The sequence below is a fragment of the Acinetobacter sp. ANC 4216 genome, assembly GCF_004331195.1.
In the GTDB taxonomy this organism is placed as follows: domain Bacteria; phylum Pseudomonadota; class Gammaproteobacteria; order Pseudomonadales; family Moraxellaceae; genus Acinetobacter; species Acinetobacter kookii.
The window spans coordinates 1-57,671 of sequence record NZ_SJOC01000007.1; the positions used below are offsets into that span (position 1 = coordinate 1).

Below are 57,671 nucleotides of genomic sequence, written 5' to 3' on the forward strand. Positions count from 1 at the left end.
AACCAACTGAACTACCGCTGCATCGCAAAAAATCTGGTGGGCGCTGACGGGATCGAACCGCCGACATTCTGCTTGTAAGGCAGACGCTCTACCAACTGAGCTAAGCGCCCTCAAAAGGTCTATCATGTAAATGGCGCAGCGGACGGGACTCGAACCCGCGACCCCCGGCGTGACAGGCCGGTATTCTAACCAACTGAACTACCGCTGCACTTACACAATGTCGCTATTGTGGCAAACGAATATTAAGAACTTAAGTGGCGCAGCGGACGGGACTCGAACCCGCGACCCCCGGCGTGACAGGCCGGTATTCTAACCAACTGAACTACCGCTGCACGAAAGTGTCTTAACGTTAAAAGAGCTTGGTGGGCGCTGACGGGATCGAACCGCCGACATTCTGCTTGTAAGGCAGACGCTCTACCAACTGAGCTAAGCGCCCTTTAAAACGTCTTCATCGTTTGATGAGGTGCATTATAGAGAATCCTGACAGACTGTCAAACGCTTTTCTGACTGTTTTTGGTTTTTTACGTTTGAGTGATTAAAAAATAGGTTATTCGCTATAAAAACAAACAATTTCGACAACTTATTTACTATTTTTTGTAGAAAACTGAAAAATCACAGCATCATTTTTAGACAAGATTTTCCATAGTTTTGGAACTGATAGCGAATTCTGTTCTTTTTTAAAAACCCTCAATACATCTGGATTTTAAGCTTTGCACTGCTTTGTCATTTTATTGATAAACGTATTTACAAGCGAATGCCTCTTTTACACTCTCTCAAATTCAAACGCTGTTCTGAAATAAAGACTAACGCATCTTCAGCGACCAGTTCGAATAATTCCACCACATCTTCATTACGCATCCGGATGCAGCCATGGGACATCGGAATGCCCATAGGTTCTGTATCGGGTGTGCCATGAATATAGATATAACGCTGAAAGGTGTCACAGCCCTCGCCCTGATTAAAATTTTCTTCCAGGCCGCTTAACCAGAGAATACGCGATAAAATCCAGTCGCGTTCAGGATATTGTGCAGCCAATGCAGCATCGTAGACCTCACCGGTTTGCTGCCGTGCTTTAAACACTGCATTTAGGGGAGCAGCATGTCCGAATTTGAGTGCTACTTTATGCCAGCCCCGAGGCGTCTTGCCGGAATTTTCCTGCTCACCGATCCCGTTTTTTCCTGTAGAGATGACATAAGACTTGTCATGTTTCGGCAAGATCAAGCTTTGCTCGGCCAAATCAATCCAGACATCTGCCTGTTCTAAAGAATATGTCATAAGAAAATTACTCGATGTCTTTAATCGGTTCAGCTGCAGGTTCAGGGCGTAGCCATAGCCAGATGGCAACGCTGAGCATGGTCAGGTCAGTGAAGATTTTCACCAATAGCGGCGCATTGGTAAATAACATGATCATTCCACTGATCAGCATCATGATACTGGCGAACCATTTTGCCTTGCGCGGTACAGTGCCATTCTCACGCCAGGCCCTTAAAGTCGCCCCATATTTAGGATGATTCAGTAACCAGGCATCCACTTGCGGCCAGCCTTTAGAGGCTGCCCAGGCAGCTAAAATCAGAAATACTGTTGTTGGCATACCCGGTAAAAGTGCCCCGATAAAGCCCAGGATGACAAAAATCATCACCAAACTTCGCCAAAACAACATTTTCATAGCACTGCCCTATACAACTAATTGCGGTAGTATAAAGTGTTTTTGCATATTATCCGTTGTCATTCTGCACTTTTTAATTTAACGCCAGGGGTTGCTATGTTTGCTTTAAATCAGGTCTCTCATCTTGATGAACCCTGGCTGCAATTTAAAAATCTACTGGTTCGGCAATTGGCCTTTTGCGTATGCAGTCCAAATATTTTATCGGACACTCCAGCCGAACTGGTGTTAAAACATGCTTTTCAGTTTCATCCTGATGCCGTATGGCATGGCCATTTTCAAAATTATTATTCCAGACTGCTTTATTTAGATCAGCATCCGCAGGAATTAGAAAGATTTTTACACCAGCTTAAAAGCACGCGCCTAGGTCTGCGTTTTGAAATGTTTATCTGGTTTTGGCTGCTGGAACAGGATTATCATCCCTATCAATTGCTCGGGCACAGTATTCAAAAAATAGCGGGACCCCGAACCCTGGGTGAACTGGATTTTCTGTTATTGAATACCGAAACCAGAGCGGTTGAACACTGGGAAGTGGCTTTAAAATACTATCTGGCAGAACGGGATTGTTCTCTGCCCTTCTGGTACGGCTTGAACCGCAGTGATACTTTATTGCGCAAATTGAATCACTTTAGCCAAAAGCAATTTCAGTTTGAGGATGCCCTGGAACACAAAATTGAACAGCGTTTTGCAGTACTTAAAGGACAACTCTATCTCCCTGTTGAAAGCACATTCAGCGCCCTTCCCCATTGGGTCAATCGACAACGTCGTTTGGGCTATTGGGGAAGTCATATTCCTCCACAAAATGCTCACTTTTACCGTTTAGAGCGACTGGAATGGATTTGCCCGAAGCAGCATGTCAGTAGCGATACGGCACAGTGGTGGAGTAATGGTTTATATCGACAAAAAGATCAAAACAATTTCTATATGTACCGAAATGCCCCCTTACTTTCTCAGGGAATACACCGCCAATTTTATGAGAATTGTCTATTTTTATAACAAATGCTTACTTTTCTACCATCAAAAAACCCTATTGTTTACGCTGGGCATTAATTAACCTGAATTCACATCAAAATAATGAATGACTTGGAGATGATGATGAAAAAAATTCTTGCAGCTTCCCTCATTATTGCTTTTGCTTTAACTGGCTGTAATACGTTTAAAGGTGTGGGTAAAGATGTATCTAAAGCTGGAGAGGCCGTAACCGATACAGCAGAAAAAACGTCTGAGGAAATCCGCAAAAACTAGTTTATCTTCAGTTCACACAGAACCCTATCCAGGATAGGGTTTTTTTATGCCAATTTTATGGCAAACATTCACATTCAAGGGCATATTCGCCTATTATATGGCGGACAAATTTATCGACTGATGAAAATCGCATGACATCTTCCGCTACCCTTGATTTAAGCCTGCAACTGTTACGTCAGCCTTCCGTGACCCCAATCGATCATAGCTGCCAAAATATCATGGCGGAACGTCTGGAAAAAATTGGCTTCACTATTGAACCGATGCGTTTTGAAGATGTGGATAATTTGTGGGCACGTAAAGGGACTGAAGAACCGGTACTTTGTTTTGCAGGTCATACCGATGTGGTCCCTACGGGCAATTTAGACGCCTGGAACTCGAATCCTTTCGTACCGGAAATTCGTGATGGCAAACTGTATGGCCGTGGCAGTGCCGACATGAAAACAGCACTGGCAGCCATGGTGGTGGCTTCTGAACGTTTCGTGGCAAAACATCCAGACCATAAAGGTTCTATTGCGTTTCTCATTACTTCCGATGAAGAAGGTCCATCTATTAACGGCACCGTTAAAGTTGTTGAAACCTTGGAAGCACGCAATGAAAAAATGACCTGGTGTCTGGTCGGTGAGCCATCCAGTACCAAACAGTTGGGTGATGTGGTTAAAAATGGTCGCCGTGGTTCATTGAATGCCAAATTGACCGTAAAAGGCAAACAGGGACATGTGGCTTATCCTCACCTTGCCATCAACCCGATTCATACTGCATCTAAAGCCCTGGCTGAACTGTGCGACACGGTGTGGGACAATGGCAATGAATATTTCCCGGCAACGTCTTTCCAAATTTCCAATATCAATGCCGGTACCGGTGCAACCAACGTGGTTCCGGGCAGCATGAATCTTTTATTTAACTTCCGCTATTCAACCGAAGTTACCGCTGAACAGTTAAAAGCACGTACTTTAGAGATCCTTGACCGTCATCATGTGGATTACGATATTGAATGGACATTGTCCGGTCTGCCATTCCTGACTCCAGTCGGTGAACTGGTCAATGCGGCTAAAAATGCCATTCGTAATGTCACCGGTATTGAAACTGAACTTTCTACCAGTGGCGGTACATCAGATGGCCGTTTCATTGCGCCTACAGGTGCACAGGTACTGGAACTCGGTGTATTGAATGCCAGCATTCACCAAGTTAACGAACATGTAAATGTTGCCGATCTGGAACCCCTTGCTGAAATTTATGAACAAATTCTGGAAGGCTTATTGGCTCGCTAAAACAGTAACCACATAAAATAAAAAAGGAACTTAACAGTCACTGCTGTCCCACAATTTTTACAAGAGGAAGCTCACATGAGCTTCCTCTTGTTTGATGGGGATTTTATCGGGTGAGAATAAAGCTTTTAAAGTTTTTCTTTCAAATAAATTCACTTGAATTATTCTGAGTAAGCGTTGAACTGTCCAACCCGCTTTCCCTAAATGTTGAGTGAAACTCACCAGTAAATAGGCAATCATCGCAATCCAAATTTGCGTCTGAATCGCGTTCCTGCTTCGGCCTAAAAAGGCTTTTAATTTCAGATTCTGTTTAATCGCTTTAAAGAACAATTCTACTTTCCAGCGATCTTTGTAAATCGCTGCAATGGTAGAGGCGGCTAAATGAAAGTTATTGCTGAGAAAGCTGAAGTGCTTGCCACTTTGACGGTCTCTATATTCAATTCTTCTGAGTACTGGTGCTTTTCTTTTTAGGGCATGTGCGCTATTCAGCTGAATGGTTTCATCTTTTAGAATGCCTTTGGACTCAAGCACGGGATGTTGCTGGATCACCTGATACACAGCCTTGGGCCTAAGACGTGTGACAAATCCAACGTTTTGAGCAGTGAGACTCGCATACCATTGGTAATCGACATAGCCTTTATCAAAGACCACAATGCTGCCAGAAGGAAACTGGAATTTGCGGCCTTGTACCATGTCATTTTCTTTGCCATTTTCAACTGCAACAAATTCAGGAATATGATTACTGTGATTCAATCCTATGCTGAGTTTCATACTGGCTTTTGAGTCATGAACTTTGGCCCATCCACATAAGGAAAGTGAGAGGTCAATGTGACTGGCATCAAGGGAATATAGAGGATTCTTAAAGCGAAATTTATGAGCGACTTTTGAGCCTTCATAGCATTGAAGCAAATTGTAAAACAGCTTTTCATACAAGGCAGCAGGCTGTTGCTCGTTGATTCGTGCCAGCGTGCTTCGCGGAATAGATTTTGCTCCCAGATGATGAAGCTTCTCCTGTTGGCACTCCAGATTGGATTGAATATCCCGCAGGCTTTGCCGGCAGGAGAGTTGAGACATCAATATGGCAACAAACTGATCCCATCGGGAAGCCGATCTAAATTTCTGTCCAACATGATATTTTTTCACAAGGTGTTCAAAATCCTGTCGCACGACAGGTTTAATCAGCTGATGAAATACGGTATTCTGATGTGACAAAACCTGAGTCCTTGATCGTTAAAGTGTTTGTTCGCACTTATATTTTAACTATTCGGACTCAGGTTTTTTTATTTAAAGTAAACTATGGGACAGCAGTGACTTAACAGTTCCTTTTTTATTACCCGGCTTTATACACGCGACAACATTACAATCCTAAAGAAGACTGAATCTGTTCAAGATTAGGCACATAAAACACCTGATCTCCCATGCGTACATACTGGAATACATCAGAATCTGTTGCCGTGCGCTCTTCATCTACTACTTCGGAAATACGCAGACGAATCGTTTTTGGCATCTCATTACACATCAGGGCAAAACGCTGACTGACATCATCGCCTTCAATGACCAATGCTACACCCATTTTACGTTCCGGATCATTCACCGCATACACCGGCAATTTCAACTCATGCCATTCCACAAAAGGCACCTGTGTAGCGCTATCCAGTGCAGACAGGACAATATTTTGCGGAAGAATCATCGCTTCCTTACCATGGCAATCGATAATATAGGTATCGATAAATCCGGTAGATACCGTAATAAGGTGGTGTAACTCTTGTTGTGAAATTCGATCAACAGCAGAGTTTGAAACACTATTTTGGCTCATTGAATTATCCCTGACTGATTTCTAACAAACTTTCCACATTTTCCAGCAGTTCCGCTTCCTGGAACGGTTTGCCCATATAGTGCGTTACGCCCAGGCTGAATGCACGTTCACGGTGCTTCTCGCCTGTTCTCGACGTAATCATGATAATAGGCAAGTTTTGATGCACATCATGGTGACGAACCAGGTTGGTAACTTCAAAACCGTCCATACGCGGCATTTCAATATCCAGCAACATCAAGTCCGGTTTGACATTTTCCAGCTGCTCCATGGCATCAATACCATCTTTGGCCGTCACCACATCAAAGCCTTGACGCTCAAGTAAACGTGAAGTCACCTTACGTACAGTTACCGAGTCATCCACAATCATGATCAGGCGGCGTGCATTGCTGTAACGGGAATGCTCACGCTGATCAGACACATGTTTAAGACGCTGGGTGTTCTGAATTTGTCGGGCAATATTCTGACCATCCAGAATCAGACAGACTTGACCATCACCTAAAATGGTTGCTCCGGCAATGACACCGACACTGGAGAATTGCTGCCCAATCGGTTTTACCACAATTTGTGCACGCGAACCAATCAGCTGATCGACAAGCAATGCAATAGTTTGCCCATTATTGCCCTTAATGAGCAGCACAGGCAAAGAATGCGCCACATTACTTAAGCGAGGTAAAGGCTGATTGGAAACGAATTCGGATAAATAACGCAGTTTGTAACTGGTGTTATCAATTTTAAAGAAGTCTTCTTTACTGTTGAAATATTGCTCCAGCGTTGACGGTGCAATTCGTACAATACGGTCAATTTGTGCCAAGGAAATCGCAAACTGCTGATCACCTGATTTCACCATCAAGGCATCGCTCACCGCTACTGTGGTCGGTACCCGGATAGTAAAGGTAGTGCCTTTACCCAGTTCAGACTCGATGGAAATATGACCACCCAGTGCCTTAATTTCGCTTTGCACCACGTCCAGACCTACACCACGTCCGGAAATTTGAGTCACTTCTTTGGCGGTACTAAATCCAGGATGGAAAATTAATTGCAGGATTTCCTGCTTATCGATGGATTGATCGGCTTTAATTAAACCCAAGCTGAGCGCTTTTTCTTTAATTTTTGCTTCATCAATCCCTTTACCATCATCACTGAACGACACCAGAACGTCGGTACCTTGACGGCTGATATTGAGGACAATTTTTCCGACTTCAGGCTTCTGAAGTTCATGACGTACGTGAGTGTCTTCCAGACCGTGGTCAATCGCATTACGCAGCATGTGTTCGAACGGTGTGACCAGACGCTCTAGAATGTTACGGTCCAATTCACCTTCGGTGTTTTGCACCACCAGCTCGGCCGGACGGTTCAGGGTCGAAGATGTTTGACGCACAATCCGCTGTAAACGTGGCAATAGACGGTCAAACGGTACCAGACGGGTACGCATCAGGCTTTCCTGAATCTCGGCTTGAATGCGTGATTGTTGTAACAGTAAACCTTCTGTATCACGAATTTTTTCAGACAAGGTAGTTTTGAAGTCGACCAAGTCGGATGCAGATTCCGCCAGTGATTTTGACAACTGGTTCAATGATGAATATTGGTCCATCTCCAGCGGGTCAAAATCGGCATAACGTGAGTTATCACCATGTTTGGCAATAATTTGCGACTCTAGCTCGCCTTCCATTCGACGTAACTGGTCCGCCAGACGCTTGATCGCCAATTCCATCTCGTTGAGGGTATTACCAAACTGACCCAAGTCCATTTCAATACGCGAACGGTTAATCGCATTTTCACCAGACAAATCGATCATTTTTTCCACCAGATCGGCAGAAATACGGATCATTTCATTGCTGTTGTCCTGTTGATTGCTTGTATCCCACTCACCCATCATCGCTGGAGGTTCGGTACCATCGCCCTGAACAAATTCAAAGACTTTAGCTGTAGACAGCATATCGGACTGAGTCACGCGATTAGGCAACTGCGCAATGACATCAACAAATTCAATTGACTCTAAACTTAATTTAACACTATCAAAATTACTGTAATCATGCTCGAAAATAGCCTGCTTTAACCATGCTAAAGTGGTTTGCAATAACAGGTCATAAACATTGGAATTGAACTGATGCACAGCGAAGCGTTCGAAGGTAGTTTCCAGCTGGTAAGCAATCGCCCCTACCGGTTCATTTTCCACCATGCGCGCACCACCTTTCAAACTGTGGGCTGCACGTTGTAATTGAAGCAGCAAACTACGGTCACTGCGCTGCTCAAACCATTGTTGCAGCAGGCTATCTGTAGACTCCAGAATTTCTTCTGCTTCTTCCAGGAAGGTTTCTTCTGCAATTAAACGGATACTGTCGTCTGGCTCTTCAACATGGGCTGGACTTGCCAAAGCAATGTCAGCAACTGCATCGACTTCTGCTGCTGAAATTGCAACAGGTTCCGCTGATTCCTCAGCAGCTATTTCAGCTTCGCTTTCCGCCTCAATTTGAGTTTCGACTGCAGGTGCAAGCTCCTCAATTTCAGTTGCAGCTTCAATTTGAACTTCAGGCATGGCTTCTGCAATGGCAATGCTTACAGCCACACTACCTTGAGCGATTGCTTGAATATTGCGTAAAATTTCAATTGATTCAGCAGCAGCGTAGTCAATCTGATCGTCACGGATGATTTGAATGCGGTCAGAGACGTCATCTTGTACTAGACGAATAATGCTGATGAGCTGTGGATTGACTTCAATTTGCTGACGGATCACGCGTTCATAAATGCTTTCCAATTCATGCGAAATCAAACCAATATGCGTCGCCTGAATCATATTTGCTCCCCCTTTGAGGGTATGCAAATAACGCATTAAATTATTCAGTGCTGCAGTATCGGATGGATCTTTCGACCAGGTATTCAAATCCTGATCTATCCCGCCCAACAATTCTTCCGCTTCTTCCAGGAAGATCCCCAACAAATCTTCATCAAAATCACGATTTGCATCAGCAGCATGCATTTGTGAACGGTCTGAATGAATTTTTTGTGAAATCTGGGCCAGATCTAGACTGCCTGAAGCAGGCGTTGCCAAAACTTCTGCTTGTGTTGCAACGCTCGGTTCATGCGCTGCAAACTGTTCAAGATCTTGCTGAACAAAGGCGGTAAGATCATTCAAAACTTTCTGGACATCAGCGGTTAAAATAACGCGCTGACCTGCTGCCAAGGTATCGAACAGATGAATGAATTCTTGATGTGCCTGTCCAAACAGATCATAGGCATAATCGATATTGAGCAATTCCGGTTTTAATATCAGGGCTTCATAGCCAGACTTCAATTCATTGGTAAATTGATGAATGCCCATCGCAGCACGATTATCGGTATGGTCCAATAATTGCTGTGCCTGCTGGCTTAAAGTCTGAATGTATTCGGGATATTCTACTTTGGCACGTTTTTCAAATTCAAATTCCGCATCCAGAAGCAAATCAATATTTAATTCGACCAGCTTGGACACCAGACCTTGCGGATTGACATCCTCATCGACTTCTACCGAATTGAAACCATAATCGTCCCATGCTGCATTGAAAGTGGCATAGATTGCATCTAGTTTCTGAGTTTGACCCTGTCTTAAGATATGCAAATAATCACGGACAAACTCAGCATACTGAATCAGCAAGGCAGTCTGACTGGAAGTAGAAACGATTTCTTCTTGTAAAAGTGTTTTAAATAAGTTTTCAACCTTGGTACTGGCTGCAAAAATCTGCTCAATATGTGCCATGGAAGAGCTGCCACGCAAGGTATGCAAGGCACGGATCAGGCCATTATAATCCTGATGTTGTTCCTGTTCAGTTTTCAGGAACTGGTCAATCGTGAGCAGATGTTCTTCCGCTTCTTCAATAAAGATCGCGACCGTTTCTTCAATATCATTGTTGTCGTCTGATGCAACTGGCGCTGCTGTAGCAGTTGTTTCGATTGCCGTTTCAGGTTCTGCTTCACTTGATGCCTGATCCTGCAATTCCAGGCCAGTGAGACTGTCGACACTGGTCAGTGTGCTAGACAGTTCAAGCAATTCTTCCAGTGCAGGTTCCAAACTGACCTGCTGCTGTATTTGCTGCCCCAATAGGACTAAAGGTCTTAAGTCGATATCAGCATTTTGTACCGTTTTAAAAGTTGGGTATAACTTATATTGATAAATATTAAACACAGACTGAGCAAATCGTTGAACTGTGCTGTCTAAAGGTACTGTACCGGAAATAACACGATTTAAAGTATCTTCCACCGACCATGCCAACTCGCCCGCAGATTTTGCCCCCACCATACGACCCGACCCTTTGAGCGTATGGAAATGACGGCGAATGGTCGTTAAAGTTTCTTGGTCATGAGGATTTTCCAACCAAGCTGGAAATAAAGTACCCAATTCAACGAAGATTTCTTCTATTTCTTCAACAAAAATTTCTAAAATTTCTGCATCTTGATCAAGATAACTATCTTCAGGAAGCGTAGTCGTTTCAACTAAATTTTTTAATATTTCTTTCATAGCTTAGGCTTCTTACGTTTATCTGCCACCAAGAAGGTTGCTCAAACTTAATTGTCACCATCACGCGAGACCTAACTTTGAAGTTAAGTTCATCTTGTCGATGCTTTATCTGTATCTTGTGGATACCCCCTGCCCGAAAGCAGGGTATATCACTGCAACGCTGTTGAATTAACTTAGTCAGGTAATTTAAAGTCAGTTACAGATTCACGTAATGATTCGGCCATATTTGCCAATTCCGATACCGAACGTGCTGTATCGAAAGTTGCAGTTGTTGTTTGCGAAGTAATTTCTTGTACAACATTCATCGTTGTCGCAATGTGACCAGCTGAAGCGGACTGAAGTTTTGCAGCGTCCGAAATGCTGGCAATCAATTTCGCCAGGTTGCTGGATACCGTTTGAATTTCATCCAGTGCCACGCCGGCATCTTTGGTCAAGCTTGCACCACGAACAACCTCTGATGTGGTTTGTTCCATCGAAATTACGGCTTCGTTGGTATCTGTCTGAATGGTTTTTACCAGACCTTCAATCTGTTTGGTTGCAGAAGCTGAACGTTCCGCAAGACGCTGTACCTCATCGGCTACCACGGCGAAACCACGACCAGCTTCCCCTGCCATCGACGCCTGAATTGCAGCGTTCAAGGCCAGGATGTTGGTCTGGTCGGCAATATCGTTAATCAAGGCAACGATGTTACCAATTTCCTGAGAAGATTCACCCAGACGTTTAATACGTTTAGACGTTTCCTGGATCTGCTCACGAATGGTGTCCATACCTTCAATCGAACGGTTTACAACCTCTGCACCATTGGCAGCAATTTGTACCGAACGCTCCGCAACCACTGCAGATTCTTCCGCGTTTGCCGATACCTGGTCAATAGACATCGCCATTTCATTAATCGCGGCAGATGCACCGGCAATCTCTTGTGCCTGGTGTTCAGATGCTTCAGCAAGCTGGTGGGTAATGCCCTGGGTATTCGCCGTATACTGCGCAACCTCTTGAGACGTTTCAGTAATACGCGATACCAGGTCACGTAACTGGTCAATCGCGAAGTTAATGGAGTCGGCAATTGCACCGGTAAAATCTTCCGATACCGTTGCGTATGAACGCAAGTCACCATCCGCCAAGTCGGCAATTTCATCCAGTAAACGTAAAATCGCGTTCTGGTTACGGTCATATTCTTCTTGCAGGCTTGCCACACGCTGTTTATCTGACTGGCCACGTAATGCAAGTAATTTGAATACTGCAAACAGGAAAGCGACCAAACACAAGATTAAAAGCAAGGCAGGAAGCGCAATAGCTAGGCTTGAACCACTAGATAGTTTATTCAGGTTAGTTAACAATTCATCTGACTGGGCAAAAATTGAAGCAGAAGCTTGACGTACTTTTACAATTTGAGCCGAGTTTGAAAGAATCGTTGCAGAAGCTGATTTTAGTACATCATCATATTCGCTTTTAATCCCTTCCAGTGATTCACGCAATGCCGGATCGGTAATACGTTCTACACCCAGTTCTGTACTACCATTGAGCTGTGCATTCAGGTAAGAACCGAAGGTTTCAGTGTCAGCACTGAAGTCATCCGCAGATTCACGCGAGTTATCATTACCCGTAAGCACCGAACTGATCGAACGTAAAATACGTTCTGCAATGAATACCTGGTTTTTCGCAATAACAACCTGGTTAGACGGCATGTTTTGACGTGCCATCTGGTCGACCATCAAGTTATATTCTGCCTGAATTCCTGGAATTGATTCGCCAATTGCAATGTTGGTATCGTACAGCTTGTTAATCATTTTTTGTTGAGACGAAATTAAATCAATCCCTTCAGATAATGATTTCCACTGCTTTTCCACGTCCACCAATGCACCCGTATGTGGATGAATGTCTTTAACTGTTTCCAGATTTTCAGCAAATTCTTTTTGCGATTGAATTAATTTATCAATCGACTCTTTGGTTCCTGAAGCCGTTGCATCAGTCGCCTGACGTGAAATGGTTTGTGACAATAGACGCAAATCACCCACACTACGTGTCAATTCGTTATTACGTGGCACACTATAGAATAGGTATAATAATAAGAATAGTGCTACGGTCAGAGAAAATGCTGCGCCCAAAATCAATGGTTTGGACTTTTCACTGTCACCAAATACACGTGATAATTGCTCTGTTTGTGATTGAATCTTTGCTAATAAAGCATTTCCGTCCTTACGGCCGGTGCCTTCACCTGTATTCTTCTTTTTAAGTTTAAAGCCCATCCAGCTTCTCCCCGAGTTGCGCTATCATTCTTTAGCTTGCGACTATTAATTTATAAATTTTACAGAGGCATTCATGTATTTTGGGTTTTGCAATAAACGACTAAATAAGAAAACATGCCAGTGCTGATTATGTTGATAAAAATATCCCTGACAATATTCTTGTAAATTGCTATCTAATTCACTGTTTTTAGAAAAGAAGCTTTTCTTATTAAAGTGTTGAATCCCCAAAACCTGATCTACCACCAAACCGACATAATGGTCATTATGACTAATACACAATACTTTTTGAGTCGGTGAAAACTGACTTCGATGTCCGGAAATATAATGCGCCAAATCAGCGACTGAAAGTAAACGTCCCCGAATATTGGCCAGCCCCATCACCCATGATTGGGTATTGGGGACCGGTGTATATTTTGGTGGATAGATCACTTCAGATACTTCACCCAAAGGGGCAACAAAATATTGTCCCATCATCTCAAAAGCAATGCCTGACCATCGGTTTACTTCATTTTCAGTGGTAACGTAGTTTTTATTGCCACGTTTAGCCAGCCGAAGTAATTCGATAAATCCATTTGCTGCCATAGAGCTTATCCTGCATTGAGGTGGTGTTTAATCACATCAATTAATTGGTTTTCGTCTACAGGCTTGGTTAAATAATCACTTGCCCCCTGACGTTTTCCCCAAACGCGGTCAGTTGCCTGATCCTTAGTACTGACAATCACAATCGGAATGTGTTTGGTCGTAGAACCCCGTGCAATTTGACGTGTCGCCTGAAACCCGTTTACTCCAGGCATGACCACATCCATAAGCACCAGATCTGGCAATTCTGCTTGTGCCATGGTGACACCATCCGCCCCATTTGCCGCTTCAATCACCTCAAAGCCATGCTTGGTTAAAATCTCTCTAAAACGAAATGTTTCTGTAGGTGAATCATCAACGATAAGAATACGTGACATGCTTTTCCCCAATAAAAATAAACTTATGCTGTTACGTGATTACGGATTGCGTTTAACAATTCATCTTTACTAAAAGGTTTAGTTAAATACTCATCCGAACCTACAACACGACCTTTTGCCTGGTCAAATAAACCATCTTTACTTGACAGCATAATGACTGGAATATTCTGATAATTCTGCGAATTTTTAATCAATGCACAAGTTTGATAACCGTCTAAACGTGGCATCATGATATCTACAAAAACGATATCCGGATTTGCTTCAGCAATTTTTGCCAAAGCCTCAAAACCATCTACTGCGGTCACAACTTCACAACCTTCACGTTGTAATAATGTTTCTGCTGTACGACGAATGGTTTTTGAATCATCAATCACCATCACTTTTAGATTTTGGAATTTTTCGTCCATTTAATGATCCTTCCCATTTTTAGAATGTACAAACAATTTTAGTCAAAAATTTTATTACAAGTTACGAACATTTTTAACATATCTTTACTTGCCTTTTCAATGAACATTTTCCGCAGAAAGACTCACTTTTTTTTATTTTCAATAACAGCTTCACACTTTCTATCGACCAATGATTTTTTTTTGACAGACAGAGGTTTTTTATTGCTTATTTTAAGTCTAATATAGCCTATTTATTGCTTTTAAAATAAGTAATTTAGTCAACTTTTATTCGGGGGTAACAATGCAAAGTCAGTTTAAATACAAACTTGCTTTCATTGCACAAAAAAAAATGAACTTTAGATTCATTTTTCTTTCTTTTCTCGTTTTGCAGGCAGCAGTGGCATATGCTGAAAATCCACCGCCTAAAGCCACCTGGTATCGCTATTACGACAGTAAAGGGATAGCCAATATTAGTACCAATGTCACCCCCAACCATATTCGCCATGGCTACGAAGCCCTAGATCAGAATATGCAGGTCATCCGGCGTAATCGTGCCTATAATACTGAAGCCGACATCAAACAGGCCCCGCAACGTGCAGCCCACGCCAAGCAGCAGGCGACGGACTTAAAACTAAAGAAAGCTTATGGTAATAGCCAGGTTGCACTGGCAAAACGTAATGACGTATTGGCCAACATTAAAAAGCAGATTGCCTTCCAGCAAGACCAGTTAAAACAATTACAGACTGACCGCATCTACTTCAAGCGTCAGCAGATTGAGCATTTACGCAAAGGCGAAAGTATTCCCACCAGTTTGAAAAATAATATCGAGAATAATCAAAAGAACATTGAAGCAAAAAAAGAAATGATTCAATCGTTACAAATTAGCTATCGAAATACACAAGCAGAATACGACAATATTATCGCTCGCTTAAAAGCACTTGAGTAAATTGCATTTGTTCTGTTGAGCACTTAATTTAAGCTGCAATAAATAAAAAGGATGAACCTGCATGCTACCTGGACAGCATAAAAAAAAATCTAAATTAAGTGATCAGCGCCCATATTTAACCGGCAGCATTCTCTGTTTGAGCTTATTTCTGACAGCCTGCCAAAAAGATGAAATAGAAAAACCTGTAGAAACAAAAACAAAAATCGAATTAATTGAAAAAGATTTAGTTCCAGTAAAAGATGGCACCTCTATTGCCAAAAGTGCTTTTACCGGTACCCTTCGTGCGGTCAATCAGAGCAGCATTCAGGCTCAAGTCACTGCCACTGCAACCCAGGTCTATGTACAGGTCGGGCAAGCAGTTTCCAAAGGCCAAGTACTGGTTCGCCTGAATAATCAGGACAATGCGGCACGCTTAGCGCAAGCTCAGGCCAATTTGGCAGCGACACAAGCTCAGGCCAGTCTGGCTAAAAATATGATGCAGCGCAAAAAGCGCTTATTGGATCAAGGCTTCATCTCCAGAGTTGAATATGAACAGGCTCATGTTGACTATCAGGCGCAACTGGAAAATGTGCACGCACAGCAGGCAAATGTGAATATTGCCCAGAAGGCCGAGCGTGAAGGCACTATTTATAGCCCCATTTCCGGAGTGATTACACAGCGCCAGGTCGATGCAGGCCAAACGGTTGCTGCCGGCCAGACCCTGTTTGAAATCGTGGATCCAAGTCAACTGGAAATTCAGGCCAAATTGCCAAGCGACATGCAGGCGGCATTAAAAGTGGGGCAACGTATTGAATACACCATTCAAGGCAATCCAGCGCAACTGACGGCGGTTTTATCTCGAGTCTCTCCTATTGCTGATCCTGCCAGCCGCCAGATTGAATTTTTTGCCAAACCCAACGAGACGATCAACTCACTCAGCATCGGTGCTTTTGTGGAAGGCAACATTCTGGCTTCGACCCAGGTTTCAGGTCAGCTTATTCCGCTCGATGTGATCCAGAATATCAAAGATAAGCCTTATGTATGGGTGATCCGCCAGAACAAAATTGAAAAAGTCCCTGTAGTAATCTTGGAACAGCGCTATAGGGACAATTTGGCTGTCGTGCAAGGACTACAAAATGCCGACCAGATTAGCCGTATCAAATTTAATGACCAGGATATTCATCAAGCGGTCATCATCAATAAATAATAAAAAAATAAGTACAGGATTGTTCTTATGTGGTTTACCCGAATTAGTGTTAAATATCCTGTTTTCACCATCATGATGATGTTGTGTTTACTGGTACTGGGACTGGCATCTTGGCAACGGATGGGCGTAGAAGAATTTCCCGATGTCGACTTCCCTTTTGTTGTGGTCTATACCTCATATCCGGGTGCCTCCCCTGAAACCATTGAATCTGAAATTACCAAAAAAATGGAAGACCAGATCAATACCATTTCGGGTTTAAAACAGATTATTTCCCAGTCGAGTGAAGGACTCTCGACCATTATTGTCGAATTTAATCTGGATGTCTCATCTGCGGTGGCCGCACAGGATATTCGCGATAAAATTTCTCCTGTAACGGCCCAGTTCCGTGATGAAATTCAAGACCCTATCGTTGAGCGTTATGACCCATCCGCCAATGCGGTGATGTCGATCGTGTTTGAATCGGAGACCATGCCGTTACGAGACTTGAGTTCCTATTTAAGTCAGCACATTGTTCCGCAACTTCGCACCGTGCCGGGCGTGGGTACAGTGAACTTGTTGGGAGATGCTCAACGCCAGATTCGTATTGAGGTCGATCCGCAAAAACTGCAAAGCTTTGGCATTGGTGTAGACAAGGTTATTAACACCTTGAAAGGTGAAAATATTGAAGTTCCCGGAGGAACCTTAAAACAGCCGACGTCTGAACTGGTGGTAGAGATCAAGTCCAAAGTGATTCATCCGCAATCTTTTGGTGACCTGATTATTGCCAATAAAAATGGTGCACCCATTTACCTGAAACAGGTGGCGAATATTGAAGATGGTCAAGCTGACTTCGAATCAAGTGCTTATTTAAATGGTAAAGCTGCGGTCGCGATTGATATTTTGCGCAGTTCAGACTCCAATGTGATTGATGTAGTCAATGCCACCTATAAAGCCATGGCGAAAATCGAGAAACAGCTACCCGAGGGTACTGTGGCGAAAGTTGCCGTCGATAGCTCCCGGGGTATTCGTGGCAGTATTCAGGATGTGGCACGCACCATTATTGAAGGTGCGGTGCTTGCTGTTCTGATCGTTTTGCTGTTCCTGGGTTCTTTTCGTTCCACCGCCATTACCGGACTGACCTTACCGATTTCCCTGCTCGGTACCTTGACCTTTATTTGGGCTTTTGGCTTCACCATCAACATGATGACCTTGCTGGCCTTATCCCTCAGTATTGGCCTGCTGATTGATGATGCGATTGTGGTGCGGGAAAATATTGTCCGTCATGCCGATATGGGCAAAGATGCGGTTACAGCAGCACTAGATGGCACCAAAGAAATCGGGCTGGCAGTTTTAGCTACTACCCTGACCATTGTCGCGGTATTTTTACCGGTTGCATTTATGGGCGGGATTATCGGTAAATTCTTCTATCAGTTTGGGGTTACGGTCAGCGCTGCCGTGCTGATTTCGATGTTTGTCAGTTTTACACTCGATCCTATGCTTTCTGCGCACTGGGCTGAAAAACATGATCCCAATAAACGACCCGGCAGAATCAAGCGCTTCTTCAACTGGATCTCCAACAAGTTTGATCATTTAAGCCATTATTATGAAAAGCTGTTAAAGCTGGCACTCCGCTTCCGTATTTTAACCTTGATGGTCGCGGTCGCTTCACTTTTTGGTGCATTGGGTTTATCCAAATTGATTGGCACGGAATTTGTTCCTGTTCCAGATAAAAATGAAATTCGGATTAAATTTGAAACGCCTGTAGATGCCTCACTCGAATATTCACAAGCCAAGTTGTTGCAAGTGGAAAATATTCTTCGCCAGCATCCAGATGTACGTAATACTTATAGCATTATCAACGGGGTAACGGATCGAGGTAAAAACCATGTCAGTATACGGATCAAGGTCACCCCTCGCCTGGAACGTGAGAAAACCCTGACCCAACTAAATAACGAGTTTCGCCAGCGCTTGCAAAGCGTAGCGGGCATTACCATTACCTCGGTGGCTTCGGCAGATGAAACTGTTTCTGGCGGTCAAAAGCCGATCCTGATTTCCATTAAAGGCACCGACCTGAACGAACTGCAAAAAATCTCCGATCGCTTTCTGGCAGAAATTTCCAAAATTGAAGGGATCGTCGATCTTGAAAGCTCGCTTAAAGAACCTAAACCCACCTTGGCGGTTCATATCAATCGTGTCCTGGCGAGTGATTTGGGTCTTTCTGTCAATCAGATTGCCAATGTTATCCGTCCTTTAATTGCAGGTGATGATGTCACCACCTGGCAAGATGAAAAAGGCGAAATCTATGATGTTAATCTTCGCCTGACTGAAAACAGACGTACCTTGCCGAGCGATATACAAAACCTTTATCTGAACTCACAAAAAACCGATGCCTCTGGTCAGCCGATATTAATACCGCTGGCAAGTGTGGCATCGTTTAACGAAACGTTGGGCGCTTCGCAGATTACCCGGCGTGACTTGGCCCGTGAAGTACTGGTAGAAGCCAATACCGCCGGCCGACCGGCAGGCGATATCGGTGCGGATATCAAAAAAATTCAAGATAATTTTGATTTACCACCCGGCTATAGCTTTGCCACCCAAGGTGCGAATAAAGACATGGCAGAATCGGCAGGCTATGCCTTAACCGCCATTACCCTTTCCATTGTGTTTATCTATATTGTATTGGGTTCACAATTTAACAGCTTCATTCACCCTGCCGCGATTATGGCTTCCCTTCCCCTCTCGCTGATTGGGGTATTCCTGGCTTTATTCCTGTTTAATTCCACCATGAACCTGTTTTCCATTATTGGCATTATCATGCTGATGGGACTGGTGACCAAGAATGCCATCCTGCTGATTGACTTCATTAAAAAAGCCATGGATCGTGGGGTTGATCGTTATGAGGCGATTATTGAAGCGGGTAAAACCCGTCTACGCCCTATTTTAATGACCACCAGCGCCATGGTGATGGGGATGATCCCCCTGGCACTGGGTCTGGGTGAAGGTGGCGAACAAAGTGCCCCTATGGCGCATGCCGTGATTGGCGGCATTATTACCTCCACATTGTTAACGCTGGTGGTTGTACCCGTTATCTTTACCTATCTGGATGACTTGAAGAATTTTATGACGCGCCAAATCCGAAAAATCATGGCATAATAAAAGCCATAACTTTGAGGTGACATTCTGAAATGTTCACCTCATTTTTTATCATATAATCTTATGCTTTAACGCTTAATTATCAGGACAGTTTCCATGCGCGCGAGTCGCTTTTTATTTGCTACGTTAAGAGAAACCCCAAATGATGCTGAAGTGATTTCACATCAGCTCATGTTACGTGCGGGGATGATTCGTAAATTGGCTTCGGGTTTATACACTTGGTTGCCGATGGGTGTACGTGTGCTAAATAAAGTTGAAGCGATTGTACGTGAAGAAATGAACCGTGCCGGATCGCTTGAAGTCTTCATGCCAGTAACCCAGCCTTCGAGCCTTTGGGAAGAATCAGGCCGCTTTGTGCAATATGGTCCAGAGCTTTTACGTTTTAAAGACCGTCATAACAACGATTTTGTACTTGGCCCAACCCATGAAGAAGTCATCACTGATCTTGCGCGCAACGAACTGAAAAGTTACAAGCAGCTTCCAATCAATTTCTACCAGATTCAAACCAAATTCCGTGATGAAGTACGTCCACGTTTTGGCGTAATGCGTTCACGTGAATTCATCATGAAAGATGCTTACTCTTTCCATATCGATCAAGCCTCACTGCAAGAAACTTATGACGTGATGTATGACACGTACTGCCGTATCTTTAGCCGTTTGGGCTTAGACTTCCGTCCAGTACAGGCAGACACTGGCTCAATTGGCGGTTCAGGTTCGCATGAATTCCACGTTCTGGCATCAAGTGGTGAAGATGATATCGCCTTCTCTACAGAATCTGATTATGCTGCCAATGTAGAAATGGCAGAAGCTGTACTGGTGGGTGAACGCGCAGCTGCAACTCAAGAATTAAAACTGGTGGATACACCAGCTCAAAAAACCATTGCGGATGTATCAAACTTCCTGGGTACTGATGCTGCACAATCTGTAAAAGCACTATTGGTGCAAGGTGTGGCAACTGAAGAAGGCAAAGAAGCCCCTGTTGTTGCTTTATTCCTTCGTGGCGATCATGAACTGAATGAAATTAAAGCTGAAAAGCATCCATTAATCGCTGCGCCTTTAACATTTGCATCTGAAGCTCAAATTCAGGCACTTGGTTTAATCACTGGCTTCATCGGTCCGCAGGGTCTGGTTGAAAAAGGCATCACCGTGATTGTTGACCGTGCAGCATCTGTGCTTTCTGATTTTGTTGCGGGTGCCAATGAAGCTGACAAACATGCAACAGGTGTGAACTGGGAACGTGATGCAACCTTTACAGAAGTTTATGACTTGCGTAATGTAGTTGAAGGTGATCCATCTCCAGATGGTAAAGGTACGCTGCAAATCAAGCGTGGTATTGAAGTCGGTCACATCTTCCAGCTGGGCAAAAAATACTCTGAAGCTTTAGGCTGCAAAGTTTTGGGTAAAGACGGCAAACCGATGATCGTAACCATGGGTTGCTATGGTATTGGAGTAACGCGTGTGGTGGCTTCTGCCATTGAACAAAACTTCGATGACAAAGGGATTATCTGGCCTTCTGCAATTGCACCGTTTGAAGTGGCAATTGTGCCTATGAATGCTCATAAATCACCACGCACTCTGGAAGCCGCAGAAGCACTGTATGCAGAACTGCAAGCGGCAGGTTATGACGTAATTTTGGATGACCGTGACGAGCGTCCAGGGGTAAAATTCTCTGACCTTGAAATTACGGGTATACCTCACCGTATTGTAATTGGTGAAAAAGGTCTGGATGCTGGCACCTTTGAATATAAAGGCCGGACCGATGCTGAATCTGTAAATATCTCTAAAGAAGAATTACTGACTAAAATTGCAAAGTAAGTGCTCCTTAAAATAAAAAATCCCGCCATTTAGCGGGATTTTTTTGTTTTAGGATTAACAGAATTTCAGACCACCGAAACAGTTTGACTTAAAGTTCTGCCCTTGCAAGGTTAAGTTTTGTAATGGAAAATTAATCACTGCAGGGTTCTTAATTTCACCCACATCAAGCGCTGCAGTGGCAACACATCCGATAAGCAAATCCCCACAGGGACGTGGCTTAGAGGTTAAATCATGATTAATCCCTGCAATTGTTTGTTTAAGCACTTCATCGGTAATTTTTACATTGGTTGTTGGACTGATACTCCCTAAATCCACTTCATCTTCAATTGCTAACCACCATCCTCGATTTGCAGCAACCGATGCACCTGGCCATAATATTTGCTGTGTCTGTAGCGATAATGAACTTGCATTATTTAGATACAAAGAATGGATCAAACCTAAATTCTGGTTCACGGTAATATCTGTCTGCAAGCCGGTTAAAGAGCCGGTAATGTCTTTATCAAGCGTTAAATTTAAACCCAATGCTGAAATCTGTGCAGCTAAAGGTCCAGCAAAATCGATTTTATTTACCGTTCCCGTTCCTTTTAGGACTGCCTCAGTCAGACGTGTTCCAGATACAATTGTAGATGGAATGGTAAAAGGTGCTGTTGTTGAAGTTAAGTTAAATGAATAATCATTTGACTTATAATGTAATTCTAAAGGGATACCAATCAATGTTCCTATTACAGCACCTTCAATATACTGACCCGTTGCAGCATAATTCATCACCCTTGGATCTGTGGTTGCTACTCCAGAAGAGGCTTTGGTTTTCATATAACCACTAAAGGAGTTAATCCCATTCGGCGTACTGCTATTTTCTGTTCCTATTGTCATTAAGCCAGCAATTTTTTCAGCACTTAAACGAAAGCCCAATACCTCACGAGTAGAAGCAGATTTTGGATTTTTAATAGCAAACTCAACAAATGGATTAGTAATAAGGGCTGAGCTTGCTGCACGATCATCAGAAGTATAATTTGCGCCTTGCAAACCACTTAAAGAAATATTATCAATATCAATATCACATTTGCCAATACCATTTACCCCACCACAACCTAATTGCAGCTTTTTAATATTGGCGTTGATTTCCATTTCAGCTTCCAGACCCAATTTATAAAACCCCAGATTCGTCTGGTCTACATTTTGTCCCTTAGCATCAATAACGTTATAACCTGCATTATATTCCATAGACAATAATGCCTGACCACTTACACCAGATAATGAATCATCATCCATAGCCACCATTGCATGACTTAAACCTGGTATTGCAATAGATGAAACAATCAAACTTGCTAATAATATTTTTTTCATAAGATTCTATCCCTATTCTTTTATTTATTCTCAAGCAGATTAACGTGGAGTAATCCCTAAATTACTTCTTATACTTCCACCTGTAATTGCAATATCTGCCATCTTTTGCATTTGATTCGGCATGGTTGACATCGATAATTCGGTCCTGAATACCTGATTTAAAGTTTTAGCTGGATTAATATCCACTTTATTATCAAATATGACGGTATCTTTTTGCATCTTGACTCGTGATTCAAGTGCTAGAGCACCTTGCAATTTATTAAAATTAATACTTGAAGTTTTTATAACCGTATTATTCGCATCGACGTCTTCGTTAATCAAACTAAAGTAGCTCCCCAAAATATTTGGGTTCAATTTATCTGTGTCTGATAATGCATTAAATTCAAAATTGGCACGGAAAGATAAGAAATTATTTTCTGCATTATCATTCATACCGGGAATAATGAACAAATCCCCTTTACCATCGAGTTTAAAGGCGATGGAGGTCAGCACATCATCTTTACGGGCGAAATTATCAACAGGCACGACACTGCCACATTTAGCAGAGCCAGTGGTACAGTTATAGAGTGAACCAGGTAATTGACCAATCGCAATTTCTGCGCTGGCAGCAACCAGTAAATCATCGGCGCTAATATAGATTCCTTGCTCTTCATAACCAATCACGCCTTTGGCTTTGACAAATGCATCAATATTACGTAAACCCGCATAGTAATTTACTTCCTCATCGTGCAGACCTTTCTTACCATCGATTAAAATTAACGATGTTGTACTCGCTGCACCTGTTTTTTTGTCAATTCCATACCCATCGGTACTTGCCATCACATTGTAGGCTATTCCTTTTTTGGTCCCAGCATCCACTTTCGATGTATATTCTGTGCCTGCAAGTGCGACATTCGCATTCAAATTATAAATAGGGATACCAATTCCCCAGCTACTGGTATCATTGGTAATTTCAGCCAAAGAGTTATCTGCAATAAACCGTGCTTTACGTGCAATCGATTGAAAATCCATACCGCGTATAGCAATCAGTGCAAAGTCATTCCCTTTTTCAAGAGAGGATAATTGCTGTGTCTGAACTAAACCACTCACCCCTAAAGTTTTTTTAATTTTATCGTTAATTAAAAAATCTAAACTTTTTGCCTGTATCGCATTAATATAAATGTCACCAAAATCAATATAGGCATTTTTGGTATTTACATCTGTTTTAGTACTCGAATTACGAACAGTTAAAGGTGATAAATTGGAAAACTCAATCGCATAACTTCCATTACCTGTATGCCCAATTTCAAGGGTTGTTGGGGTCTGATTAGTACCTAAAAGCGTATTCCCTTCACGGGTGAAATCGGCAGAAACACCAAAATGCAGTCCACCCAACCCTACCGCATCATAACCTGTTATTGTGGCTGTTGAAGTACGGCCAAAATCGGTGATCCCACTTTGATTGGCATTTAAGAAAATTGTGGCATTGGTGACTGCACCCGAGGCTCCCATACGAATTAAATTTCGCTGCTGAGTCGGATCACTGCCATAACGCAGGTCAATATTTATCCCTGGATTGGTTGCCGTGGTTCTTGATGAGTGTACGGTATCACGACCAGGCTGTGAATTTGCACTGGCAACTGGATCACTGTCATCCACTCTTCCCAACATCACAACATGATCCGTGGCACCATCACGACTCTTCGTGGTCAGGACAATTCCTTCGTCCATGTAGCTGTTTGATGTTCTTTCTTGATAAGAACTCAGATACATATAGCCATCACCAGAAAAATTGAAGTTAAAGTCTTTCAGAGTGAGCTTTTGCCCGTTTAATCCGTGACTGATACTGGCATTTTGTAATTGAAAATTAAGGTGTGCGGTCTCATCCCGATTGAATAATCCTGCTTGCGTTTGAAGAAGTACGCGAAGCGGTGAACTGGTTTTGATATCAAGAGAACCTAAACTTTGTTGAGGAGTCTGACATTTAGTTGCGTCAGTGCACAGTAACATGACATCCTTGACAGCTAATTCAAATGGAGAAATGTTCGCTTCTATACGAATTCCTGCCCCTCGAGCTGTTGTACCAACATCAAAGTCAAGTTTAGAAACAATAGGTTGATTATTGACACCTAACAGGGTTACATCTTTCAGACCAAGCTTCATGGTATCAGGGCGTTGCAATGAATCGCTAGGATTGCTTTTTGAAGAAGAATCCACCCAGTTGACAGCATTAATGGTTGCCTTGGAGATCTCATGCGTAATGGTGATACCATCTTGCCCTGTTACCGAACCAAGAGAGTCATCAGAAAGTTGCTCAAATGCATAGCTTTGCTGTGCAATCAAAATACTCGCCGTAAGTATTTTTAACTTTGTTATTTTTTTCATTCTTATATCCCTATTTGGCTTTATTCAATTAACAGCGCGCAGTTCCAGCACCTGTACAGTTAAAACTGAATATTTTTAAATTGCCTGACATGTGCAAATTGCCATGCATATTTAAGCCCATAAAGCCTTTTTCTGTATTTTTATCAAACATGGGTACATCTAAGTTAGGAACTGTAGTTCCATCAGATTTTTTTTCTGTATAGGTAGTATAAATCATATTATTGGCATAACCTTCAACACCTGAAGTACCTGTTTCGACCGCCAAAGTATTAAAACCTAAATTTCGAATTTTAAGTGGCTTATTATCAAAAAAAGAAATTTGCAGTGCCGTTTGAGGATTACCGTCACGGTTTATAATGGTCGAACCATCTAATGAAAACTGATCAATTTGTAAGGTGCCTTGAATGCCTTTAAAAACCAACCATTTTTTATTACCCGCAGCATCTTTATGATTATTCGGTGCAATCGCTAAACGACAAAATACATTGTCAGTACAACTATAAGTATAAAATGCCTCTGTTGCCTTACCAGTTGCATCAAAAACTGAAATATTTTTTAGAGATAAATCTTTAGCATAACGGTGATTTAACGATAGAGTCCAACTTAAATCTGCACCGCCTTGTCCGGATACATCAGTCATCTCATGATTATCCATACCCACTAACTGTGCATTGGCAACAGGGATAAATGCCAGCATAGAAATTGAACTAACCAGGTTCAGGATAGAAGTCTTAACACGTGGATACATAGCCTATTCTCCTATAAACCTGTTGTTTTTATTTTTAGGTGCTGAATGAGCACACCATCAATTGCAACCGAGCCTAAATTTGTCGCCTGGCCATTAATATTTTTAAAGACCACCCCGGTTGCATCGGCAGTTTTGTTCGCATTTAACAAATTGCCTGTAGCTGACCGTTCTACCGTACCAATCGTAATACTACTATGGGTTGCATTTCGACCTTGATAAGTCGTAGTAATATTATTTGCAGTCGTGGCAATTTCAGTACCGCAACTATAAACATTACAGGTTGAACCTTTTAAATAACTAGAAAGGGTCGTGTAGGTCACTCCATCTTTATCGACCATCGCAATATTCTGATTATTTTTATCTTTCAATACAGTGGTTGAGTCTGTGTCACTATAATAAGTATAAATTTGTGAATATATTTCTGGCACATTTGGAATACGGGTAATTTCTAAAATAATATTATTGCCTTCAGACCCTAAAATAAAAGGCTGATACATATTTCCTAATACCAAGTTGATATTGGGACTATATAAATACATCCCTTCCACATCATTAAATATTGGAGCTAATGAGCGGTCAATCGCTGGAGTGACTGCTGTGCCATCATATAAATCAGGATTACTGTCCGGACCTTTTTTGGCAGCAGTACTGAGTCTAATTCCACGAGCATCTAAATTAGAATCCGTTGCTTTTAGCGTGGATGGATCATCATTAGTATTTAGACGTAAAATTGCAGCCATACCTAAAGTTTGATTGTAATTGGCATTGCTCGTCGCTGGTAATGTTTGGAATAATCGAACTTGTGACCCATTTAAATTCAAGCCATTGGCAATAAACTGGGTTCTCAAACGATAATCTTTATCCAAGCCAGAAGTAGGTGCTCCAGTTAAGGGATCTACAGTATTACTTGAATTTAATTGGCGTGAAAAAATATCGCTCCAGAAGCCCAATTTAAAAGTATCACTGGTATCTGTCCCTTTTAGCTTTAAAGGTGCCTCCAATGCAATATAACCCACATTGGCCTTATTGCCTTTTGCAAACTGAATCGTATCCACATTACCTGCACGAATCAGCCATGGATTTGCTGCAGTTCCCCAATTAAAGCCTTGATTACTGTATCGGTTGCTCAAGGACCCGTCACTTTTAGACAGGGCCAGACCATAAATAAATACGTCTGCTTTGGTTCTTAAACTTCCCACTGTAGCTTGAGCTGCTGCCAATTTTGCCAATCGAATGGCTTCAGTTTCAACCGCAGCAAGTGCAGTATTACTTGCTGTAGTAGCTTGGTTCTTCGCATATTCAGCGGCTTGTTGATTGAGCACTTCTTGTGTTTTAGCATCCAATAGATTCTTAACAAGAACGTTATCAATTACATTTTGCCTGGTTACACTTTGTGAATAGGTGGTTGATGGTATGCTTTCAGTTGAACGATTACCATAAAGCAATTCGATCATCTCTAATGTATTTTTTGTAGCATATTCTTGAGATTTACTCTTTATCCCTAATGTCGAGTCCAAAGCACCCGGTTCAGTTGTACCATCATCTGTTACACTTAATGGCCACACATTCCCATTATAATAATCATCATAACGTTGTTGATAATATTGCTTCATTAAAGGAGAATCGATATAACTCTGTACCACGTTCCCCCGATATTCAGCAGTATAATTAGTCGCTACATCCGTTTTCACTGCAGTGTAATTAGTGGTCCGATAACTATCATAAGAAGTCTGATAGGTAGTTTCGTAAACACCATTATAATTCGCAGCCTTCCCGCTTAAGTAAGCATCGGTATAGGTTTGATTATAGATTTTTGTGTAAGCACGCTGACCCAGTAGTTCATAATTTTCACCGGTCGGAATAATGCGGATAAAGCCCGTATCATACTGTCCTGGATCGGTAATTCCTTTGCCATAACTTGAAGCTTGTGAAATTTCGTTTGGGCCCTGAAAGACCATCTTGAAATTTTCAAGAGCCAGTGCAACCCCTTCACCTGTGGTTTCAGAAAGATGATCATCTGACAAAGATTCAAGTGCATAAACTGATGGGCTAAGTAAAGCTGCGAGCATACTCGCCAAACAAGATTTTTTAAATCTTGCATTATTCCAACTTTGAGTCATCACGACCTTCCTTTTTATCAGATGCTCCGCATCATTATTTTTAATTCATCCTATACTTGGTATGCCTAATTTTTACTTATTTGTCATGACGACAATGTTATTACCAAGTCTGTACAACTTTTTATTATGCTGAATATTAGTGCAATTGCAAAAAAAACTGATCGAATGAACCCAGTTTCCGATGAATGAATCGCATAAAAAATAAACGGACCCAAATGGTCCGTTTATTCAATTGTTTATAATCTTTATGCTTTCGGCAACGTTACACCGGTTTGTCCCTGGTATTTACCGCCACGGTCTTTATAGGAGGTTTCGCATACTTCATCCGATTCAAAGAACAACATTTGCGCCACACCCTCACCTGCATAAATACGTGCCGGCAAGTTGGTGGTGTTAGAGAACTCCAGTGTCACATGACCTTCCCATTCCGGTTCAAGCGGCGTGACATTTACAATAATACCGCAGCGTGCGTAAGTCGATTTACCAAGACATACCGTCAAGACATTACGCGGAATACGGAAATATTCAACGGTACGGGCCAAGGCAAATGAATTGGGTGGAATAATGCAGACATCTGATTCAATATCGATAAAGCTTTTTTCATCAAAGTTTTTTGGATCGACAATTGCTGAATGTACATTGGTAAATACTTTAAATTCACGTGCACAACGAACATCATAACCATAGCTTGAAACACCGTAAGAGATGAGTTTTTCACCTGCTTCATCATAACGTACCTGGTTTTCTGCATACGGTTCAATCATGCCGTGTTTTTCGCTCATTTCGCGAATCCAACGATCAGACTTAATTGCCATTATTTCAATCCAAAAATAGTTAATTCGATTATTGCGCTGTACTTTAACTGAAATTGGCTACAATGAAAATAATGATCGGGCGATGATGTCATTTTTTACAAAATGAACATTTTCATCAGCATAATTTCAAGACTTAAAAGTTTAAAGATTCAAAAGTTTAAAGACTTAAAAGAGCTGAATAACTGAGTGGAATGGAAAAGCTTAATAAAACCAATGAAGCAGTTTTTTGTAAATTGGACTGATTGAGCCAGCGTACTTTATTGGAAGCAAGGATGGAACCGATAAAAATCCAGAACAAGGCAATCGGGACAATTAAAAGCAGGAACATCACAATATGCGCAATATAATGATTTATGCTGAGCCATGCTGTGCCTGGAAAAACAGCGGAAGCAAAGAGCAAGGCTTTAGGGTTCAGTAAAGTTGCACAGAACAATTCACGAGGACGAATCGTCGGCAGATTAAAACTTGCTTCAATATCTGCGGTTTTCCAGAGTTTAATTGCCAGAAAAACAATATAGCCGGCACTCACAAGTTTTAGGATGATAGGTAATACTGGAAATTTTGCAGAAACGGTACCAATGATGAAGCCCCAAACAGTAATTGCAATTAAGTAGCCACATGACTCCGCAGGAATTAATCGCAATGATTTACGTACACCGACCTGAATGCCAGAAGAGGCTAGCAAGGTATTTGTTGGGCCAGGTGTCAATAGAATGGTAATGACTAAACCAATGAATAACCATGAAATCATATGCGATCTCTCTATAGAGTGCGCGAAGAGTAAATCACTTTATTGTACTTAGCAAATCAGAAATTTTACATCTTTTAAAAACCTAAAATCTGTTTTTAAAATCATTTAAAATTCAATAAATTAAAATTATTCTTATCATTTAACTCTTGAGTCATTTGTTAAAAAAAATTTCAATAAATCTTTTTTTAAGTTTAATCATTTACATTTATCTAGCTTGATCTGTCCCTTAGGGATTGATTCAGGCACAATACCTCATCACTTAAGCGGCCTCTTTCTATGGCAAAACAGTTCTTTCAGTCATGGCTTCCCTCTCCGCAAAAAGTTGCAGGGATGAAAGTAATGAAGATTTTTGGTGAACGCACCTTAAATCCTTTACTTTGGTATGTGAACAGAAAGTCCATTTCAAAAGCCATTTTTATTGGCACGTTTTGGGGCATGATGCCCTTACCTTTTCACAGTATTTTGATTGTATTGACCGTATTGCTATTTGAAGTCAATTTGCCTGTGAGCTTATGTCTTGCCTGGCTGACCAATCCTTTTACCCTGGTTCCGATCCTGTATCTGGGCTTCTGGTTAGGCAGCAAAATTTTCCAGGTCAATATGATTGATCAGGATATGATGCTGGGTGTGTTGCATCAAATCAGCCATGCTATCACTCACTTTGGGCATGGACACATCGACTTGAGCCTGGCGAAAATTTTATTATCCGGCTTGATACTAGAGGCTTTCATCTTTGCAATTGTATTCTTCGTAATTACGCGATTATTGTGGCGATGGAATATTATTCAGCACCATAAACGGCGCCGAGATTTTCAATAATCATTGCATCTTTTAACTATATTTCACTATTTCGCTTATTCACATGCTCTATAACGATTAAAATGAAACCAAGCTGATTTATGGAATTTTCTCTATTAAAAACAAGAGCTAAATTCAAGATATAAAAAGCCCAAGCAACCTTGGGCTTTTCAAAGACATTGGCTGGATTAAACAAGGAAAATTAGAAAATCCGGTTTTGTGGCCTTTCTGCTTTTGGCAATTGATCGGCAATTTTCTGGGCAATGGCCATATAGCTTTCCGCAGCATCATCTCCTACCAGCACAGAAGGTTTACCGGCATCGGCATTTTCGCGAATTTGCACATTTAACGGTAAACGCCCGAGTAAAGGAATATGGTATTGTTCAGCCAGTTTGTCACCGCCCCCTGTACCAAAAATCTGTTCCTCATATCCACAATTAGAGCAGATATGCGTCGACATGTTTTCGACTACACCAATTACAGGAATCTGAACTTTATTAAACAGTTCAATGCCTTTGGTGGCATCCAGCAAGGCAACATTTTGTGGTGTGGTAACAATGACCGCGCCCGTCACCGGAATGCGCTGCGCCAGGGTTAATTGAATATCGCCTGTTCCTGGTGGCATATCAATCATCAATACATCCAGGTCTGGCCATAAAGTCTGGTTAAAGAGCTGCATTAAAGCACCGGTGGCTTTGGGACCACGCCAAGCCACCGGCGTGTTGTGGTCTCCGGTTAAATGGCCAATGGAAAGCACGGCCATGCCATATGCATCCAGCGGAACAAAATTCTCTGCTTCAATCATGGGGGTACGTCCGGCATTGCCCAGCATGGTCGGAATACTTGGCCCGTAGATATCTGCATCCAGAACACCGACTTTTAAGCCCAGTTTTTGTAAAGCCAATGCAAGATTGACGGTGGTAGTCGATTTACCCACACCACCTTTGCCCGATGAAACCAAGATCACATTTTGAATACGCGGATGCTTGGGCACATCTCTTTGCTGCGGTGCGGGTTTCTGGATCGGTGGATTATTCGGATCTTCCGCAGCTTTGCTTTCAGCTGGAGCCGTTTGTCCAGCAGCATCTACCACAGGGGGAAGTTTTTGCGCTGAAGCTGCCGTTGAAGCCTGTGCATTACTTGCACAGCTATGCCCCTGTTTGCCATGATCAGGGTTAGAACAGCTTTCACCGTGTTTATGCTTTTGCTGAATAACATGCATATTCAGTTCCCGGATGCCGCATTTTTCCAGTGCATCGGCCAAATCATCATGAATTTTTTGCAGATGATCAGCTTCTTCGGGATAAGTATGCAGAGTGAGTTGTAATACCTGACCTTCTACATTGACCTGAGTAATCCGGTCTTTCAGGGCATGCTTGGAATTGGGCAAGATATAGCCTTGTAGCACATTCTGGATTTCTTCCTCCTTCACCTCTTGCGCAGGTGAAAACACAGATTTAAGCGAAGAAAGCCACGACATAAGTTTACTCCAAGTATGGGCATACAACTGAATAGCATAGTTTAGCTTTAAATGCGGCGAAGGTTAAGCATAGTTCTATATCGCTGGAAGTATGGGAGGATAAATTCAAATGAATCTCCTGCTTGGACGATTCAATATTGTTTTTATCTAGCTCTATAAGACATCTTGTCTGCATACATAGAGAACATACGATATAGATATGATAAAACAGGCTTAAATCCGATTAATTTGTCTGCCAGTCTGCTTATTTCTGTTAATAATTCTGCTACAGACATGCTGCTATTTTGTTCTTTATATTGTTAAATTATTATAATTTTAATTTTATTTTGGGGATAACATGTTATTTAAGTACCTAATTCCAGTTATGTTTTTGTCAATAATGACATTTGGTCATGCAGCAGAAACATCTTCAATACGCACGCCTGAAGGTCAAACTCTCAGCTTGGGCGATTCTTTTACTGACATGCAAACTCGTCTGCACTTATCTCCAAGCTCTATGGTTAGCCGCGAGTTCAAAGAAAATAAAAAAGATTATCTGGCTATGGACTATACCTATGAAGTTGAAAATATGCTTTACACCATTACCATTGTGAACGATCGGGTGAAAAAAATTGAATGGTTGAATACCGATCAGGACATTAAAAAAGATCAAATGACCAAAGAATGATTCAAAAGCATGCATAAAAAAGATAGCTAAAGTGGATAATGCTTAGTGCCAAACTCACTTTAAGGCAAAGCAGGTCTTAGGCTTTAAATTCATCCCATCTAGCCGCAGCTGCACATTTGAGTGCTAAAAAAAATTCAAATTGCAGCGGCATGTACAGCAAACCGCTGCAATACAGGATAAATTGTTTATCTCCAGCAATGTACTTGCGTTTAAAAAACCATGACTGCGACGAGGCACTCTGACCCTGATTTACTCTTTATTTAATCGGGATCATCAAGTGCTGGTAAGGCGTTCCTGGCCACATGACATAAGGTACAGCAGTATCCGGCTGGGCATTTTTGGGATACATGTCATAAAAACCAGGTTCGGCACCCACAATCATGACGTGAGGACCCGTCTTGATCCAGTGGTTACCTTTGGTGGGTTTTTGGGCATACGGATCGCTATTACTGGCATCGGTTCCACCCTCTAACATGTACATAAAGCCGATTTTACCTACATTTGGCGGTTTGTGTCCCATCCAGGCTTCTGCCCATTCCAGCGCAGCCTTGTCCATGCACATCGGGTCTGGACCGGGGGTCGTCGGATTATCAGGCGAATGCCACCTGCCCCTTATAAATGGAATTGCCATGGGTCCACGGCAAGGCTTTCGACATGATTTTTTCAGCAGCACCCGCAGCATACAAAATTTCCATCGATCGTTTGGTATAGACCAGGGCACGACTACCTTCAGACAGCTGCAGTTCTGACGATAACAAAATGACTTTCACACCCTGTTTCGCCAAAAGCAGTGCCGTGGTCATGCCAATGGGACCGGCACCGACAATCGTGACCGTGTCTGCATCGGTGACCACAGCTTCTTGGCTGTGAAAATGCGGAAATACCTGATATTGGTAATAAAGAGATTTTCGTGGCTGCGTTGCTGGAAAATGCATTTCGAACTCCTTGTCCTGATTATGCTAAAACGATATCAATCGTTTAATTAAACCCCTGCACATGCAATTCAGTTACACACTGAAATTGAATGTTTTCTTATCATCTTTTCATTTTGTTAATGATGCTGGCAGATCCTTTGCAGCCCGATGAACCCTCATAGTCCTTTGCTATGCTTGTCCTTTGGTCACAAAATCTGTAAGTGCCTGAGCGGTGGCTTTTAAAATACGGACTTTTTCATGTTCAAAGTCCATCGGTAAATATGCCTCGTTGCCCAGTGCTGCAATACAGAACTCAATGTCACCGTGAATATTAAAAACCGGGACACAAAACGAGTTCACCCCCACCAACATATCGCCTGAAACAGTCGCTGCGCCCTGTGACACAATGTCCTGTTTCATATTTAAAAATTCGTTCCAGTTTGCCGGATAAACCTGCACACCCTGTTTTTGTTTGTCCTGCCATTCACGTTCAAGTAAAGGCCGAACCACATTTTCTGGCATAAAACTCGCAAATGCGCGACCCGTTGCCGAATTGAGCAATGGCATGATTGAACCGACCCGCGTGATGACCGATACCGGCTGATCAGGTTCAATAAACTGCACAATCAATGGTCCTTGCGAAGTCCAGCGACTGATTTGCAAACCACAGTGAATTTCTCGATGCAAAGCCTGAATATAAGGCTGTGCCGCCTGAATCACATCGGTACGCTGGATGCATTGCAAGCCCAGCCGCCATGCCTGGTCACCCAATGCATAACGTCCGTCTTCAAGCTGCTTGGCATAATTCATCCGCACCAAACTCACCACATAGCGGTGCACTTTTGCCGGATGCATCGCCAATGCTTCAGCCAGTTCCTTCAGCATCATGGGATTGCGATGTGCAATTAAGGCATCCAGCACACCCAAGCCCACTTCCAAGGATTGCACACCACCTTGTGTTTTTTCTTCAGACATTAGTCGACAGCTCTCATTTTGAATGGTGCCTATTCTACTCGAAGCCATCTGATTACCAAAAATCAAACCGCAGGAGAGCATCGAGAAATCTCAATCCTATTTGTTAAGTTTACGTAATACGTAATTAATTTATGTATTGCGTAATTTATGAAAATCAGTATGATGAGATTAATCCCAAAAATCAATAGGTCTTGGACATCAGATTCATGATTTTTTATAAAAATATATAAGTTATTGTTTTTAATATTTTTATATTTAATTTAATGACTGGTTTCAGGCCAATTTGAAACAAAAATTGATATCAGGGTTGCATTGACCCCGATGGTTTTACATAAGGAACATGGACATGACTCGCCAATTAAAATCGTTTATTGAGGTTGCTCAAGATTCAGATTTCCCTATCCAGAACTTACCTTACGGCGTATTTAGCGAGACAGCTGAAGGCACACGTCGTATTGGCGTAGCCTTGGGTGAATGGGTGGTAGATCTTGCAGCATTGGAAGCGCACGGCTATTTAGCCCTTCAGTCCGGTGAACAGTATTTCAATCAGCCTACCCTGAACAAATTTATTGATTCAGGAAAATCCAGCTGGTCTAAAGTACGCGCAGAATTACAAAAGCTGTTGTCTGCAGACAATGCTGAATTACGTGACAACAGCGCACTTCGTGAACAGGTGTTCTTTAAGCAGGCCAATGTGACCTTGCATTTACCGGTACATGTTCCAGGCTATACCGATTTCTATTCTTCTAAAGAACATGCAACAAACGTGGGCTGCATGTTCCGTGATCCTAAAAATGCCCTGCTGGCCAACTGGTCCGAACTTCCTGTGGGTTATAACGGCCGTGCCAGCTCTGTAATTGTCAGCGGTACAGACATTGTGCGCCCTTCCGGTCAGATCAAGTTGCCAAATGAAGAACGTCCGCAATTTTCAGCGTGCCGCAAGCTTGATTTTGAACTCGAAACCGGTTTTATCATTGGCAAACAAAATCAATTGGGTCAGCCCATTACCGTTGAAAATGCATGGGATCATATCTTCGGTATGGTGCTGTTCAATGACTGGTCAGCACGTGACTTGCAACAGTGGGAATACGTGCCACTCGGTCCGTTCAACTCCAAAACCTTTGCCTCTTCCATTTCGCCATGGATTGTCACCTTAGAAGCGCTGGAACCCTTTAAAACAAGTTCGCCTGTTCAAGAACCTCAGCCATTGGCTTACTTACGTGAAGACCATTCAGCAAACAGCTACGACATTCAGCTGTCTGTGGAAATTCAAGCTGAGCAGGCAGCACAGGCTGATGTCATTTGTGAAACCAATTTTAAATACATGTACTGGTCAATGGCGCAGCAATTGGCGCATCACACCATTGCTGGCTGTAATGTACAGGTCGGTGATTTAATGGGTTCAGGGACCATTTCCGGCCCGACCCCCGATTCTTATGGATCATTACTGGAAATTACCTGGAATGCGACCAAACCCTTAACGCTGAGCAATGGCGAACAGCGTACCTTTATTCAGGATGGCGACACCGTGATTATGAAAGGTCACTGTGAAAAAGACGGTTTACGCATTGGCTTTGGCGAAGTCAGCGGCAAAATTTTACCTGCACTTCAGTTTGATTTTCAGTAATTCCGGGGATCAAAGCGATGCAACTGTATACCTATTTTCGTAGCTCGGCGGCCTATCGTGTCCGCATTGCGCTGAATTTAAAAGGCTTAAATGCCGATTATATTCCTGTGCATTTGCTCAACAACGGCGGTGAACAACATAGCGATGCCTATAAAGCGGTCAATCCATCTGAACTGGTTCCAAGCCTGGTCGATAATGAATTTCAGCTCAGTCAATCGTTGAGCATTTTGGAATATCTGGAAGAACGGTATCCCGAGACAGCACTGCTTCCTCAAGATATTCAGCAACGTGCCTTGGTGCGTGCATTCAGTCTCGCGATTGCCTGTGACATTCATCCCCTAAACAACCTGCGTGTACTGCAATATCTGTCAGGCACACTGGAGGTATCGGATGAGCAAAAAAATACCTGGTATCGCCACTGGGTGGACACTGGTTTTAAAACTTTGGAAGCCTTGCTGCACAGCTCCAATGGCCGTTTCTGCTTTGGCGATCAGCCCACATTTGCCGACTGCTGCCTGATTCCACAAGTCTATAACGCCTTACGTTTTAATGTGGATATCACAGCTTATCCCAAAATTGCATCTATTTATCAGCATTGCAACACTCTTGCAGCATTTCAACAGGCTGCCCCAGAAGCACAGCAAGAAGCGGCTTAATTTCAAGAAAAGGACATTCAAAATGGCAATACAAATTGAAAAAATTCACCACGTTGCATACCGTTGCAAAGATGCCAAAGAAACGGTGGACTGGTACAAAAAAAATCTGAACATGAACTTTATTTTGGCATTTGCCGAAGATCATGTGCCATCGACCAAAGCCTTTGATCCCTATATGCATTTATTTTTAGATGCAGGCAACGGTAACGTTCTGGCATTTTTTGAGCTGCCTACTCAGCCTGAAATGGGTCGCGATGAAAACACGCCAAAATGGGTTCAGCATATTGCTTTAAAAGTCAAAGACCGTGCCGCACTCATTGAAGCCAAAGCACATCTGGAAGCCAATGGCGTGGATGTTTTGGGCATTACCAATCACGGAATTTTCCATTCCATTTACTTCTTCGATCCAAACGGTCACCGCCTGGAACTCGCTTATGACGACGAAAAAGCGCCTGAAAAAATTGCTATGATTAGCGAAGAAATGAAAGAAGAAATGCTGGCTGAATGGTCGCAGACCAAACGTGCCCCGCACCATACGCATTTCCTGCATGCAGATGAATTGGAAAACAATTCTGCACAAGCCAAAGTGGATCATTGATTAAAAGGATAAATCGGATGAATAAATGGGTTGCAAGTGCAGCAGAAGCCCTGGATGGCATTGTTGCAGACGGTCAAACCGTTGCAGTGGGTGGTTTTGGCTTATGTGGTATTCCTGAAGCATTAATTGATGCCCTAAAAGACACTGGGGTTAAGAATCTGACCTGTATTTCCAATAATGCCGGCGTTGATGACTTTGGTTTAGGCAAATTGCTGCAAACCAAACAAATTAAAAAAATGATTTCATCTTACGTGGGTGAAAACAAGGAATTTGAACGTCAATACTTAAGCGGCGAGCTGGAAGTAGAACTCACCCCTCAAGGCACACTAGCCGAAAAATTACGTTCAGGCGGTGCTGGCATTCCTGCATTTTACACCCGTACAGGTGTCGGCACTTTAATTGCCGAGGGCAAGGAAAGCCGCATATTTGAGGGTCAGGAATATATTCTTGAAGATACCTTAACTGCCGATGTGGCCTTGGTCAAAGCCTATAAAGCCGATAAAGCCGGTAATTTAGTGTTCCGGAAAACGGCACGCAACTTTAACCCTGAATGTGCTGTGGCTGGAAAATTCACTGTGGTTGAAGTGGAACAGATTGTGGAGATTGGTGAGATCGATCCTGATGAGACCCATCTTCCGGGTATTTATGTAAACCGTATCATCGTCAATGCAACACCTGAAAAGCGCATTGAACAAATGACGTTAAAGGCGGAGGCTTAAATCATGGCTTGGACACGCAATGAAATGGCACAGCGCGCTGCGCTTGAGCTTGAAGATGGCTTCTATGTGAACTTAGGCATTGGGCTGCCGACACTGGTTGCCAATTATATTCCTGAAAATATCAACGTCTGGCTACAGTCTGAAAATGGCTTGTTGGGTATTGACGAGTTCCCGACTGCAGAAACCGTTGACCCCGATCTGATCAATGCCGGCAAGCAGACCGTGACCGCACGACAGGGTGCGGCGTTTTTCTCAAGTTCAGAATCTTTTGCCATGATTCGCGGCGGACACGTGAACATTGCCATTTTAGGAGCAATGGAAGTTTCGGAACGCGGCGATTTGGCCAACTGGATGATTCCAGGCAAAAAAGTCAAAGGGATGGGCGGTGCGATGGATCTGGTTGCCGGCGTGCAAAAAGTGGTGGTACTGATGGAACACAGCGCAAAAGACGGTAGCCCGAAAATCGTTAAAAATTGTGCCCTGCCCCTGACAGGTCAAGGCGTCGTGAACCGTGTCATCACTGAACTTGGCATGATGGACATCACTTCTGAAGGCGTAAAACTGGTTGAACTTGCTCAAGATGTCACGCTTGAACAGATTCAGGCAGCATCAGGGGTCGATCTGGTTATCCCCTCAGATGTGGTGGCAGCGTAAATTTTTCATGAAAAAAGCAGCTTCGGCTGCTTTGCTCTGTGCTGAAAATACAGAAGACTTTAATTTTGCAGCGTCTAATCAGGCAACCGGTAAAAGTTTTCTCATAAAAGTCTTCTCATATTTAATTGGGTTTTTAAATATGGTTCTTTTCAGCATGCTTTACGTTGATCCATCCAACGCAGCGGTTACCACTTGAAAGCGTGATCAGGCTTCCACGCACATCTCAACCACGAAATGCCGCTTCTATTGCAGCAATGTCAATTTTTCTCATCGTCATCATGGCATCAAATGCACGTTTGGCGGCTGCACGGTCGGGGCTAGTGTATGCCTTGGTTAGGGCAATCGGCGTAATCTGCCAGGAGATGCCCCATTTATCTTTACACCAGCCGCATTCGCTCTCCTGACCGCCATTGCCAACAATCGCATTCCAGTAGCGATCCGTTTCCTCCTGATTCTCGGTCGCCACCTGAAATGAGAACGCTTCGTTGTGCTGAAACACGGGGCCACCATTCAGCCCGAGGCAGGCAATGCCAAGTACAGTAAACTCCACAGTTAAAATATCTCCTTCCTTCCCTGACGGATAATTTCCAGGTGCATGGTGTACCGCACCGACCGATGAATCTGGAAAGGTCTCGGCATAAAATCTTGCAGCGCCTTCAGCGTCATTGTTGTACCACAGGCATATGGTATTCTTTGCTATATTCATCATTTCACCTCTTTATAAAGAATGCGGCTTATGTGATTCGGAATGACTAGCACGCGTTCCCCATATTGGTTTAAATATTTTGTTCAATACCGTTTCTATATTTGACCAAAAAATGAAATAGACCTATTTCATAATTGTATTTTTATTAGACTTCTTTCATAAATCATTTTAAAAACTAAAATTGTTCGTAAAGCTGAAAATGAAAATGATTCAATTCATTTTTTACCAAAGAAATTTGAGTCTTGACTTGGAAGAATTCTGGGATAATTTAATGATTGCGACTTTTATTAAATACCGATTTAGAGTTCAACCTAATCTGCATAATATTTTGAACATCTAAATCCTTATTTTCATTCATGAACACCGCATTAGACTTAAGTAGTAAAAGATAGAGCATATTTACACAGGAATTGATTAACGTAGGCTTTTTGATAGTTTTTTTTGATGCTGCCATGCTTAGAAAAATAGCTAAAATTGCTCCATCTGAACGATTGAGTCTGATTTAAAAATAAACGATTTATCAAAAGAAACAAAAAATGTACCGCTGAACTTCTCCATAACTGCATACGGACTTGCCTAAAGGGTCAGGATGGCTGATCGCGATGCATGCTCAGATCAATACATGACAGTATTTCAAGGATTTTTTCATCGCTATGGGGTTACTTTCTTTGCGATCAATAACATACAGAGCGAGAACTCTACATCCAGTGGTTGCCATAGTTGAATCACGGTTATTCATGGTCAATGGCGCGATATAGCCCAGCAAAATGCGACATGCTAAGTCCATCCCGATCGAATTGATGCTAAACAGGACATTATTGGTTTTTTGAACCCTCTTAGATTCGAGGTCCTTAGCTTGAGTAAAGTCCAGAATCGAGTTGTGCAGCGCCAAGTGTCCATTTCAAGTGCCCATTTAAGGCAAATATCAAGGAAAATACACTTTCCAGAGCAACCGCCACTTTAAGCTTGATGCAGTGCGGCTTTTCACATCAATGCCTTATCCCAATCTTTGCTTTATGGACTGAGAGAAGTTCAATTCTTCAGCAACGATTATAAAGTCATGGAGGCGCCATAATTTTATATAACCGACCCGTCGAGCAATAAAAAACACCACACCTAAAAAAACAAATAAGCCCAGATAAAATACAAGTATTTTGGTAAGAATTACTACTTTAACCATCATTTTAAAATAAAAAATTAAAATAAAATCAAACCTTAAAAACACTAGTAATTTAGTAGGAATTACCCCTGAAGAATAATTAACAAGCAGATCAAAAATAACAAATCTATTCAGATTAAGTGTTTGTAAATAAATAATATAATTACAAAAATAATTTCATTTAAATAAAATTCATTAAAATAAAATAACACATTTTAAATACCAGCAATTTAGTCGGAATTAATATAAAAAAACACCCCGATTAAAATAAAAAATAAATCAAAATCACGACCAATTTAATAGGAATTAAACCACCAACAATAATCCATTTAATATCTCAATTAAAATAAAAAATATATTTCATCAAAATCCCCTTTGCTTCCATCATCGTTGCAAAGTTTGAATCTATGACTTTGTACCTAGACGGGTCACAGGAGAAGTTTTCATGAATGGAAAAATTGATGTGTGCGAAATCGACGCTTTGGTCGATGCACAAAATGGACGTATTACCCCAGCGATCTATACCGATCCTGGTCTTTATGAGCTGGAACTTGAACGTGTCTTCGGCCGTACATGGTTATTCCTTTGCCATGAAAGCCAAATTCCAAAAGCGGGCGACTTTTTCAATACCTATATGGGCGAAGACCCGATTATCGTGGCACGCCAAAAAGACGGTTCAATCAAAGCATTTTTAAACCAATGCCGTCACCGTGCGATGCGGGTCAGCTTTGCCGATTGTGGTAATACCCGTGCCTTTACCTGTCCATATCACGGCTGGTCCTATGGCGTTGATGGTTCACTGAAAGACATTCCATTAGAAGACCGTGCTTACCCACAAGGTGCCTGCAAAGAAAAATGGGGACTACTCGAAGTCAACCGTGTAGAAACCTACAAAGGCTTGGTTTTCGGTTGCTGGGATGAAACCACACCTGACCTGATCGACTACATGGGCGATATGGCATGGTACTTAGACGGTGTGCTGGATCGTCGTGAGGGCGGTACCTGCATCGTGGGTGGCGTACATAAATGGGAAATTGAATGTAACTGGAAATTTGCAGCTGAACAGTTCGCCTCTGACCAATACCATGCCCTGTTCTCACACGCATCTGCGGTACAAGTACTTGGTGCAAAACCGGATGATGAATCGACCAAAACCTTAGGTAAGGAACAAACGCCTCGCCCTGTGTGGGAAACTGCCAAAGATGCCTTGCAATTCGGCTCTAAAGGTCACGGTTCAGGCTTCTTCTTTACTGAAAAACCAGATGCAAACGTGTGGGTCGATGGTGAAGTCGCGAACTATTTCCGTGAAACCTATGAAGAAGTGAAAGAACGTTTAGGTGAAATCCGTGCCTTACGTCTTGCCGGTCACAACACCATGTTCCCAACGCTGTCTTGGTTAAATGGTACCGCGACGCTTCGTGTCTGGCATCCACGTGGACCAAACAAAACTGAGGTTTGGGCATTCTGTATCTGCGATGCTGATGCACCACAAGATGTGAAAGATGCTTTCGAGCGTTCTGCAACACGTGCCTTTGGCCCTGCGGGTTTCCTGGAGCAAGATGACTCGGAAAACTGGGTTGAAATCCAGAAAGTACTGCGTGGTTATAAAGCCCGTAACAGCAAACTGATTGTCGAAATGGGCAAAGGCACTGAAAAAGTCCGTGAAGACGGTGTGCCCGGGATCACCAGCTATATTTTCTCTGAAACAGCCGCACGTGGTTTCTATCGCCGTTGGGCAGATCTTCTGGTTCATAAAGAATGGGAAGACGTTGAAAAAGCAACTGAAGCATATGAGAAGGAGCTTGTGAAATGAGCCAAGTCAGCCTAGAACTTCATTACCAAATTAGCCAGTTCCTGTATCGTGAAGCGAAACTGCTGGATGACTGGAAATTCCGCGAATGGTTAGACATACTCGCTGAAGATATTTCCTATACCCTGCGGACTACGCCAAATGCACAAACCCGTGACCGTCGTCGTTCCGTTGAACCGCCAACAACCTGGGTATTTAACGACAATAAATTCCTGTTGGAACGTCGTGTGGCACGCCTTGAAACGGGTATGGCTTGGGCTGAAGAACCTCCATCACGTACCACGCATATGGTCAGTAACGTGATTGTGGAGCCGACTGAGGTTGAAGGCGAATACGATGTGTATGTGACTTACCTGCTCTACCGTTCGCAAAAAGAAAAAGACGTGGTGATTTACTGTGGTAAACGTCATGACAAGATTCGCAAAGTGGAAGGCGGTTTAGGTTTCCAAATCTGCAACCGTAAGATCACCCTCGATCAGGTGACCTATACTTCACATAACTTAAGCGTGTTCTTCTAAGAACGGATTGGCAGCCTGTATCGGCTGCCTTTTTTTCAGGAGCTTTTCATGGCCGTTAAACTGATTTGTGCTTCGCATAGCCCGTTAATGGAATTTGCGACACCTCAAGAACAATATAAAGAACAAGCCGTTCGCGATGCTTTTGCCAAACTTGCAATTGAGGTCAAAGCCTATGACCCGACCCTGATCATTAGCTTTGGTCCTGACCATTTTAATGGTTTCTTTTATGACTTGATGCCAAGTTTCTGTGTGGGCATTCGTGCCGCCGCAGCAGGTGATTGGGACTACGGTAAAGACAATGACAAGATTAATGTCCCTGAAGATAAAGCCTTGGCCTTGGTGCGCCAAGTGCTGGATCAAGGCGTAGATGTGGCTTATTCCTATCGTATGCAAGCCGATCATGGCGTGACCCAACCCCTGCACTTCTTGTGTGAAGGACAGCTGGACCGTTATCCAACCATTCCGATCTTTGTCAATGGCGCTGCTGCACCGATGCCCACCACCAAGCGCACCATTGCTTTAGGTCGTGCTGTGGGTCAATTTATCCAGTCTTTAAATCTGGAAAATGAACGTGTATTGATTTTGGGAACCGGTGGTCTTTCTCACGATCCACCGACACCGCAAATGGGATCCGTGCCGCCAGAAGTGGAAGAATTCCTGATTGCGGGTCGTAACCCAACAGCTGAAGCACGTGAGGCACGTCAAGCCAAGGTCATTGCTGTGGGTCAACAATTAGCAGCGGGTGATACCTCAGTTTCAGTGCCCTTGAATCGTGACTGGGATTTAGCCTTGCTTGAAAAATTCAAAAGTGCTGATTTTGCTGCTTTAGAGGCCATGACTGAAGCGGAGATTCGACGTGATGGCGGTCGTGGCGGTCAGGAAGTTCGGGCATGGATGGCTGCATTTGCAGCCCTGCATGAAATAGGCCATTACCAGATGACCACGCATTGCTATGAGGACATCAGTGAGTGGATCGCAGGCTTCGGCATCGTATCTGCAGAATTAAAAGCTTAATCACATCAGCAACATCGAAACCATCCGTGGCAATAGCGTAAATAAAATCAACGCTGAAGCACCTACGGTTGAACTTCAAAATGGTGACGTTGTTGCTGATCACAAACTGTTGCTTACAACTGAAGGTGCAGCACATCAATAGCGACCAGAAAAAGAGGCACACGATCGAAATAGAGGTAAAAGACTCGGTTTGAGATTCAATTTAATCGCTGGAATCTACAACTTGGAACGAATCTACACCTTGAAACTAAATAAAAGTGATTTAGGAGAGAGACCTATTATTGAGTATATTTAATTAATGAATATAGAACAGATAAGAAAAATAAAAATATCCAGGCGAAAAAAAACCATCGTTTAAAGTGATAGTAAAATAAAAGCTGTAAAAAAAATGCTGAAGTTATGATCAGGAAAATCCAGGTGATCATTCCCACAGAAAGACCATGGTCCAGACAGTTCAGGTATAAAGAAATACCCATAAAAATAAATGAGCATATTTTTAACGAAGATTGAGCATAATCAAAGGTCAGGAAATTATAATTGAGTTTTTTCATTCCACTTTGACTGGTCATACACAGCTGCATCATTGCAACAATTGCCCACAATATTGCAGCCAAACTCATTTAGCCACCTCCCTCATTTTTATTTTCCTGAAATAATAACAGGCAAAAATATATCCTGTGGCTATGAATATAAATACCAGATCAACGCCTGCCACCGACCATTGCTGATGCTGCAATGTATTGAAGATGAAAGCTTGTGGAGATAGAAATATTGGACTGAATACCGTCATCCATAAAATAAAAGCTGTAAGTATGAAGGCTAAAACAATGGCTTTTTGCATTTTAACCAGCATCGGAATGACCAGTATTCCAATCCAGCTCATAAAAAATATGAGTAACTCATACTGAACCCGATGTTCAAGACTGGCCAGTAAAATCCGGTTAGCCAAAAAATACATGGCTGTTGCCAAAGGCAAACCCAGGAAGGTGAAATAATTAAGGTAACTAACCACTGTATAACTTAATTTATTGTGCTGTTTAATGCGTTTCCTTTGCCATAATAAAGCTCCCGCGACCAGCATGATACAACCGATTAAACCTAAACTTGCCAGCATCCATCTCATCCATTGACTGGCGTAATATCCTAAATGAATGCCATAGGTTGCCGAACTGATTTGAGCGACAGGATGCAGGTTTCTTTCAGAACTCAGATTCTTCCCGGTATTTGCTGCAAAAATAAATTGTGGATTATTGAAAGTAATTAATTTGTTATATCCATAATCAAAAGTAATTAACGCTTCTGCAGTATTTGGGTTTTTGACTTCAAATTTTTCCAGACCAGCCCCATTACTCCCCTGCTGAGGCAATTGACGAGAAAATACAGAGAATTCTTTTAATTGAATACCTGAATCTTCTGCCGGTTTTGGAACATTGCTATATTGTATTTCACTATAAAACTTTTTTATTCCATTCTCGCCATATTGTTGATTAATACCCATAGGCATGAGCAGATAGAAGAAAATCATGACACCGGTAAAGGCCATAATCAGATAAAAAGGCAGGGTCACTACGCCGGTAATATGATGTAAATCCAATAAGGTACGCTGTCCCTTGAAACTCCGGAATACAAAAAAATCTTTAATTATTTTTTTATGGGTAAATATCCCGGTGATTAATGCGATGAGAAATAGAACCCCGACAATCACCACAAGCGCTCTACCCACGACATCAGGCAAAGGATAAAGACTGTAATGTAATTTAAAAAAGAAGTCGCCCCCCAGACTTTCCCGACCCTCTGTTAAAATTAAGCCTGTATTCGGGTCTTGAAGTTTATGGTACTTACTGGTTGGGTCTTGCCATTCCAAAGTGTTAAAAGACATTCGGGAAGTGGCAAGATTCACTCGCCATCTTTTTGCATCGGGCGCATGGGTATTTAAATGATCATAGGCAACCTGGGCCGACTCAAGGGAACTGGGAGGCGCTTTTAGATATAAAAAATTTTCAGGTTTAGACCAGAGATTGATTTCAGTTCTGAAATAGGCAATAGACCCGGTAAAAAAAATCAGAAAAACTGACCACAATACAACGATACCGAACCAGCTGTGTAAAGTTGCCTGTACCTGGCGAAATTGCATTTAATGTTCTCCCAGTTTCCTTATGATCCAATAGCCCAGCAATAAAATATAACTAAGATAATTGATTCTCTTTTGCCATAATTTAGAGGGAATACAAGGAACTAAAAGAATATAAAAAATGAGAAAAATAAAACTTAGGAGAGCGGATAAATAGATATTTTCAGCTTTTGCAAAGGACAAATAATCAGGTAAAACCCAAGAGATCCAGAGGCTATAGCCATAAGCGGCCAAGCAGATATAAAAAATTTCTTGAATAGATAACCATTCCGGTTTCTGTTTATCCATTGACCTTATCTTTCATCACATATCACGAAATGAGGAAGTATCTGTACGGCGACAGATACTTCCTGGGTGAGTATTAATAATTAATGGTATAGCTCAGGCCAAAAGTACGACCCTCAGCAGGGATGGCCAACAGGGAGTTGCCATTGGTTACGGCTGCTTGCTGTGCAAATACATTTTTATACTGCTTGTCCCAGACATTATAGACACCAAAATCGACACGGCCTTTCGCTACAGGGAAATGGGCCAAGACATCCATAGTGGTATAGCCTTTAATCTCTGCTGCACTATTACCATCAGTTAAACCCGCGGCTTTTAATGCCTGGTCATCTTTGTAGGCTTCGTCTGTGCCTTTAATGGCTTGCATTTGCGCACGCACACCATAGCCTTCATCATTATTCCATTCAGCAAACAGAGTGCCTTTCACCGGGGAAACAGCAAAGGCATTCAGTTCATGCCAGTGATCTGCGGCATCTTTATACTGTCCCCGCGTATATCCCAAGGTACCACCGACCTTATAGTTTTCCATAAATGGGTAGCTTACAGTCGCTTCTGCTCCATAAATGCGTTGATCGGTATCTACCACATTTACTGAACGGTCTGCGTTGAACTGTACAACTTTATCAGAAGTATTATAGAAACCCGTTAGACCCAAGTTTAAGCCGTCGTCCTGATTTAAGCGCCAACCCAATTCATAGCTGTTGACCGTGATCGGTGCAATACCTGACGTCGTTAAGGTATAGGCAGCTACATCACGCAGCACCCGTTGTACATCGGGATAACTATAACCTTGTGAGAAATTGGCATAAACTTGCTGCGCGTCTGTTAACTCATAGACTGCACCTAAATTGAACAGGAACTTGTCAGCATCGGTAGAGTCAGCCGCCATTAAAGTAATCGGATTGCGTGCGGTTAAATAACTGTCAGTGTCTGCCTGAACATACTGATAACGCACACCGGCCTGAACATTTAAACGATCCGTCAGTGCATAATCACTTTGTACAAATGTGCCAATATTCTGGATTTCTGTATCCGGTCCAGAACCTTGTTTCTCACCTGTCGGGGTATAGACCAGGCCATTGTGACTTGGCGTATAGAAATCAGCCCACTGATGGTCTTTTTCCCAGTCATAGTCTAAGCCATAAGTCAGTTTTAAATCTCGCTCGGCCACCTGCAGGTCAGATTGAACAGTAGAGCGAATTCCTGCATAGTCCACATTGGATTGGCTTTGCTTTACATTCACGCCATCTTTGGAATAACCATACGGTACAAAACGCGCTTTTTCATTACGGTAATACGCTTCAACATTCAAAATTTGTCCCAGGAAATCCTGGTTTTGATACTGGGTATTAAACGCATAGCGTTCTGTAAAGGGTTGTTGATCTAAACTCCACCCTTTAATGGCTTTATAAGAAGGCTGTGTCCCGGTTTGCAGATAAGAATAGTCAGGACCATATTCGGTATCCTGTTCATCATTATAATATTGTGCACCAAAACTTAAGCTTTGCTTATCGGTTAAATTAAAGTTTAAACGACCATTCACATCAAGCGTATCGGTATCCATCGTGCTGCCCTGCCAAGGGCTTAACGAGATACGGTCTCCGTTACCATCAAACTGTGAACCCCGACTGGTAAAATCTACCCCTAAAAAACTGTCCATCTTGTCATGACTAAATGAAGCAGTCTGACCCACTTGATAAGCCAAACTGTCACGACGGAAATTATCAGCCGATGTCAGGCCTAACTTGGTCTGAAAGCTGACCGGTTTCGATTTGTCCGCACGTTTGGTAATAATATTAATAATCCCGCCCGTCGCACCTGAACCATAAATACTGGTCGCACCTGAAACCACCTCGATATGATCAATCATATTCGGACTGATGCTGTTGAGCTGACGCGCCACATCGCGCGAACCGGTCTGTGAAACTCCGTCAATCATCACCAGTACATTCCGCCCACGCATGGTCTGACCGTAATTACTGGTGGTCCCGCTGCTTGGTGCCAATGAAGGTACCAGCTGCGCTAAAACATCTGCGACTTTTCGACTCGCTCCAGCCTGTTGAGCAATTTCTTCACCCTGAATGGTCTGTACAGTTCCTGCAACTTCAGCAATCGTTTTAGGGGTACGGGTTGCTGTGACCACAATAGGAGAAAGCTTTATTGTTTGATCTGAACTTTCAGGCTCCTTCGATGCAGGACCAAACTCTTCTGCGTACAGTTGTGAAGAAATAGCGACACTAAGAAAACATAGACTAAATTGAGATAGTCGCATTTTCAATCCCCTTACACAAATATTAATAATGACGCAAATAATAATCATTACTATTATCAATGTAAATTTTTTATTGCCATATTTACTGTTTTTTATATCCTTTTTCGATTTGCTCTTAATGAATTAAGCTAAATCCCTAACTAGGGAAATCCGAATTTTAAAAACGATAAAAAATGGTGAGCTGTGTCTAGAATTTTGGCTAGGATCAGAAGCATTTTAGCCAATAAAGATGTTTGGCAAAAAATCTATTGCTGTTATTGATATAGATAAATCTTGTTGCTTAAAAATATTTTTTAACTGCTGTGTGAATTCAGTTTAAACAGTTTTTATTGTATAAAAAACAGTTAATTAAAAATCAGCCCTGAATGGGCAGAGCTGATTTTTAATTGGTTGATGTCGCATTTATTATGAAGATAAATCTACACACAGATATTTCATTTCGAGATATTCATCAATACCGAATTTAGAACCTTCACGTCCTAAACCAGATTGCTTCACACCCCCAAATGGCGCAACTTCATTAGAAATAGCACCAGTATTAATTCCGACCATGCCATATTCCAATGCTTCACCCACACGCCATTGACGCGCTGTACTCTGTGTGAATATATAGGTAGCCAGGCCAAACTCGGTATCATTTGCCATCGCCACCGCTTCTTCTTCCGTGTGGAAGCGGAATAACGGAGCCAATGGACCAAAAGTTTCTTCTTTAGCCACTTTCATGTCCTGGGTTACTTCAGTCAGCACGGTAGGCTCAAAGAAAGTACCGCCTAGACTTGAACGCTGGCCACCAATTTTAATCTGCGCACCTTTGCTCGCGGCATCTGCAATATGCGACTGCACTTTGGCAATTGCATCTTCATCAATTAACGGGCCTTGAGTGGAACCGTCTTGACGGCCATCACCCACTTTTAAATTGGCCACAGCTGCAGTCAATTTCTCGGCCAGCGCATCATAAATGCCATCTTGCACATAAATACGGTTGGCACAGACACAGGTTTGACCGCTATTACGGAACTTGCTGACCATAATGCCCTGAACCGCCTGCTCCAGATTGGCATCATCAAAAACCAGTACTGGCGCATTACCACCCAGCTCAAGTGACAGTTTTTTGATGGTTGGCGCACATTGCTGCATCAGAATGCGGCCGACTTGAGTCGAACCGGTAAAGCTCAGCTTTTTCACCGTGTCGCTTTCACACAAGGTTTTGCCCACTTCAATGGCATCGCCACTAATGTGCAGCAATACATCTTGTGGTAAACCTGCCTGCAAAGCCAGCACTTCCAGAGCATAGGCTGTTAATGGCGTTTGCTCGGCCGGTTTAACCAGCATAGAACAGCCGGCAGCAATGGCAGGCGCAGCCTTACGGGTAATCATGGCTGCAGGGAAATTCCATGGTGTAATTGCAGCGGTGACCCCAATCGCCTGTTTGATGACCAGCAAACGCTGATTCGGCAGCGTTGGTGTCAGCACTTCACCGTCAATACGGCGTGCTTGTTCAGCAAACCAGCGGATAAACGAGGCAGCATAAGCAATTTCACCGCGCGCTTCAGCTAAAGGTTTGCCTTGTTCAGCAGTCAAAATCTGAGCCAATGACTCTTTATTTTCCTGCATCAAATTAAACCAGGCCCACAGCACGTCAGCGCGTTGTAGTGCTGTTTGTGCTTTCCATGCCGTCTGTGCCGTCTGTGAACGAGCAATTGCTTGTTCTACCGACGCACGGTCATGGGATTTCACCCATGCCAGCGTGTCATGTGTTGCCGCATCTTTAACTTCGATGTAATCACCTGTTTCAGGTTGATCAAAATGAATGTCTGGATGCTGTAATAAATCTTTATATTGCGCTTGAAGCATAGTCATTACTCTTCAATTATGCTGCAGCAGAAAGTGCAAAACCTTGTTTTAAAATGTTTAAACCAGCACGGAATTGCTCTGCAGGAATCGTTAAAGGATATAAGAAACGAATCACATTACCATAACGACCACATGTCAAAATGAGCAAGCCATTTTGCATGGCATAGTTTTGAATCGCTTTGGCTTGATCAGCCGTTTCCAGTTCTACAGCAACCATTGAACCTAAGGCACGAATATCTTTGACAATAGAAGAAGACTGTTTCAGTTCATTTAGAACCTCAACTAACTCTGCACCTAATACATTGGCGCGTTCACAAAGACCTTCTTCTTCAATCACATCAATAACTGCATGTGCTGCAGCAACTGCAATCGGACTGCCCGCATAAGTACCGCCTAAACCGCCAGGATTCGGTGCATCCATAACTTCAGTACGACCAACCACGCCAGAAATCGGGAAACCACCGCCCAGGCTTTTTGCCATCGTGATCAGGTCTGCTTTGGTTTCGTAGTGATTCATGGCAAACAGTTTACCGGTACGGGCAAAACCTGTTTGCACTTCATCTGCAATCATCAAAATACCATGCTGATCACACAATACACGTAAACGCTTTAAAAATTCTGCCGGTACAACATTAAAACCGCCTTCACCTTGCACAGGCTCAAGTACAATTGCCGCCACATCATGTGCAGCCACATCTTCAGCAAAAATGTCTTCAATGCTTTGGATGGCATCGTCCACAGTAATGCCTTTTGACTCTACCGGATAGCGTGCATGGAAAACACCCGCTGGCATTACCCCAAAGTCACGTTTGTAAGGGGCAGTTTTACCCGTCATGGCCATGGTCATGAATGAACGGCCATGGAAACCGTTACCAAAAGTCACAATGCCGTGACGGCCAGTATAGGCACGGGCAATTTTAACTGCGTTTTCTACTGCTTCAGCGCCGGTAGAAAAGAATGAGGTTTTTGCAGGACCATCAATCGGTGCACGCTCATTGATACGCTCAGCAAGAGAGACATAGCTTTCGTAAGGTACAACCTGATAGGCGGTATGGGTAAATTTTGTTAATTGTTCAGTAACAGCAGCAATAATTTTAGGGTGACGATGACCGGTATTCAGTACCGCAATACCACCTGCGAAATCGATATATTGATTGCCTTCGGCATCCCAAATTGTCGAGTTCTCTGCTTTCTCCGCGTACCATTGACACATGACACCAACACCACGAGGCGTCGCTTGCTGTTTACGTGCATTCAGTGCAGAGTGTTTACTGTCCATTTTGTATCCTCATTCTTGATTCATACATTGTAAAATTTTGGCATCCATATCATGTGCTTGATGATATGCAAATGACTGATTGATCTTCCTCATTTTGCGCTTTTATCGGCCTGATACGAGAGCCACTTTGAATCAGATAGACAGAGCCAATTCACCCCATCCCGAAGATTTTAAAAATCAAAAAAACAGGATAATTAGATACAAATCATAAAGTTGAAATTACACCATAAAAAATGGCACCTTTTTTATAAGGTGCCATTTTGATAACTGAGAGCAAAAATTTAAAAATTATACATAAACAGTAAATTCAGCAGCCGGCTATGGCCTGCGGCATCTCCTTGCGCCAAAGAACCGGCATCACCGCCAATGAATACATCATTTTTACCGGTGATATATTCGGCTGCCAGCGAAAACTGCTTAACATCCAGCTGAGCACCCAAAATATTGCGTGTAGATGTACCGAAACCGGACTTGTCTTTGTCAAAGACGGTATAGCTGACATAAGGCGTCAGATCGTAATCTTTGTAAAAATCAGTCATTTGATAATCCAGATTCGCCACATAATAATTGGCTTTATTGGCCACATGATACTTCGATTCAAAAGAACCTACCGTGGCATAATCTGGATTTTCTACAGCCTGGGTATCTGCACGATTCTGTCCGGCAGTCAGGGTCAGGTTTGCATTCTGGTAGTTTAAGCGACCAAACACATTCCATGCATTGCGATGCCCGGTTTGACCATTGCGGTTATTTTCCAAATCTGAATACCAGTACGAGCCGCCGACATTCAGCTTAACTAGGCTGTCCTGCAGCGGAATCTGCTGATTGATGCGTGCAACCCACATGTTTTTTTCTTCAATGTCATCGGTGCTGGCATCTTCCGGCTTGACATAATTGGCCGCATAACGCGCCGCATCGTCACCAGTGCCGGCAAAACTTCCACCATCACGCACAAAATAAGCCACATTGACTTTGGTATTTGTACCGAGCTGCTGCCAGTTAATACCCAGATTATGCACATCTTCCAGTCCGGCATTGTCCATTGAACTGCCGTACCAGCTGCTGCTCCAGAATCGGCCAATACCAAAAGGCATATCTTGCAGACCCAAGGTGATGCGGCTGTCATCATTCAGCTTATAGCCCAGGTTGGCATTCACCAAGGTTGAAAAATCACACAGGGTATCATTTTGATAGCAACGGTATTCCACATCGCCGAACAATGACTTGGCATCATATTTCAGGCTGAGTTTCGCCGCATTAAACTTTAATTTATGGTCACTGTCCGAATAATCCTTATCCTGATAATTCGCTCGTAGCCACCCCGATACGGTCAGTTCACCTAAATCGGTATCGGCATCTCCCCAAGAGAGCGTATCTGCCTGCACGGTGGCAGACATCGTAAGGGTACTGGCGACAAGCGCACAGAACGAAAATGGTTTCACTAAAAAACGTTGCGACATCATAGAAGCCCCAAAAAAGAAATAATAATCTTCAAAACCAGGTCGCTGGCATAAGCAAAATTTCTGACCAAATGGAATCAGTAAAGGCGTTAAATATCCAAACTTATGCCGGGTCAAATATTGCATCCTGCAAGAGACCCTACCCTTAACCTGGATAGATGCCGCGCTCTTGGCGAGCCATCAAAATCCGTTCACATGCCAAAATATAAGCTGCGGTACGTAAAGAACATCCGGCCTGCATGGCTTTGAGCCAAACGTCATGCACGGCATTTTTCATGATTACATCCATGCGCTGATTGATTTCTTCTTCTGTCCAGAAATAGCTGGCAAGGTCTTGTACCCATTCGAAATAGCTGACAGTCACGCCACCAGCATTACAGATCACGTCCGGTACAACCGTGATTTGACGCTGACTCAGGATTTCATCCGCTTCAGTGAGGGTCGGACCATTGGCCCCTTCCAAAATGATCTTGGCTTGAATGGTTTGGGCAACCTGCACATCAATCACTCCTTCCAGTGCCGCAGGAATAAACACTTCTGCGGGAATTTGCCAGAATTTTGCCGCCGCGATTTCGTCGCTTGCAGCAAATCCCTGAATCTTGTGATGGGTGTTTGAATATTCGATTAACTTGGGGATATCAACCCCTTGTTCCTGATATAGGGTTGCGGAGTGATCCTGTACGCAAATCACTTTGCTGCCATTTTCATGAAACAGCAAGGCGGCTTCGCTGCCGACATTACCAAATCCCTGCACGCACACCCGGGCATCCTTTAAATCCAGGTCAATTTGCTGAGCCACTTCACGTCCGCTAATATACACGCCACGTCCTGTAGCTTTACTGCGGCCTAAAGAACCGCCAAGATGCACGGGTTTTCCGGTCACCACACCGGTAATGGTAGAACCGGCATTCATGGAAAAGGTGTCCATCATCCAGGCCATGATTTGCGGATTTGTCCCCACATCCGGTGCCGGAATATCTTTTTGCGGCCCAATAACCAAATTGATTTCTGCGGTATAACGCCGTGTCAATCGTTCCAGTTCACGCTTGGATAACTGGCTTGGATCAACCCGTACCCCGCCTTTGGCACCACCAAAAGGTAAATTCAGCGCCGCACACTTAATCGTCATCCATGCAGACAGTGCCATCACTTCATCTAGATTGACATCCGGATGGAAGCGTACACCGCCCTTGCCCGGACCGCGGGTCAAATTATGCTGAACCCGATAACCTTCAAAATGCTGAACGCTGCCATCATCCATAATCACCGGAATATCCACAATCAGGCTTCGTTTCGGGCGTCGCAACATATCCAGTCTTTCGCTGAGTTCACCCAGATAAGGAGCCACTTTATCCAGCTGTTTCAGATAATTGTTCCAGGCCGTCGTACCGTGCTCGGTATAGGTGAGCCCCTTCATCATTGTGTTCATTGCATGATCCTGTTTTTTGTATGCAGACGCATTTCCTTGCGGCCGCAAAAAATATAAATTTATCTCTGCTTGTCGGCATTTATTGATTCAGGTGTCTAGCCAGCGTGATCTGGGCTAAAACATTCAGCGTGGATTTTTCGCTTTGGCTTTAACCAAGATATGTGTATATTGCCTGCCGTTTACAGGCCCGTATTTACATCCACTGCGCAACAACGGGATACTTTACAATTACTGCCTGACCAGATTATTTTGCACATACCGATATCGCTCTCACGAGAGCCACTTTGAATTTGTAGGAGAGAGCCAATTGCGTAGCTTGCTTGGAGACTATTTGCTGCAGCGATTACAGCAAGATATCGATGGAACATTGCAGCTGCGATTATTTCGCTGCTTGCGCAATGCCATAATTGATGGCGTATTGGCACCCAAGACTCGCCTGCCGGCATCCCGCGATCTGGCCAAAGAGATCAAGGTTTCCCGCAATACGGTATTAAGCGCGTATGAACAATTACAGGCACAAGGCTATGTCGATGCCCGCACAGGACAAGGTACCTGGGTCACAGATAAACTGCCCGAATCCTTTTTAGTCAAGGCGGAAAATAGCAACGCCCCTGTTCAAGAAAAAAAATCTCAGCAAAGTTACAGCTTGTCTCAGCGCGGTTCTTACTTAATCGGCTATTCAGCAGCTTCTCCTTATCAATGGGGTGCCTTTGTCCCTGGTGCGCCAGATGTGACAGAGTTTCCGCATCACATTTTTAGCAAAATTCAGACCCGTTTGAGCCGTGAACCGGAAATTACCCGCTTGATTTACAGCAATGCCGGCGGCTGTCTGGAACTGCGCCAAGAACTGGCGGAATATCTGAAAATTGCACGTTCGGTGCAATGCGATGCCGATCAGATCATTATTACCGAAGGCACGCATCAGGCGATTGATTTAGTCTCGCGTACCTTGAGCGACATTGGCGATGAAGTCTGGATCGAAGACCCAGCCTACTGGGGCGCCCGCAATATTTTGCGCATTAACGGGGTCAATCTGCGTTCACTACCGGTCGATCAGGAAGGCATTATTCCTGATCTTGATCCGAAAGTACCTCCCAAGCTGATCTTTGTTACACCTTCCCACCAGTATCCCCTAGGTTCACATCTCAGCCTGGAACGGCGCAAACAGCTGATAGCAATTGCCCGGCAGCATAAAAGCTGGATTGTGGAAGATGATTATGACAGTGAATTCAGGTTTTCAGGCCAGCCCTATCCGTCTTTACAAGGATTGGAACCTGATTCCCCGGTCATTTATATGGGCACATTCAGCAAAACCATTTATCCTGCCCTGCGTATCGGCTATCTGGTGGTTCCGAAGAAACTGTTTTCCCCACTGCGCATTGTGGCATCAGAACTCTATCGCGGTGGACATTTAATTGATCAGAAGGCACTGGCAGAATTTATCCGTGAAGGCCATTATGAGGCGCATATCCGGCGCATGCGCTTACTCTACAGTAAACGCCATGCATTTCTGATTGATTTAATTCACCGCCATTTAGGTGAAGATTTTCTGCACGAATACAACACGGCAGCAGGCCTGCACCTGATTTTAAAACTGCCAAGCAGCAGTGATGATGTCCTGATTGCATCGAATGCACTTGATCAAGGTATTAAGGTCAGAGCCCTGTCGCAATACTATACCAAGCACTATTCTACCCGGCAGAAAGGATTACTGCTCGGTTTCGCCTGCGTGAGCGAACAAGAAATATTGGTGGCTTTCGGCGTACTGTTAAAATGCTTGCGCGACAATGGAATTCATACTTTAAATTAGTAAAATTTCGATTCTAATTAAAATTTTATTTTTAAAATCAATATATTCTCGGCCTGTTTTTAAACAAGGAGTAAAACCTTTTATGGCCCCTTCATTTTATTTAGTCTTTATTTTTCTGTAAACATTTCTTTCGGTAATTTTCACCTTTTTAACGCAATTGGCTCCCTTCAATAGCTAAAAAATGGCTCTCGTCACCTGACAACAAAAAAGAGAAATTAGCAGCATACATACACAGCATGTAACAGTTTTGTAATCAAAGTTTGATTTTTCATGTGTTTATAGAAACATCGGCTTTATTAAGTTTAACTTAAAATTAATGAAGTGATTGCGAATTCGGTTACAGTTTCAAAGGATAGATAGTGTACACAAGGTAGAGAGCTCTATTGCTGTTGCACTATGGATATTAAGGGAAATTATATGGCAGAACATCAACATGTCTCCACGCCCGATTCATCACACGGCTTAAAAAGTGGACTTAAGTCACGTCATCTTACAATGATCTCGATTGCCGGGGTAATTGGTGGCTCACTGTTCATTGGCTCTGGTAATGTAATCTACTCGGCAGGTCCCGCTGCAATTTTGGCCTATGCCTTTGGTGGATTGCTCATTCTATTAATCATGCGCATGCTGGGTGAAATGGCCGTTCTCAACCCGGATAGCGGTTCATTCTCAACTTATGCTGATCGTGCAATTGGCCGCTGGGCAGGTTTTACCATTGGCTGGCTGTATTGGTGTTCTTGGGCATTACTGATGGGCTGGGAAGCGTATGTCGCAGGTAAAATTCTCAACAGCTGGTTTCCGTTTATCCCCATCTGGGGCTACATGCTCCTAGTTATTGTGTCATTGGTTGTCGTTAACTTACAAAATGTCAAAAACTATGGCGAATTTGAGTTTTGGTTTGCCCTGATTAAAGTGATCGCAATTGTTATTTTCTTAGTCATTGGTAGCTTGGCCGTCATGCACTTATGGCCGTGGAGCCAAGCAGGTGTGTCAGGTATTACCCATTTAACCTCTGAAGGTTTCATGCCCAATGGTTTCTCTGCAGTAATCACGGCATTACTCGGGGTTATGTTTGCCTACATTGGCGCTGAAATTGTGACGGTGGCTGCCGCAGAATCACAAAACCCTGCACGTGAAATCCGCAAAGCATCTAACTCAGTGGTATGGCGTATCATGTTGTTTTATGTCGGTTCAATGCTTATTACCGTCTGCCTGATTCCACATAACAATCCACTACTCAAAGACCCAACTTGGGGAACCTATAGTGTGACCTTAACTGCACTCGGTATTCCAGAAGCAAAACACATTGTCAATTTTGTGGTCCTGACTTCAGTGTGTAGCTGTTTTAACTCTGCACTGTATACCTGTTCACGTATGCTGTTTTCATTGTCAAAACGTCACGATGCACCGAAAAGCTTTGGTTTAATCAACCGTAATGGTAGTCCTTGGATGGGTGTTCTGGTGTCATCATCATTCGCTTTATTGGCATCCTACCTGACTGCCACTGAAAGCATGAATGTCTACGACATCTTTATGTTAGCGACAGGTACAGCGGCACTCTAT

47 protein-coding genes, 4 tRNA genes and 1 pseudogene (1 of these 52 running past the window's edge) are annotated in these 57,671 nt (G+C 43.0%); 21 read left to right on the forward strand and 31 right to left on the reverse strand.

The window, feature by feature from the left end; genetic code table 11:
- Positions 1 to 34 precede the first annotated feature (34 nt).
- The 6 genes from E0H88_RS06905 to E0H88_RS06930 all read right to left on the reverse strand — a co-directional run bounded on the left by E0H88_RS06905 (position 35) and on the right by E0H88_RS06930 (position 1,666).
- Positions 35 to 110 (reverse strand) — tRNA-Val (locus E0H88_RS06905).
- 21 nt (positions 111 to 131) lie between these two features.
- Positions 132 to 208: transfer RNA gene (locus tag E0H88_RS06910), tRNA-Asp, on the reverse strand.
- 47 nt (positions 209 to 255) lie between these two features.
- A tRNA-Asp gene (locus tag E0H88_RS06915) sits at positions 256 to 332 on the reverse strand.
- 28 nt (positions 333 to 360) lie between these two features.
- Positions 361 to 436 (reverse strand) — tRNA-Val (locus E0H88_RS06920).
- Positions 437 to 744: 308 nt separating this feature from the next.
- Positions 745 to 1,275 carry a cell wall-recycling L,D-carboxypeptidase ElsL gene (gene elsL, locus E0H88_RS06925; RefSeq protein WP_131273596.1) on the reverse strand — a complete coding sequence of 177 codons (531 nt, stop codon included), beginning with the start codon at positions 1,273 to 1,275 and terminating at the stop codon, positions 745 to 747.
- A gap of 7 nt (positions 1,276 to 1,282) precedes the next feature.
- A complete protein-coding gene (locus tag E0H88_RS06930) occupies positions 1,283 to 1,666 on the reverse strand; it encodes a YbaN family protein (protein WP_092818780.1) in 384 nt (127 codons plus the stop codon).
- A gap of 96 nt (positions 1,667 to 1,762) precedes the next feature.
- On the opposite strand from E0H88_RS06930, the gene E0H88_RS06935 reads away from it, so the two are divergent.
- The 3 genes from E0H88_RS06935 (at position 1,763) to dapE (ending at position 4,176) form a co-directional block, all read left to right on the forward strand.
- Positions 1,763 to 2,659 (forward strand): DUF1853 family protein, encoded by an 897-nt coding sequence (locus tag E0H88_RS06935; RefSeq protein WP_131273597.1) that lies wholly within the window; start codon positions 1,763 to 1,765, stop codon positions 2,657 to 2,659.
- Between the two features lie 99 nt (positions 2,660 to 2,758).
- Positions 2,759 to 2,908, forward strand: coding sequence for an entericidin A/B family lipoprotein (locus E0H88_RS06940; RefSeq protein ID WP_092818782.1), 150 nt, complete (start codon positions 2,759 to 2,761; stop codon positions 2,906 to 2,908).
- A 131-nt stretch (positions 2,909 to 3,039) separates the two neighbouring features.
- Positions 3,040 to 4,176: a succinyl-diaminopimelate desuccinylase gene (dapE, locus tag E0H88_RS06945; protein WP_131273598.1), complete on the forward strand. Its 1,137-nt coding sequence runs from the start codon at positions 3,040 to 3,042 to the stop codon at positions 4,174 to 4,176.
- A gap of 57 nt (positions 4,177 to 4,233) precedes the next feature.
- Here the strand turns inward: dapE and E0H88_RS06950 are convergent, their stop codons facing one another.
- From E0H88_RS06950 to pilG, 7 genes are all read right to left on the reverse strand, one after another.
- Positions 4,234 to 5,385 (reverse strand): IS4 family transposase, encoded by a 1,152-nt coding sequence (locus E0H88_RS06950; protein ID WP_131273599.1) that lies wholly within the window; start codon positions 5,383 to 5,385, stop codon positions 4,234 to 4,236.
- 145 nt (positions 5,386 to 5,530) lie between these two features.
- Entirely contained in the window at positions 5,531 to 5,989 is a 459-nt protein-coding gene (locus E0H88_RS06955; RefSeq protein WP_131273600.1) for a hypothetical protein, read from the reverse strand.
- Between the two features lie 4 nt (positions 5,990 to 5,993).
- A complete protein-coding gene (locus E0H88_RS06960; RefSeq protein WP_131273601.1) occupies positions 5,994 to 10,481 on the reverse strand; it encodes a hybrid sensor histidine kinase/response regulator in 4,488 nt (1,495 codons plus the stop codon).
- Between the two features lie 173 nt (positions 10,482 to 10,654).
- The gene (locus E0H88_RS06965; RefSeq protein WP_092818786.1) at positions 10,655 to 12,727 is read right to left on the reverse strand and encodes a methyl-accepting chemotaxis protein; all 2,073 of its coding nucleotides are present in this window, start codon (positions 12,725 to 12,727) and stop codon (positions 10,655 to 10,657) included.
- A 45-nt stretch (positions 12,728 to 12,772) separates the two neighbouring features.
- Positions 12,773 to 13,309: a chemotaxis protein CheW gene (locus tag E0H88_RS06970; protein WP_092818787.1), complete on the reverse strand. Its 537-nt coding sequence runs from the start codon at positions 13,307 to 13,309 to the stop codon at positions 12,773 to 12,775.
- Between the two features lie 5 nt (positions 13,310 to 13,314).
- Complete coding sequence (locus E0H88_RS06975) at positions 13,315 to 13,683, reverse strand: response regulator (protein WP_131273602.1); 369 nt, start codon at positions 13,681 to 13,683, stop codon at positions 13,315 to 13,317.
- Positions 13,684 to 13,706: 23 nt separating this feature from the next.
- Positions 13,707 to 14,090 (reverse strand): twitching motility response regulator PilG, encoded by a 384-nt coding sequence (pilG, locus tag E0H88_RS06980; protein ID WP_086195987.1) that lies wholly within the window; start codon positions 14,088 to 14,090, stop codon positions 13,707 to 13,709.
- A 280-nt stretch (positions 14,091 to 14,370) separates the two neighbouring features.
- Here pilG and E0H88_RS06985 point away from each other — a divergent pair, with 280 nt between their 5' ends.
- From E0H88_RS06985 to E0H88_RS07000, 4 genes are all read left to right on the forward strand, one after another.
- Positions 14,371 to 15,015 carry a hypothetical protein gene (locus E0H88_RS06985; RefSeq protein WP_131273603.1) on the forward strand — a complete coding sequence of 215 codons (645 nt, stop codon included), beginning with the start codon at positions 14,371 to 14,373 and terminating at the stop codon, positions 15,013 to 15,015.
- Between the two features lie 61 nt (positions 15,016 to 15,076).
- Positions 15,077 to 16,201 (forward strand): efflux RND transporter periplasmic adaptor subunit, encoded by a 1,125-nt coding sequence (locus tag E0H88_RS06990; RefSeq protein ID WP_131273604.1) that lies wholly within the window; start codon positions 15,077 to 15,079, stop codon positions 16,199 to 16,201.
- Between the two features lie 27 nt (positions 16,202 to 16,228).
- On the forward strand, positions 16,229 to 19,333 hold the full coding sequence (locus E0H88_RS06995; RefSeq protein ID WP_131273605.1) for an efflux RND transporter permease subunit: 3,105 nt from the start codon (positions 16,229 to 16,231) through the stop codon (positions 19,331 to 19,333).
- Positions 19,334 to 19,429: 96 nt separating this feature from the next.
- The gene (locus E0H88_RS07000) at positions 19,430 to 21,148 is read left to right on the forward strand and encodes a proline--tRNA ligase (protein WP_131273606.1); all 1,719 of its coding nucleotides are present in this window, start codon (positions 19,430 to 19,432) and stop codon (positions 21,146 to 21,148) included.
- Positions 21,149 to 21,202: 54 nt separating this feature from the next.
- Here E0H88_RS07000 and E0H88_RS07005 read toward each other — a convergent pair whose 3' ends face one another.
- The 6 genes from E0H88_RS07005 to E0H88_RS07030 form a co-directional block, all read right to left on the reverse strand.
- Complete coding sequence (locus tag E0H88_RS07005) at positions 21,203 to 22,495, reverse strand: hypothetical protein (protein WP_131273607.1); 1,293 nt, start codon at positions 22,493 to 22,495, stop codon at positions 21,203 to 21,205.
- A gap of 39 nt (positions 22,496 to 22,534) precedes the next feature.
- On the reverse strand, positions 22,535 to 24,859 hold the full coding sequence (locus tag E0H88_RS07010; RefSeq protein WP_131273608.1) for a DUF6160 family protein: 2,325 nt from the start codon (positions 24,857 to 24,859) through the stop codon (positions 22,535 to 22,537).
- A 28-nt stretch (positions 24,860 to 24,887) separates the two neighbouring features.
- The gene (locus tag E0H88_RS07015; RefSeq protein ID WP_502699717.1) at positions 24,888 to 25,583 is read right to left on the reverse strand and encodes a hypothetical protein; all 696 of its coding nucleotides are present in this window, start codon (positions 25,581 to 25,583) and stop codon (positions 24,888 to 24,890) included.
- Between the two features lie 35 nt (positions 25,584 to 25,618).
- A complete protein-coding gene (locus E0H88_RS07020) occupies positions 25,619 to 27,727 on the reverse strand; it encodes a hypothetical protein (RefSeq protein ID WP_131273610.1) in 2,109 nt (702 codons plus the stop codon).
- 245 nt (positions 27,728 to 27,972) lie between these two features.
- Positions 27,973 to 28,542, reverse strand: coding sequence for a dCTP deaminase (gene dcd / locus E0H88_RS07025; protein WP_092818796.1), 570 nt, complete (start codon positions 28,540 to 28,542; stop codon positions 27,973 to 27,975).
- A 157-nt stretch (positions 28,543 to 28,699) separates the two neighbouring features.
- Positions 28,700 to 29,293, reverse strand: coding sequence for a LysE family translocator (locus E0H88_RS07030; RefSeq protein WP_131273611.1), 594 nt, complete (start codon positions 29,291 to 29,293; stop codon positions 28,700 to 28,702).
- Positions 29,294 to 29,569: 276 nt separating this feature from the next.
- On the opposite strand from E0H88_RS07030, the gene E0H88_RS07035 reads away from it, so the two are divergent.
- Positions 29,570 to 30,112 (forward strand): DUF2062 domain-containing protein, encoded by a 543-nt coding sequence (locus E0H88_RS07035; protein ID WP_131273612.1) that lies wholly within the window; start codon positions 29,570 to 29,572, stop codon positions 30,110 to 30,112.
- A gap of 181 nt (positions 30,113 to 30,293) precedes the next feature.
- Here E0H88_RS07035 and apbC read toward each other — a convergent pair whose 3' ends face one another.
- Positions 30,294 to 31,571: an iron-sulfur cluster carrier protein ApbC gene (gene apbC / locus E0H88_RS07040; RefSeq protein ID WP_131273613.1), complete on the reverse strand. Its 1,278-nt coding sequence runs from the start codon at positions 31,569 to 31,571 to the stop codon at positions 30,294 to 30,296.
- Between the two features lie 379 nt (positions 31,572 to 31,950).
- On the opposite strand from apbC, the gene E0H88_RS07045 reads away from it, so the two are divergent.
- On the forward strand, positions 31,951 to 32,238 hold the full coding sequence (locus E0H88_RS07045) for a hypothetical protein (protein WP_131273614.1): 288 nt from the start codon (positions 31,951 to 31,953) through the stop codon (positions 32,236 to 32,238).
- Positions 32,239 to 32,494: 256 nt separating this feature from the next.
- Here the strand turns inward: E0H88_RS07045 and E0H88_RS07050 are convergent, their stop codons facing one another.
- The 3 genes from E0H88_RS07050 to E0H88_RS07060 form a co-directional block, all read right to left on the reverse strand.
- Positions 32,495 to 32,794 carry a hypothetical protein gene (locus E0H88_RS07050; RefSeq protein ID WP_165493291.1) on the reverse strand — a complete coding sequence of 100 codons (300 nt, stop codon included), beginning with the start codon at positions 32,792 to 32,794 and terminating at the stop codon, positions 32,495 to 32,497.
- Between the two features lie 34 nt (positions 32,795 to 32,828).
- Positions 32,829 to 33,173 (reverse strand): FAD-dependent monooxygenase, encoded by a 345-nt coding sequence (locus E0H88_RS07055; RefSeq protein ID WP_252152000.1) that lies wholly within the window; start codon positions 33,171 to 33,173, stop codon positions 32,829 to 32,831.
- Between the two features lie 168 nt (positions 33,174 to 33,341).
- A complete protein-coding gene (locus E0H88_RS07060) occupies positions 33,342 to 34,127 on the reverse strand; it encodes an IclR family transcriptional regulator (protein WP_092818801.1) in 786 nt (261 codons plus the stop codon).
- A gap of 346 nt (positions 34,128 to 34,473) precedes the next feature.
- Here E0H88_RS07060 and fahA point away from each other — a divergent pair, with 346 nt between their 5' ends.
- Genes fahA through E0H88_RS07090 form a run of 6 tightly spaced genes read left to right on the forward strand, consistent with a single transcriptional unit; the run spans position 34,474 to position 38,577 of the window.
- Positions 34,474 to 35,754 (forward strand): fumarylacetoacetase, encoded by a 1,281-nt coding sequence (gene fahA / locus E0H88_RS07065; protein WP_092818802.1) that lies wholly within the window; start codon positions 34,474 to 34,476, stop codon positions 35,752 to 35,754.
- Positions 35,755 to 35,771: 17 nt separating this feature from the next.
- Complete coding sequence (maiA, locus tag E0H88_RS07070) at positions 35,772 to 36,410, forward strand: maleylacetoacetate isomerase (RefSeq protein WP_092818803.1); 639 nt, start codon at positions 35,772 to 35,774, stop codon at positions 36,408 to 36,410.
- A 22-nt stretch (positions 36,411 to 36,432) separates the two neighbouring features.
- Positions 36,433 to 37,008 carry a VOC family protein gene (locus E0H88_RS07075; protein WP_131273615.1) on the forward strand — a complete coding sequence of 192 codons (576 nt, stop codon included), beginning with the start codon at positions 36,433 to 36,435 and terminating at the stop codon, positions 37,006 to 37,008.
- Positions 37,009 to 37,025: 17 nt separating this feature from the next.
- Positions 37,026 to 37,727: a CoA transferase subunit A gene (locus E0H88_RS07080; RefSeq protein ID WP_131273616.1), complete on the forward strand. Its 702-nt coding sequence runs from the start codon at positions 37,026 to 37,028 to the stop codon at positions 37,725 to 37,727.
- 3 nt (positions 37,728 to 37,730) lie between these two features.
- Positions 37,731 to 38,381, forward strand: coding sequence for a 3-oxoacid CoA-transferase subunit B (locus E0H88_RS07085; RefSeq protein ID WP_092818806.1), 651 nt, complete (start codon positions 37,731 to 37,733; stop codon positions 38,379 to 38,381).
- Positions 38,365 to 38,577 carry a hypothetical protein gene (locus E0H88_RS07090; protein WP_092818807.1) on the forward strand — a complete coding sequence of 71 codons (213 nt, stop codon included), beginning with the start codon at positions 38,365 to 38,367 and terminating at the stop codon, positions 38,575 to 38,577. Before E0H88_RS07085 ends, E0H88_RS07090 begins: the two co-directional genes overlap by 17 nt.
- A 27-nt stretch (positions 38,578 to 38,604) precedes the next feature.
- On the opposite strand, the gene E0H88_RS07095 is transcribed toward E0H88_RS07090, so the two are convergent.
- On the reverse strand, positions 38,605 to 39,087 hold the full coding sequence (locus E0H88_RS07095; RefSeq protein WP_213031968.1) for a VOC family protein: 483 nt from the start codon (positions 39,085 to 39,087) through the stop codon (positions 38,605 to 38,607).
- Between the two features lie 1,604 nt (positions 39,088 to 40,691).
- Between E0H88_RS07095 and hcaE the strand changes: the two genes are divergently transcribed.
- The 4 genes and pseudogenes from hcaE to E0H88_RS16075 all read left to right on the forward strand — a co-directional run.
- On the forward strand, positions 40,692 to 42,059 hold the full coding sequence (gene hcaE / locus E0H88_RS07100; RefSeq protein ID WP_131273617.1) for a 3-phenylpropionate/cinnamic acid dioxygenase subunit alpha: 1,368 nt from the start codon (positions 40,692 to 40,694) through the stop codon (positions 42,057 to 42,059).
- Positions 42,056 to 42,574: a 3-phenylpropionate/cinnamic acid dioxygenase subunit beta gene (gene hcaF / locus E0H88_RS07105; protein ID WP_131273618.1), complete on the forward strand. Its 519-nt coding sequence runs from the start codon at positions 42,056 to 42,058 to the stop codon at positions 42,572 to 42,574. Before hcaE ends, hcaF begins: the two co-directional genes overlap by 4 nt.
- A 48-nt stretch (positions 42,575 to 42,622) precedes the next feature.
- Positions 42,623 to 43,588: a 3-carboxyethylcatechol 2,3-dioxygenase gene (locus E0H88_RS07110; protein ID WP_131273619.1), complete on the forward strand. Its 966-nt coding sequence runs from the start codon at positions 42,623 to 42,625 to the stop codon at positions 43,586 to 43,588.
- A 13-nt stretch (positions 43,589 to 43,601) separates the two neighbouring features.
- Positions 43,602 to 43,727: pseudogene (locus E0H88_RS16075) on the forward strand (3-phenylpropionate/cinnamic acid dioxygenase ferredoxin--NAD(+) reductase subunit); the annotation flags it as partial.
- Positions 43,728 to 44,204: 477 nt separating this feature from the next.
- Here E0H88_RS16075 and E0H88_RS07125 read toward each other — a convergent pair.
- From E0H88_RS07125 to E0H88_RS07155, 7 genes are all read right to left on the reverse strand, one after another.
- Positions 44,205 to 45,722: a PepSY-associated TM helix domain-containing protein gene (locus tag E0H88_RS07125; RefSeq protein WP_131273621.1), complete on the reverse strand. Its 1,518-nt coding sequence runs from the start codon at positions 45,720 to 45,722 to the stop codon at positions 44,205 to 44,207.
- Positions 45,723 to 46,007, reverse strand: a complete 285-nt coding sequence (locus tag E0H88_RS16260; protein ID WP_131273622.1) for a hypothetical protein — start codon at positions 46,005 to 46,007, stop codon at positions 45,723 to 45,725.
- A 73-nt stretch (positions 46,008 to 46,080) separates the two neighbouring features.
- Positions 46,081 to 48,276 (reverse strand): TonB-dependent receptor, encoded by a 2,196-nt coding sequence (locus E0H88_RS07135; protein WP_131273623.1) that lies wholly within the window; start codon positions 48,274 to 48,276, stop codon positions 46,081 to 46,083.
- A 405-nt stretch (positions 48,277 to 48,681) separates the two neighbouring features.
- Positions 48,682 to 50,130, reverse strand: coding sequence for an NAD-dependent succinate-semialdehyde dehydrogenase (locus E0H88_RS07140; protein WP_131273702.1), 1,449 nt, complete (start codon positions 50,128 to 50,130; stop codon positions 48,682 to 48,684).
- 16 nt (positions 50,131 to 50,146) lie between these two features.
- Positions 50,147 to 51,409 carry a 4-aminobutyrate--2-oxoglutarate transaminase gene (gene gabT / locus E0H88_RS07145; RefSeq protein WP_131273624.1) on the reverse strand — a complete coding sequence of 421 codons (1,263 nt, stop codon included), beginning with the start codon at positions 51,407 to 51,409 and terminating at the stop codon, positions 50,147 to 50,149.
- Between the two features lie 281 nt (positions 51,410 to 51,690).
- Positions 51,691 to 52,869 carry a hypothetical protein gene (locus tag E0H88_RS07150; protein ID WP_502699718.1) on the reverse strand — a complete coding sequence of 393 codons (1,179 nt, stop codon included), beginning with the start codon at positions 52,867 to 52,869 and terminating at the stop codon, positions 51,691 to 51,693.
- A 145-nt stretch (positions 52,870 to 53,014) separates the two neighbouring features.
- The gene (locus E0H88_RS07155; protein WP_165493296.1) at positions 53,015 to 54,286 is read right to left on the reverse strand and encodes a Glu/Leu/Phe/Val family dehydrogenase; all 1,272 of its coding nucleotides are present in this window, start codon (positions 54,284 to 54,286) and stop codon (positions 53,015 to 53,017) included.
- A gap of 319 nt (positions 54,287 to 54,605) precedes the next feature.
- Here E0H88_RS07155 and pdxR point away from each other — a divergent pair, with 319 nt between their 5' ends.
- Positions 54,606 to 56,108: a MocR-like pyridoxine biosynthesis transcription factor PdxR gene (gene pdxR, locus E0H88_RS07160; protein ID WP_131273627.1), complete on the forward strand. Its 1,503-nt coding sequence runs from the start codon at positions 54,606 to 54,608 to the stop codon at positions 56,106 to 56,108.
- Between the two features lie 417 nt (positions 56,109 to 56,525).
- Positions 56,526 to 57,671, forward strand: the 5' portion of a protein-coding gene (locus E0H88_RS07165) for an amino acid permease (RefSeq protein ID WP_131273628.1). It continues 300 nt past the right edge of the window; the window shows 1,146 of its 1,446 coding nt (coding positions 1–1,146); the start codon lies at positions 56,526 to 56,528; its stop codon lies off the right edge, out of view.

Coding starts and splice junctions, on each gene's coding strand:
- E0H88_RS07030 (WP_131273611.1), bottom strand. CDS start 29,293: ATGATTTCATGGTTATTCATTGGTTTAGTCATTACCATTCTATTGACA.
- E0H88_RS07080 (WP_131273616.1), top strand. CDS start 37,026: ATGAATAAATGGGTTGCAAGTGCAGCAGAAGCCCTGGATGGCATTGTT.
- E0H88_RS07090 (WP_092818807.1), top strand. CDS start 38,365: ATGTGGTGGCAGCGTAAATTTTTCATGAAAAAAGCAGCTTCGGCTGCT.
- E0H88_RS06965 (WP_092818786.1), bottom strand. CDS start 12,727: ATGGGCTTTAAACTTAAAAAGAAGAATACAGGTGAAGGCACCGGCCGT.
- E0H88_RS07005 (WP_131273607.1), bottom strand. CDS start 22,495: ATGAAAAAAATATTATTAGCAAGTTTGATTGTTTCATCTATTGCAATA.
- E0H88_RS07110 (WP_131273619.1), top strand. CDS start 42,623: ATGGCCGTTAAACTGATTTGTGCTTCGCATAGCCCGTTAATGGAATTT.
- E0H88_RS07000 (WP_131273606.1), top strand. CDS start 19,430: ATGCGCGCGAGTCGCTTTTTATTTGCTACGTTAAGAGAAACCCCAAAT.
- E0H88_RS07150 (WP_502699718.1), bottom strand. CDS start 52,869: ATGTCGCAACGTTTTTTAGTGAAACCATTTTCGTTCTGTGCGCTTGTC.
- gabT (WP_131273624.1), bottom strand. CDS start 51,409: ATGGACAGTAAACACTCTGCACTGAATGCACGTAAACAGCAAGCGACG.
- E0H88_RS07010 (WP_131273608.1), bottom strand. CDS start 24,859: ATGAAAAAAATAACAAAGTTAAAAATACTTACGGCGAGTATTTTGATT.
- E0H88_RS07075 (WP_131273615.1), top strand. CDS start 36,433: ATGGCAATACAAATTGAAAAAATTCACCACGTTGCATACCGTTGCAAA.
- E0H88_RS07060 (WP_092818801.1), bottom strand. CDS start 34,127: ATGTCTGAAGAAAAAACACAAGGTGGTGTGCAATCCTTGGAAGTGGGC.
- E0H88_RS06935 (WP_131273597.1), top strand. CDS start 1,763: ATGTTTGCTTTAAATCAGGTCTCTCATCTTGATGAACCCTGGCTGCAA.
- E0H88_RS16260 (WP_131273622.1), bottom strand. CDS start 46,007: ATGGATAAACAGAAACCGGAATGGTTATCTATTCAAGAAATTTTTTAT.
- E0H88_RS07140 (WP_131273702.1), bottom strand. CDS start 50,130: ATGCTTCAAGCGCAATATAAAGATTTATTACAGCATCCAGACATTCAT.
- E0H88_RS06990 (WP_131273604.1), top strand. CDS start 15,077: ATGCTACCTGGACAGCATAAAAAAAAATCTAAATTAAGTGATCAGCGC.
- E0H88_RS07035 (WP_131273612.1), top strand. CDS start 29,570: ATGGCAAAACAGTTCTTTCAGTCATGGCTTCCCTCTCCGCAAAAAGTT.
- E0H88_RS07020 (WP_131273610.1), bottom strand. CDS start 27,727: ATGACTCAAAGTTGGAATAATGCAAGATTTAAAAAATCTTGTTTGGCG.
- E0H88_RS06955 (WP_131273600.1), bottom strand. CDS start 5,989: ATGAGCCAAAATAGTGTTTCAAACTCTGCTGTTGATCGAATTTCACAA.
- fahA (WP_092818802.1), top strand. CDS start 34,474: ATGACTCGCCAATTAAAATCGTTTATTGAGGTTGCTCAAGATTCAGAT.
- E0H88_RS07095 (WP_213031968.1), bottom strand. CDS start 39,087: ATGAATATAGCAAAGAATACCATATGCCTGTGGTACAACAATGACGCT.
- E0H88_RS06970 (WP_092818787.1), bottom strand. CDS start 13,309: ATGGCAGCAAATGGATTTATCGAATTACTTCGGCTGGCTAAACGTGGC.
- E0H88_RS06930 (WP_092818780.1), bottom strand. CDS start 1,666: ATGAAAATGTTGTTTTGGCGAAGTTTGGTGATGATTTTTGTCATCCTG.
- maiA (WP_092818803.1), top strand. CDS start 35,772: ATGCAACTGTATACCTATTTTCGTAGCTCGGCGGCCTATCGTGTCCGC.
- E0H88_RS07050 (WP_165493291.1), bottom strand. CDS start 32,794: ATGGACAAGGCTGCGCTGGAATGGGCAGAAGCCTGGATGGGACACAAA.
- E0H88_RS06940 (WP_092818782.1), top strand. CDS start 2,759: ATGAAAAAAATTCTTGCAGCTTCCCTCATTATTGCTTTTGCTTTAACT.
- pilG (WP_086195987.1), bottom strand. CDS start 14,090: ATGGACGAAAAATTCCAAAATCTAAAAGTGATGGTGATTGATGATTCA.
- E0H88_RS06975 (WP_131273602.1), bottom strand. CDS start 13,683: ATGTCACGTATTCTTATCGTTGATGATTCACCTACAGAAACATTTCGT.
- E0H88_RS07155 (WP_165493296.1), bottom strand. CDS start 54,286: ATGAAGGGGCTCACCTATACCGAGCACGGTACGACGGCCTGGAACAAT.
- dapE (WP_131273598.1), top strand. CDS start 3,040: ATGACATCTTCCGCTACCCTTGATTTAAGCCTGCAACTGTTACGTCAG.
- E0H88_RS07055 (WP_252152000.1), bottom strand. CDS start 33,173: ATGCATTTTCCAGCAACGCAGCCACGAAAATCTCTTTATTACCAATAT.
- hcaE (WP_131273617.1), top strand. CDS start 40,692: ATGAATGGAAAAATTGATGTGTGCGAAATCGACGCTTTGGTCGATGCA.
- elsL (WP_131273596.1), bottom strand. CDS start 1,275: ATGACATATTCTTTAGAACAGGCAGATGTCTGGATTGATTTGGCCGAG.
- E0H88_RS07045 (WP_131273614.1), top strand. CDS start 31,951: ATGACATTTGGTCATGCAGCAGAAACATCTTCAATACGCACGCCTGAA.
- E0H88_RS07125 (WP_131273621.1), bottom strand. CDS start 45,722: ATGCAATTTCGCCAGGTACAGGCAACTTTACACAGCTGGTTCGGTATC.
- hcaF (WP_131273618.1), top strand. CDS start 42,056: ATGAGCCAAGTCAGCCTAGAACTTCATTACCAAATTAGCCAGTTCCTG.
- E0H88_RS06960 (WP_131273601.1), bottom strand. CDS start 10,481: ATGAAAGAAATATTAAAAAATTTAGTTGAAACGACTACGCTTCCTGAA.
- dcd (WP_092818796.1), bottom strand. CDS start 28,542: ATGGCAATTAAGTCTGATCGTTGGATTCGCGAAATGAGCGAAAAACAC.
- apbC (WP_131273613.1), bottom strand. CDS start 31,571: ATGTCGTGGCTTTCTTCGCTTAAATCTGTGTTTTCACCTGCGCAAGAG.
- E0H88_RS06995 (WP_131273605.1), top strand. CDS start 16,229: ATGTGGTTTACCCGAATTAGTGTTAAATATCCTGTTTTCACCATCATG.
- E0H88_RS07135 (WP_131273623.1), bottom strand. CDS start 48,276: ATGCGACTATCTCAATTTAGTCTATGTTTTCTTAGTGTCGCTATTTCT.
- E0H88_RS07085 (WP_092818806.1), top strand. CDS start 37,731: ATGGCTTGGACACGCAATGAAATGGCACAGCGCGCTGCGCTTGAGCTT.
- E0H88_RS06985 (WP_131273603.1), top strand. CDS start 14,371: ATGCAAAGTCAGTTTAAATACAAACTTGCTTTCATTGCACAAAAAAAA.